Raw genomic sequence first — 42,868 nt, 5'->3', positions numbered from 1 at the left:
CGGTAGTTCAGTTGGTTAGAATGCCTGCCTGTCACGCAGGAGGTCGCGGGTTCGAGTCCCGTCCGGACCGCCATTTTTATTGTAAACGAAACGATCATGTTTTCGTTTTTTTTTGTGTTTTCTTTTAAATGATGGCAGCTTGGTATCTAACCAAGCTTTCTTTTATATCGTTAAAGTCTTGGATATTGAAACATAATCCGATACACTAGAAAGAGCTGTATTTCACAAGAGCGTCAGAAAGGGAGACGGGAGATATATGGATGAGTTTGAGTTGATTCACAGTATTACTCCGCATTCGCATTATCATCCTTCCGTCGATGTAGGGATCGGTGATGATGGTGCGGTTTATACAGCGTCACCCCACATGCAGCAAATTGTCTGCCTTGATACAATGGTGGAGAATGTCCATTTTAAATTAGAGTATTCCTCTCCTCATGATATCGGTTATAAGGCGCTTGCTGTTAACATTAGTGATGTGGCGGCGATGGGAGGCATTCCGAAGTTTTATTTGGTGTCTCTAGCGGTTCCTTCCTGCTGGCAGAAAGCTGACGTCCAGGCAATGTATGAAGGGATGGCGGAACTGGCGAAACTATATCAAATGGATTTGATCGGGGGAGATACCGTCTCCGCTTCCGGTCAAGCCGTAATTACCGTTACTGTCATCGGTGAAGTTGAGAAGGATTGCGCTTGTCTGCGAAGCTCGGCAAGACCCGGAGATGTTGTGTTTGTTACGGGGGATATCGGCTCGTCCGCAGCAGGACTGTCTCTTTTGTTGGGAGAAACACTTCCTTCTGCTTTTCACACGAGTGATTATTTTATCCGAAAACATAAACGGCCCGTTCCGAGAGTTCAAGTCGGCCGCTTCTGCTCTCAGCTTCAGCGCGCGGCTCTGAATGATATCAGTGACGGATTGGCCAGTGAGCTGCATGAAATAGCTGCGGCAAGTTCAGTTACGATAGAAATTGAAGAACAACTTCTGCCGGTGCATCGGGATTTGCCTGAGGCAGATTCTGAATGGAAGAAATGGGTGTTATTCGGCGGTGAAGATTTTGAATTGGTTGGAACGGTTTCTCAGCAAGAGTGGACCTCTCTGCTTGATTACTGCTCTCAGTCAGACATTCCGATAGCGAAGATAGGGGCGGTGTCTGAACGGAAGGAAGCATGTGTTCTTTTGACAGCCAATGATCAGAGACAAATCGTCCTTGAGAAAAAAGGATACAATCATTTTAAATAAGACGGGTGACTCACTTTGAAGACATTACAATGGAGAACGAAAAACCCCGAAGAAACGAAAGCCGTAGCCAAGCTTGCCGCTTCTTTGGCAAAGCCGGGAGACATTTTGACACTGGAAGGCGACTTAGGCGCGGGAAAAACGACTTTTACAAAGGGTTTTGCCGAAGGACTGGGAATCACGAGAGTGGTAAACAGCCCGACTTTTACAATTATAAAAGAATACCATGACGGTTCGATTCCTCTATATCATATGGATGTGTATCGTATGGAGGATGAAAGCGAAGACTTAGGGCTTGAAGAATATTTTGAGGGACAAGGCGTCTGTTTAATTGAATGGGCTCATTTAATTCAGGATCAGCTGCCTGCTGAACGGCTGCAGATCGTCATCAAGAGAGCCGGTGAAGAGGCAAGGGACATTACCTTTACGGCTTTCGGAATACGGTATGAAACGCTTTGTGAGGAGATAAATAAACATGACAATACTGGCAATTGATACGTCAAATTACACGCTGGGTGCCGCGCTCGTTCGTGACAAAACGGTGATGGCGGAGTATATTACATATTTAAAAAAGAATCATTCCGTGCGGGCGATGCCTGCTGTCAATTCATTGCTGAAGGATTGCGGCCTGACACCGCAGGACCTTACGAAAATAGCGGTGGCGAAAGGACCTGGATCGTACACAGGTGTCAGAATCGGTGTGACGCTGGCAAAAACATTGGCATGGTCGCTGAAGCTTCCGGTTTCCCCTGTCTCGAGCCTGGAGGTGCTGGCGGCTAACGGACGGCACTTTCAAGGACTGATCTGCCCGTTATTTGATGCCCGGCGCGGACAGGTATATACGGGGCTTTATGAATATCAGGACGGCCGATTACAATCCGTTCTTCCTGATCAGAATGTCCTTTTGACTGATTGGCTCGGCATGCTGAAAGAAAAAGCGTCTCCGGTTTTATTTTTAGGGCACGATACAGCCATTCATGAAGAAACCATTCTGCATGAAATGACATCTCAAGCAGTGATAGGAACGGCTGCACAGCATAATCCGCGGCCGTCAGAGCTGGCGTTTTTAGGCTTGGAAAAAGAAGAAACGGATGTCCACAGCCTTGTTCCGGATTATTTGCGTCTGGCAGAGGCTGAAGCGAAATGGATGGAATCTCAAAAATAGGGTGATAGGGATGAAAACGAAAACGGCGATTCGAAGCATGCGGCCGGAAGATATTGATCAAATTTATGAAATTGAAACAGCATCCTTTACTTCTCCATGGACGAAGGATTCATTTTATCATGAGCTTTTGGAAAATCCGTATGCCCACTACCTTGTCATTGAAAAGGACGGCTGTCTGGCGGGGTATTGCGGAATCTGGATTATTATAGATGACGCGCAGATTACGAATATAGCCATTAAGCCGGAATATCGGGGCCAATCGTTGGGAGAAGCGCTGTTTCGCTCTGCAATAGAATTGTGCAGAGAAAAAAAGGCAAGAAGGCTCTCTCTCGAAGTCAGGGTCTCAAATCATCCCGCCCAATCCTTATATAAGAAATTCGGTCTTCAGGCCGGAGGAATCAGAAAACAATACTATACAGATAACGGGGAAGATGCGTTATTAATGTGGGTGACATTACATGAGTGAAAAACAAGATATTTATGTATTAGGAATCGAAACGAGCTGTGATGAAACTGCGGCCTCAGTCGTGAAAAACGGAAAAGACATCATTTCAAACGTTGTCGCTTCTCAAATTGAAAGCCATAAACGTTTCGGCGGGGTCGTGCCTGAAATAGCGTCCAGACATCATGTGGAGCAGATTACCCTTGTGATTGAGGAAGCTCTTTCAAAGGCGGAGATGGGCTTTGATGATCTTGATGCGATTGCTGTAACGGAAGGACCCGGACTTGTCGGAGCCCTGTTAATCGGAGTCAATGCGGCAAAGGCGTTAAGTTTTGCCCATCAAATACCGTTAGTCGGCGTCCATCACATTGCGGGTCATATTTATGCAAACAGGCTGATAGGAGAGCTTCAGTTCCCGGCGCTTGCTTTGGTTGTGTCAGGCGGACATACGGAATTGGTTTATATGAAAGAGCACGGTTCATTCGAGGTTATCGGTGAAACGCTGGATGATGCCGCAGGCGAAGCTTACGACAAAGTGGCAAGAACGATGGGGCTTCCCTATCCGGGAGGGCCGCAGATTGATAAGCTGGCTGCTGCGGGAACGGATTCCATTCCGCTTCCGCGTGCTTGGCTGGAAGAAGGGTCTTACAATTTCAGCTTCAGCGGCCTGAAATCAGCCGTGATTAACACGCTTCATAACGCCTCGCAAAAAAATGAGGTGATTCCTCCGGAGGATCTTGCCGCAAGCTTTCAGCAGAGTGTCATTGATGTACTGACGGCAAAAACCTCTAAGGCCGCGAAAGAATACGGGGTTAAACAAGTGCTGCTTGCAGGGGGCGTAGCCGCTAACAAAGGGTTGAGAGCCGCACTGCAGCGGGAATTCAGCCATTCGGGAGATCCCGAGCTTGTCATCCCGCCGCTTTCTTTATGCACGGACAATGCAGCGATGATTGCGGCTGCCGGAACCGTTGCTTTTGAAAAGGGGATCCGGGGCTCGTACGATATGAACGGACAGCCCGGTTTGGAATTAACATCCTTTGATCGTCTCACGTTGTAAAACGTGAGGCTTTTTTTACTTATTAACAGATAATTCTAACATATCCACAGGATTGTGAATATATTCAGAAATCCAGTCTGGATAAGGGACTGTAAGTTGTTAGTAAAGTGGATAAAGTCAGAAAATTTTGTGGATAGTGTGTATAAAGCGCTTACTTAAATGGCTGACAAGGAGGATAGCTGTGGATAAAAAAGCACCCCTTAAAGAGGTGCTTGACTTTTTCTATTCTTCTGAGGAGAGTTCCTCCCATTCTGCTAATAAGTTTTCGAGCTCTTGATTCAGGGCTTCATTCTCCGCGTGAATGGTCTGTACTTTTTCATGATCCTGATACACGTCAGGGTCGCACAGCAGCTCCTCATTGGCACTGATTTTCTCTTCGGCGGATGAGACGGCCGCTTCGATTTCTTCAATGCGTCTCAGGCGCTGCCGTTCTTTCTTCTTCCATTCTTTTTCTTCCTCGTAAGTTCTTTTCGTATCCTGTTTGACCTTGCCGGCAGGCTGAGCCTGCTCCTTTTCCTGCCGCTTCATTTCTTCCAGTTCCAGCTGCTGTGCTTTTTTCTCGGTGTAATAGTCATAGTCTCCCAAATATTCTTCTGCATGATCAGGTGACAGCTCCAGCACTCTTGTGGCGATCCTGTTAATAAAGTAGCGGTCATGCGATACAAATAACAGAGTGCCCGGGTAGTCGATCAGGGCGTTTTCCAGCACCTCTTTACTGTCCAGGTCAAGGTGGTTTGTCGGTTCATCAAGGATGAGAAAGTTTGCTTTTTGAAGCATCAGCTTGGCAAGCGCGACTCTTGCTTTCTCCCCGCCGCTTAACGAACGGACCGGTTTCAGGACATCGTCTCCGCTGAACAGAAAGTTGCCGAGGCATGTTCTGATCTCTTTTTCCGGCATGTCCGGATATTCATCCCACAGCTCGTCCAGCACGCGTTTGGACGATGTCAGTTCAGCCTGCTCCTGATCGTAATAGCCGATTGTGACGTTGGAACCGTACGTGATCGACCCGGATTCCGGACTGATTGTATTCATAATCGTTTTCAGCAAGGTTGATTTGCCGATTCCGTTCGGTCCGACGAGGGCGGCGCTTTCACCTCTTGTGATGCCGAAGGTCAGGTTTTTCAAGAGCGGAGGCTGGCCGTCATAGCTGATGGAAACATCCTGTACGCGCAGGACGTCGTTTCCGCTCTGTTTTGTAATGTCAAAACGGAAGGCGGCTGATTTTTCATCCCCGAGCGGCTTTGCCATGACGTCCATCCGTTCCAGCTGTTTTCGTCTGCTTTGGGCTCTTTTCGTTGTAGAAGCTCTGGCCAGATTGCGGTCGACAAAATCTTGAAGCTTGGCGATTTCGTCCTGCTGTTTTTCGTACAGCTTCAGGTCTTTCTCATACTGCTCGGCTTTTTGTTCTAAATAGGCGCTGTAGTTGCCGAGGTATTTTTTGCTTTCTGTCCGTGAGACCTCGTACACTTGGCTGACGACTTTATCAAGAAAGTATCTGTCGTGGGAAACGATCAGGATTGCGCCTGAATATCCCTGTAAATAATGCTCAAGCCATGTAAGCGTATCGATGTCGAGATGGTTCGTCGGTTCATCCAGAATAAGCAGATCAGGCTGGGTCAGCAGCAGTTTTCCGAGCGCAAGCCTTGTTTTCTGACCGCCGCTCAGGCTTTGCACTTTCACGGAATCGTCAAATTTTCCGAAGCCGAGTCCGTGAAGGATAGATCGGACGTCCGCTTCATATTGATAGCCGCCTTTATCCTTGAAATCCTGCTGAAGCCTGTCATAGGTTTTCATCAGCGTCTCAAGCTCCGCCGGGGCGGCCGTGGCCATCTTTTCTTCAATAGAGCGCATCTCTTTTTCCATTGCTTTCAGGAAATCAAAAACGCTCAGCAGTTCTTCTTTTATGGTAAGCTGGGATTCCAAGCCAGTGTGCTGGGCAAGATATCCCATCGTTAATTCTTTCGGTTTGATTAATTCACCCTTTTCATATGAAAGGTGACCTGCGATAATTTTAAGGAGAGTTGATTTGCCGGCTCCGTTTCTGCCTACTATGGCGATGCGATCCCGAGATCTGACTTCAAGCTTTATATTGTTTAAAATAGGATCAGCGCCAAAAGATTTGGATAGCTGATTAATTTGTAAGATCATCATATTATTTCACCTCTGTTATAATAAGTTAAGTGTAGCTTATCAACCTGCTGTCAGCAAACAATACATCAGAATTGGAACATTATAGGATAAGACATCAGGGAGAAAATAGTGTATGATCAGAAGTAAGGAGAGTTTAAATATGAATGGATTTTCTCATTTTAATGAAGAAGGCCGTGCCCGCATGGTGGATATAAGCGATAAATCTTCAACAGTCCGTACTGCCGCTGCGATATCCAGCGTACACATGAAGCATGACGTGTACAGCAGAATCAAAAACCGCGAGATCGGAAAAGGTGACGTGCTGGCTGTCGCACAGGTGGCGGGAATTATGGCCGCAAAGCAGACGTCAGCGATTATCCCGATGTGCCACCCGCTTTCTTTAAGCAGCGTCGACATTTCATTCGGCTGGGAGGAAAAGGATTCCGAAGCCGTTCTTCATATACAGGCAAGCGTAAAAACGAAAGGGAGTACAGGTGTGGAAATGGAAGCGCTAACTTCCGCTTCAGTCTGCGCTTTGACCGTGTATGACATGTGCAAGGCGCTGGATAAAGGAATGGTCATCGGCCCGACCTGCCTCATGGAAAAAACAGGAGGAAAAAACGGTGATTTTAAAAGAGATGCATCTGAGTATAAAGTGGAGGACCAATCATGAACAAGGATCAATCAAAAATTCCACAGGCGACGGCAAAACGGCTGCCGCTTTATTATCGCTTTTTAAAGAATTTACACGCCTCAGGAAAGCAGCGCGTTTCATCAGCTGAACTGAGCGACGCGGTAAAAGTCGATTCGGCCACGATCCGCCGGGATTTTTCCTATTTCGGGGCGCTCGGCAAAAAAGGATACGGCTATAATGTGGATTACCTGCTGTCATTTTTCAGAAAAACACTGGATCAGGATGAAACGACGAACGTCATTTTGATCGGTGTCGGGAATTTAGGGACGGCGTTTCTTCACTATAATTTCACAAAAAATAATAACACAAAAATATCTATGGCTTTTGATGTGAATCAGAGTAAAATAGGAACTGAGGTAGGCGGTGTGCCTGTCTTTGATCTTAATGATTTAGAGCTTCACATAAAGGATGAACCCGTGGCGATTCTTACCGTTCCGGCGGTTGCCGCCCAGTCAATCACCGATCGGCTCGTGTCGCTCGGAATCAAGGGAATCCTTAACTTTACGCCGGCCCGTTTGAATGTGCCGGATCACATTCGAATTCATCATATAGATTTAGCAGTAGAGCTTCAATCATTGGTTTATTTCTTAAAGCATTATTCTGTTTTGGAAGAAATTGAATAGCGAAAGGAGGAGCTGCACATGATCGGTCCTGGAAGCCTGGCGGTTATCGGTGTGGTGGCGGTGATTATTTTCGGTCCGAAGAAGCTTCCCGAATTAGGAAAAGCGGCGGGGGACACGCTTCGTGAATTTAAGAACGCTACTAAGGGATTAGCCGGTGAAGAAGAGGAAAAAAAGAAAGAAGAACAGTAAGATAGGATGACGCGTATGAGAGTGAATCAAATGACGCTTGTGGAGCATATTGCCGAACTTCGGAAACGATTGCTGATTGTGGCGTTATCCTTTACGGTTTTCTTTATTGCCGGCTTTTTTCTGGCAAAACCTATCATTGTGTATCTTCAAAAAGCCGATGAAGTAAAAGAGCTCACCCTTAATGCTTTTAACCTGACGGATCCGCTGTTTATCTTTTTGCAGTTCGCGTTTATCATCGGCATCATTTTGACTTCGCCGATTATTCTCTATCAGATTTGGGCGTTTGTCAGCCCGGGTCTGTATGAGAAGGAGCGCAAAGTAACACTCAGCTATATTCCGATTTCGATCGTGCTGTTTGTCGGCGGTGTGTCGTTTTCTTATTATATTTTATTTCCGCTGGTCGTTGATTTTATGAAGCGGGTCTCGAATGACCTGGATGTCAACCAGGTGATCGGGATCACCGAATACTTTCATTTTCTGCTGCAGCTGACGATTCCGTTCGGGCTGCTGTTTCAGATGCCGGTGCTGATCATGTTTTTAACGAGACTCGGTGTTATCACGCCGATGTTTTTATCGAAGATCAGGAAGTACGCATATTTTGTGCTGCTCGTGATCGCCGCGATGATTGCGCCGCCTGAGCTGCTGTCTCACTTGATGATTACCATTCCGCTTTGCATTTTATATGAGATCAGTATCCTGATTTCAAAAGCGGCGTATCGGAAAAGGCAGACCGGCAGTGAATCTGACCAGGACGTATCAGCATAAAAAAAGCCATTTCTCAATGATGAGAAATGGCTTTTCTTTTATTATTTTTGATTTTTCTTCACTTTAAATGAGAAGGCGAACATTTTAAACGAGATGCTGATATTATAAGCGGCGAAAACCATCAGCAGTATGGAATAAAAAGACCACATGCTTCCCGGAGAGCTTGCGGCCAAATACGTAAAGATACAGCCGACTGCGAAATAAATCAAGCCCCAAGTCATTGGGTTCCTCATACAAACAATCCTCCAATAATTAATTGCATTTGCTCACTATGCTGTTCAATATATTTTTGGGCGGGGCCGAGCTGCATGACCACGACAATGGTATTCATCATGACATGGGCGAATATCGGCACAATAATCCGTTTCGTCTGCACATACAAGAACGCAAAGGTAAAGCCCATGGCCGTATACAGCAGCAGGTGCGTGAGGTCTTGATGCACAATGCCGAAAATGACGGAACTGATCAGTCCGGCGATAAAGAAATTCGTTTTTTCATATAATACACCGAAGATGATCTTCCGGAAAATGATTTCTTCAAGAATCGGCCCGACGATAGAAGAAACGATAATCATGAGCGGCATGGCTTTAATAATGTTGAGAATGGCTTTCGTGTTTTCGGAACCGCTGTCCACGTGAAAGACATACTGCTCAATCATCCCGGCGATTCCCTGAGAAAATAAAGCGAGCCATATTCCCGCGACCGCCCAGAGAACGGACATGCCGGCGGATGCTTTCTTCCCGTTTCTTAATGTCTGTTTCGGCGCGGTTCTCAAAATCAAGAGAACGATAATCAGGCAGATAAAAAAGCTTACGACGGAATAAATCCCCTGAGCCATGGTGAGATTCGCATTCGTAGGGTGCCCGCCCGCATAGCCGAATTTGTACATTAAAGGAATGCCGATCAAGGCGGAAAGCTGCATGATAACATATGTCAAAATGATATACCAATACTGTTTTCTCAAATGATATGTACTCCTTTATCCTATAAAATCAACTTATTTGTTCTTATTGTAACACAAGTGAACTTGACGTGAAAAAAGGAGAAAATCAGTGTGAGAGAGAATCATGTAAGCGTGAAAATTTTTTATTCTTATGACTTGAAATTGGAAGTGAGATTCTTTATTATAATAACTGTGTTAGCACTCTTTAGAGCTGAGTGCTAAAATTACATATTCATACTATTGAGGAGGTTATTACATTGTTAAAGCCATTAGGTGATCGCGTTGTCATTGAACTCGTAGAATCTGAAGAAAAAACTGCCAGCGGAATCGTATTACCGGATTCTGCAAAAGAAAAGCCGCAAGAAGGCAAAATCGTGGCAGCCGGTTCAGGTCGCGTGTTGGAAAGCGGAGAGCGCGTTGCTTTAGAAGTAAAAGAGGGCGACCGCATTATCTTCTCAAAATACGCCGGTACTGAAGTGAAATACGAAGGTGCTGAATACTTAATCTTACGTGAAAGCGACATTTTAGCTGTAATCGGCTAAGCAAATAAATATTTTTAAAAATTCGAGGAGGTTTCGTTAACATGGCAAAAGATATTAAGTTTAGTGAAGAAGCACGCCGCGCTATGCTTCGCGGTGTCGATGCGCTTGCTGACGCTGTAAAAGTAACTTTAGGGCCAAAAGGACGCAACGTGGTTCTGGAGAAAAAATTCGGTTCTCCGTTAATTACTAATGACGGTGTAACAATCGCAAAAGAAATTGAACTTGAAGACGCGTTTGAAAACATGGGTGCGAAGCTTGTAGCTGAAGTAGCCAGCAAAACAAACGACGTTGCCGGTGACGGTACAACAACTGCAACAGTTCTTGCGCAGGCTATGATCCGTGAAGGCCTTAAAAACGTAACTGCGGGAGCTAACCCTGTCGGCGTACGTAAAGGTATGGAACAAGCCGTAACTGTTGCAATCGAAAACTTAAAAGAAATTTCTAAGCCGATCGAAGGCAAAGAGTCTATCGCTCAGGTTGCTGCGATCTCTGCTGCTGATGAGGAAGTGGGAAGCCTTATCGCTGAAGCAATGGAGCGCGTAGGAAACGACGGCGTCATCACAATCGAAGAGTCTAAAGGTTTCACAACTGAGCTTGAAGTTGTGGAAGGTATGCAATTCGACCGCGGATATGCGTCTCCTTACATGGTAACTGACTCTGATAAGATGGAAGCGGTTCTTGACAATCCTTACATCTTAATCACAGACAAAAAAATCACAAACATTCAAGAAATCCTTCCTGTGCTTGAGCAAGTTGTACAGCAAGGCAAACCGTTGCTTCTGATCGCTGAAGATGTTGAAGGTGAAGCTCTTGCTACACTCGTTGTCAACAAACTTCGCGGCACATTCAACGCTGTTGCCGTTAAAGCTCCTGGCTTCGGTGACCGCCGTAAAGCAATGCTTGAAGACATCTCTGTTCTTACAGGCGGAGAAGTAATCACAGAAGACTTAGGCCTTGACCTGAAATCTACTGAAATCGGACAATTGGGACGCGCTTCTAAAGTTGTGGTAACGAAAGAAAACACAACAATCGTAGAAGGCGCCGGCGACACTGAAAAAATCGCTGCACGCGTCAACCAAATCCGCGCTCAAGTGGAAGAAACAACTTCTGAATTCGACAGAGAAAAATTACAAGAGCGTCTTGCGAAACTTGCCGGCGGCGTAGCTGTCATCAAAGTCGGCGCTGCGACTGAAACTGAGCTGAAAGAGCGTAAACTTCGCATCGAAGACGCCCTCAACTCAACTCGCGCAGCTGTTGAAGAAGGTATCGTATCCGGCGGTGGTACAGCGCTTGTCAACGTATACAACAAAGTCGCTGCAGTGGAAGCTGAAGGCGATGCGCAAACAGGTATCAACATCGTGCTTCGCGCGCTTGAAGAGCCGATCCGTCAAATCGCACACAATGCAGGTCTTGAAGGATCTGTCATCGTTGAGCGCCTGAAAAACGAAAAAATCGGCGTAGGCTTCAACGCTGCAACCGGCGAATGGGTAAACATGATCGAAAAAGGTATCGTTGACCCGACAAAAGTTACACGTTCAGCCCTGCAAAACGCAGCTTCTGTAGCAGCAATGCTCCTGACAACTGAAGCCGTTGTCGCTGACAAACCGGAAGAAAACGCCGGCGGCGCAGGAATGCCTGACATGGGCGGCATGGGCGGTATGGGCGGCATGATGTAAAAAAATTATGATCCCTGTTTGGACATAAGGGGTTGCCAGATGTAATGCCATATCGAGGTCTCTCACAAGTTCAATGAATTTGTGAGGGACTTTTTTTATTTCTATCATTCATCTTAAATTACAAATAAATGATTCTAATTTATTCAAGTTAGCATCAAGGCATATGATTTTGTTATAAATCTTTTAAAAGGATTTATGTTCATTGGCGCTTTGCTGATTTTTATTCTTTACATCTTTTGAAGTAAGAGCAGATATTCTTATTTTGTCATACGTTTGCCACTTTTAAATGAAGTACCTTACTAACAAAAAATAAGGAGTGGAAACAATGGATGAAATGGTACAAAAAGTTCAACAATGGGTAAATCTTGTTTACTTGAACAAGCCAGGTTATGTGAAAATTGATGAAAATGGAAAAACAGGGTGGCCTGTGATTGAAGCTTTGATTACAGGATTACAAATTGAAGAAGGAATTACGTCAACTACTGGAACATTTGGACCAGCTACTATGGCAAAATGTCCTACATTATCAACTAAATCTAATTCTTCGAATGAAAAAACAAGAAATGAAATTATGATTCTTCAAGGTGCATTGTATTGCAAGGGATATAATCCAACTGGTTTTACAGGAACCTATGGTGATGGTACAAAGGCTGCTATAAAAAAATTTCAAACTGATGCAGGGTTGTCTAATCAAGATGGAATTGCAACTCCTATAATCTTTAAAGCGTTATTAAATATGGACGCTTTTGTAAATGTAGGAGATGCCAAAATTCGTAATATTCAACAAGAGTTGAATCGGAAATATTATAAGGTCACTGGCCTTAATCCATGTGACGGTAGATACTCCCGACAAACTAATGAGGCTTTAATTTATGCACTCCAGGTCGAAGAAGGAATAGCAGAACCAACTGGAACATTTGGACCTGCTACAAAATCAAAATGCCCGACAATCTCAATGGGTAGCACAAAAGCTAATTTAGTAAAGCTCTTACAATATGCTTTGTACTGTAATAATCGTGATCCAGGAAGATTTGATGGTATCTTCGATGAAAATATGAGAACAGCACTTATTAATTTTCAAAAGTTTTCAGCATTACCTGCCGATGGAGTAGCTGGAATGCAGACCTGGGCATCTCTTTTAGTAAGCAAAGGTGACGAAGATAGGAAAGGAACAGCTTGTGATTGTGCCACACCAATTAATGCTGCCAGAGCAGCAACTTTGAAAGCCAACGGGTATACAACGGTTGGGAGATACCTTACTGGATCGTATCAGATGACGTTGCCTGAATTAGAGACTATATTTGCTGCAGGGCTTAGCGTATTTCCAATTTACGAGAGAAACTCAATTCAAGCTTCTTATTTTACAGAAACTCAAGGGGTATTCGATGCCAGAGCAGCTGTTGGTGCGGCTAAGGGATTTGGTTTTAAAGAAAATACTATTATTTATTTTACTGTAGATTACGACGCTATTGACGGTGAGGTTACCAGTCGCATACTCCCTTATTTTAAAGCAATTAAAAGGACATTTGCCCAACTCAATAGTGGTTATCAAATTGGTATTTATGGCGCGAGAAATGTTTGTAGTCGCGTGGCCGCAGCCGGTTATTCGGTCAGCAGTTTTGTATGTGATATGTCTTCAGGATTTAGCGGTAACCGTGGCTATTCACTTCCCACCGATTGGGCATTTGACCAAATAAAGACAAGGAGTATAGGGGACGGACCTGGGAAAATAGAGATTGATAATAATATCTCATCAGGCAAGAATAAAGGCGTTAATTCTATAGTTTATAATAAAGAAAATAGTAATAATTTTGTTTCCGCAACAAATAATAAGTTCTTCGAACAATTAAAAGTTTTATATAATACAGCAGTAGATTATGTTACTGAAAAGGAAGGAAATAAACCTAATCCGGTTGGCAATATTACTCAACAGGCAAATGAATTAGTTGCCCAGTATCTAAGAAAAGATGAATATGATGGTTTATTGTGGATTTTAACAGCGGATTTTATTGACACAGATTTTGTTAAAATAGCTGATAACGTATTGAAGGGACAAGAAAAGAGAATCCTGATAGATCCATTTTCTAAACTGACACTAGATGTCGCACATATGATGGCCACTTTTAATGCAATAATTCATAGTTCTGTAGGAATGATACAAGATCTTGCAGGATGGGCAGGTGATTTAATTACAGTAGGGGGAGACACTGTTCGTTATAATGCTAATTATAAAACAACTTATGATGCTGCAATAGATTTAATAGGAGGTCAAATTGGTACATTTGGAATTCAAGATTTATTAGGAGATGTAGACGCTGTTAACCTTGCTATGAATACAAGAACAGGGATTACCTCACAACCAGTTTACAAGGTATTTGAAGAATACTATACTACCGGCTATAGTAGAAGATACTCTCAATTCTTCAAAAACAGATTTAATAATTCATTTGAAGCAGTTACTAAGGATGCAGAGTACTATTTAAACACCAACAATCCTGTATGTTTGGAATTTAAACATCATTTTAATGTTAAGAATTATACCCAAGAGGATGGTCAAGTAATTGCACAAGCATTTGCAGATTGCCTTAAACAAAAAATAAAATTTGAATAATTAATTCTTCCCAAAAGTAAATCGCTGTTTTGATTTACTTTTGGGAAAAGCGTTATAATGCATATTGAGGGGGCGCATATCATTGTGATACAGTTAAAGATTATATATAAGGCAGTATTAGTAATTTTAATAAGTGCCTTTTTTTTATTGTTTAATGGATGGTATTTTCATAAATGTATTATTGATCCGCATTACTACCAATTAACAGATTTTTCGGAAGAAGATATTCAAATTTTTGAGCATTTTTATAATATTGATCTACCTTCAAATACGAAGTTTATTAAAGCTGAGCAATTTGAAACAGGGATAGGTAATTACTCTGCGATTTTGTACGTATCATTACCTGCCAAAAAGGTAAAGCCTTTAGTTTCTGACTATTCTTATATGCCTATCTTTTATAACAATAGGTATACAGTATTTTATGGTGTTAATATTACAAGTAGCAATAAGGAAACAGCACAAATTACATTTGGAGCAGACGATAGTTCGCTGAATGGTTCTTTATGGAGTAAACAAGTAAGGAATCTCTTAGAATCGAAAGGGAAGTATATTGGCGTTTCAGATGAAACTTATGTTATTTCTGCGTTTATATTTAATGTCGTTTTTATTGCATTACTTGTTTGGATCTTGAAAAAGGGCAGAAGAACTAGAGTTTGAATTAAGAAATATTTGAACTCAACAGCATAATGTTGATTAGGAATACTTAAGGGTATATCGGACAGAAAGAGTTTTCATTGCACAGATCTTTATTAAATAATAACGGTAAGCCAAATTTAAATGCAGTTCAAGGGTATTATAATAGTCTTGTTTTCTCAAGATATAAGCTATTATAAAAATAAATTTAATAGTATGGAAGGAAAGAGAAAGGGGGAAAACATGAGGAGATATTTAGGGATAGTGTCACTTATCATGCTGTTATTCACATTGTGTTTTCTACCCCATATCCATTTTAGAACTGCACAAAATCAAAGCTCCGTCGAAAAGTCATCACCCTGCATGTATGGGAAAACCAAAAGAAAAGAAGAGGTTGGAAAAATCACTTAAAGTTTCAGGAAAAAAATCCTATGAAAAAATAGAACGCAATTTTGGAGATGAAACCAATCACTGATTCGTTGTTTCGAGCAGGCAAATAAAATGCGCGCGAACAAATTCTCCTCGCATCCGCCGGCTAGAATGGAAAAAATAAAATTTTTTATAAAAGTGTATTTGTTTAGCACTTTGTAATCTTTTATTCGTGTATATGGGTTTATTGGATACCTTGGCAAAGGTTTTATAGATGATACTTCAAATTTTAAGCTTCATTACACAAGAATCTTAAATTTGCATTAATATTAATAAATTTCTATCATACTTATTCATTTCTCAGAAGAAAGATATGGAAAAACCTCTGTTTTTTTAGGAAAATATGTTATTATAATTGTGAATTTAAAATATTAAAAAGAAAAGAGGAATTCTAAAGATGAAAAAGTTAGTAATGACCCTGTTTACAGCAGCACTTTTGGGAGTTGCCATTTTCGCAGGCGGGTCAGAAGCATTAGCTATGGATTCGAAAGGTACAATCAAATTTAAAACAGATGCTAATACATATACGAAAAGAGCTACTTCCATTGTGGTTACTGGTACTTTGGCTAGGGATTTAGATAATGGCTTTTCAGTAATTATATTAAATAATAAAGGTAAGGTAATTGCCAGAAAAGATATTTTGCATAGTATTGGTTCACGTAATTTTCGTGTGAGTTTTTCAACGAAAAATCTTCCTGCAGGTAAGTATGATGTGCAAGTTGGACAGGATTGGGGAGGAAGATATTGGTCAGGTGAACTAAAACATTATATTACAGTACAGCATTAATACGGCTGTATAAGTATTAACCTCTTGTTGTTAAAAGGTTTAACTTTAGAAATTTGTTTTCTGTGAAATAATAATTTTTCAATCAAGGTATCTTAATCAATTTACTGTACTGATAAAGATACCTTTTTATCTTTAAAAACAACAAGGTCATGAGTGTTTTTCAAAGCTTGTACCGCTAGCCGCAATGTAGTTGTCTTTTAAATGAGAATATCCATTTGCTCCACCTCACCCCGAATCCCAATCCCAGGCTCCCACGAATCAATCAGACGAATGGCTTTCTGATTCGATTCCATCGCTTTCTTATTTTCTCCTTTTCGGTACAACAGCTGTGCCATTCCGTAATAGTAATAGATCAACTCAACTTGATTGGCGTTGTGTTTGTCATAGAGCATTTGTTCAAAGGCTTTTTCCGCTTTTTCGAGCTGATCACACTTGACGTAAGCCATGCCCAGGTTGAAATAGGCTTCTATCGTTTTTTCGCCGCCGTATGCGGCGCTGGTTGTGTTCGCCGCTTCGTATAATGTGATGGCTTCTTCGTAGTGAGAGCGGGCGAAACTCAGGTCGCCGCGGACCAGAAGAACCCTGTGCCGGATAATGGGGGAGACGGGCTGATCTTTGATGCCATCCAGCATTGCTGCCGCTTTGTCCGGTTCTCCGGTTTTTAACAGCAGCCTCGATTGCAGGGCGGTTCCCCATACTTTCAAGTCGTCGTGATCCGGCCCACCTGATTGTTCGAGTATCTTCAGGCCTGCTTCTATTTGCCTGAGGGCTCCGTCTGAATCGTTGACTTCCATCAGCGCCCAGCCTGCCGTGTCGATCCTGAAGTAGGCTTCCCACATGTGTTCGCCTGATTGACGGGCGGCATCGGCGGCTTTTAATCCATATTCGATTCGCAGGGACAGATTGATTCTGCTTAGAAAATGGCTGATGCGGATGATGAGTTTGATCAGGATGTCATGTTGTCCGGTTTCACTCGACCATTCGATGACCTTTAGGATGTTCGGCCATTCTTTTTTCATTTGCTCTAAATTCCGTCCCAGCAGGTAGCTCCAATAGACGGAATTCGGCCGTTCCCGTTTTATATGGGTTTCCGCATAATCAATATAATAATGCGCCCAGCGGCTGCGGGCTTCTTTTGCAAATTCTTGATTTTCTGATAAGTGCTGTTCTCCGTAAGCGACAACGGTTTGATGGGCTGCGTATTGAATTCTTCCTTCGCTTCGTTCCGGCTGTATTAAAGCATATGACCGCATTTGCTCAATCGCGTAATGAAACCGCCGGACGTCTAATCCGGCCGCTTGAGCCAAGCTTTTCTCATCAGGGGGCTTAGCGAAAAAGCAAAGCGTCTGCCATAGTTTTCGTGTGTCTTCATGACATCTGTCCCATGTGCGGCCAAAGAGAACCTCAAACAATTCCAATAATGAGTAACCCGCTTGTTTAAGCTCTTGTATGAGCTGGGGAGCGGGGATGTCGTCGTCTGACATGTATGCAATGCTCAGTGCCATGGCCTTCGGGTTGCCGGCGGCTGCCGAGATGAATTCATTCTTAAGGTCAGGCGATAGCCGCAGCAGCAGCTCCAGCTTTTCCCGTTTTTGCGGGAGGTTGCATGTTTGCAGACAGCGGTGCACTTCTTGATGGAAAAATTCAAGGGCATCCGTTTGTTCAAGGCCGCTCAGCTGGATGGCCGCCAGTTCCCCGAGGCCGTCCCGGTATGTCTGTTTTACGTTTTCCCGTGCCGTAAGGAGGACTTTTACGCCTTGCGGAAGACCGATGATGAATTCGTGAATGTCACGTTCCGCTGTATCAATGCTGTCAACGATCAGCAATACCGGTTTTTCGTTTGAATGAGCGGCTAATGCATTGCGGACGACGAACCGTTTTTCGTTGATGGATTTGTCGATTTGTTCTGCGCGTCCGAGCTGATAGGCGATCGTGTTTAAAAAATCGCTGAAGCTCAATCCTTTCCAATCCGCGCTGATCCAGATGATGCTGTTGAATGCCGGCCAGTCTGGTGAACCGCCGGCACAAAGGTAGGCTGCTTCAAGAGCGATCGTTGTTTTCCCCATGCCGGCCCAGCCTGTGATTAAACAGACCGGTGACGGGGACAGCATCCATTGCCGGATCGCTTCCATATCAAAGCCGCGTCCGATAAAGTTCCCGGTCCGGCGCGACGGTAAGTTATGCGTGACGGACTTTCTTGTAAGCGTATTCGTTTCATGGCCGGGTCTGTCATGAAACAGCCGCTTCACTGCTTTTTCAACATCTTCATCAGTCGGCGCTCCGAATGATCCGTCTCTCCGGCGTATTTTTGCTTTTTTTAGACAAGACGCCGTCCAAACGGGCAATGCGGGTGTGATGACGGGAATGGTGGTGGTTTCCAGAAGGCCGGTCAGCCATTCAGGATCCATGTCAGTCTTTTCGATAATGATCCAGATCATGCCGAACAGCTTTCCGTCGTCAATTCGTCCGGGAATGTAGTTTGCGCCCATCTGTCCGATCCAGCTTTTGATCGTGTTAGAGGAAACGCCTAATCGGAGTGCGATTTGATCTATATAAGACTTTCCTGCTTTTACGTTCTTTGTCCTTTTGATTTTGTAATCAGGATGAAGTTTCAGCGATTTGACGGCAGGTGCCAGCAGTTCTGCAAATTGTGTCCGGTTTTCTAGTTCAGCCATTAGCCTGCACCTCCTATTAGTACTATTTTATCAATTCAGTGTTTTTTGTATATGAAAAAATAAAAAGTACAGTGCAGCTGTCCTTTTATACAGCAGGAAAGGCTGTTGAACGTATGGAAAAGCAGATAAAATAGGGGCAGTAATAGAGAAAACAAAAATGTATGCACTTACATTTCAAAGCAGAGAAAGGATTTTGCCAAATGACTCACACAGTGCCTCAAAACATGAAAGCGGCGGTTATGCACAGCACGAGAGAAATCAAAATCGAAACATTGCCCGTGCCTGACATCAATCATGATGAAGTGTTGATTAAGGTGATGGCTGTCGGAATTTGCGGATCTGATCTGCATTACTATACAAATGGCAGAATAGGCAATTATGTAGTGGAAAAACCATTTATCCTCGGTCATGAATGCGCGGGAGAAATTGCCGCCGTCGGATCGGCTGTCGGTCAATTCAAGGTGGGAGACCGTGTCGCCGTCGAACCCGGTGTCACATGCGGACGCTGTGAGGCGTGCAAAGAAGGGCGTTATAATCTTTGCCCGGATGTACAGTTTTTGGCGACACCGCCGGTTGACGGCGCGTTTGTCCAATATATCAAAATGCGTCAGGACTTTGTTTTTTCGATTCCGGATTCACTTTCCTATGAAGATGCGGCTTTGATCGAACCGTTTTCTGTCGGCATTCATGCGGCCGCGAGAACGAAGCTTCAGCCCGGTTCAACGGTTGCGATCATGGGCATGGGTCCTGTGGGGCTGATGGCCGTTGCGGCAGCGAAAGCATACGGGGCAGGCACAATTATTGTGACCGACTTGGAGCCGCTGCGGTTAGATGCCGCGAAAAAAATGGGCGCGACGCATGTCATCAATGTCCGGGAACAGGATGCCGGTGAAGAAATCAAAACGATCACGAATGGCAGAGGCGTTGATGCTGCCTGGGAAACAGCGGGGAATCCGGCGGCATTGCAATCCGCACTGGCTTCCGTGCGCCGGGGCGGAAAACTGGCGATTGTCGGTTTGCCTTCTCAGAACGAGATTCCGCTCAATGTGCCGTTTATTGCAGATAACGAGATTGATATATACGGAATCTTCCGTTATGCGAATACGTATCCGAAGGGAATTGAATTTCTCGCTTCCGGCATAGTGGACACGAAGCATCTTGTAACGGACCAATACCCGCTGGAGAAGACGCAAGAGGCGATGGAACGCGCCTTTCAATACAAAAATGAATGCTTAAAAGTGATGGTGTATCCAAATCGCTGAGTGAACGGGGAGGATCTTTGCATTCTCCCTCTTGCTTATCAAAAATGAAAACGGATTCTTGGGGTGGGAAATGATGATTGAAACAGAAAAAGCAGCGGCAGTAAAGACGAAACATCGCGGCCTGTCCTGGATGGAACGGATCGGCTACGGATTCGGCGATATGTCGTACAATATTATCTTTCAGTTTGTAAACGCATACTTATTATTCTACTATACAGATGTCGGCGGCATTAAGCCTGCGGTAATCGCAGCTTTGTTTCTTATCGTAAGGGTGCTGGACGCTATTTTTGACCCGATTATGGGGGTGATTCTAGACAAGACGAATACAAGGTGGGGAAAGGCAAGGCCGTATCTTTTATGGGTGGCGTTTCCTTTTGCGTTATTTACGTTCTTATGCTTTACGACTCCTCATTTCGGCGAGACGGGGAACATGGTTTATGCGTACATCACTTATATTCTGCTTGGGATGTCCTTCAGCATGCAGACGATTCCGGTCAACAGCTTAACGGGACGGATGACGAATTCCGTGGAGGAACGGACGGTTCTGACGACGACCCGGATGATTTTGGTTTATATCGGAATTCTGTTATCGATTTCCTGTGCGACACCGCTTGCGGACGCCATCGGCGGGAAAGATCAGGCGTTCGGATTCCAGATGACGGCGCTTATCTATGCGGCGGTGAGCATCGCATTGAATCTGTTCAGCTTCTTTACCGTGCGGGAACGGATTCAGCCTGAAAAAAGAAAAAAACAAGGAATGAAAAAGACGTTGTCTGTTTTGTTCCGAAACAAGCCTTTGCTCATTTTGGTTTCTTCATTTTTAGCTTTTGCGATCGGGTTTAACATTAAGCTCAGCACGATGGTGTACTATTTTACGTATAACGTCAACCATAAGGAATTTGTGTTTTTAGGAACCGTGTTGTTTTTCGGCGCCGCGCTGATCAGCAATCTGTTTATTCCTTTCTTTTCTGAGAAGCGGGGCCGGAAGCAGGTCATGATCATCACGGCGGCGTTATCGCTGATTTCTTATGCGGGCCTTCAGTTTACATCGTATTCCTCGATTCCCCTTATTTTCTTTTGGCTTTTCGTTTCGGGATTTTTTACGACGCCTTTAAATACGCTTGCTTGGGGAATGGTTGCCGATTGTGTCGATTATGCGGAATGGAATACCGGAGTCCGGGCTGATGGCGTGGTGATTTCGAGCATGAGTTTCATCAATAAGCTCGGAGTTGCGTTAGCCGGGTCATTTTCGGCCGTTTATCTCGGAATCGCCGGATATGCCGCGAATACCGATCAGACCGCCTCGTCATTGAATGCGATTAAAAATATGAATGCGCTCATTCCGGGATTGTTCATTCTGCTGTCTATTATTCTTATTTCTTTTTATCCTTTAACTGAAAAAAAATATCAGCAGATGATGTCTGATCTGGAGCAAAGGGCTGCAAGATGAGTATACGTAAAATTTAAAATATTCTATGTAAACGGTTGTATTTATGACTGAAAGCACTATACTGAAACTATAATCGAGAATTGATAAATGAGTGTGATAATGTGGGAAGCCAATCTGTTATTTGTATTGGAGAATTGTTAATTGATTTCTTTTGTACCGATGTGGATGTTGATTTGACGGAAGGACGCAATTTCTTAAAAAGTGCCGGCGGCGCACCGGCGAATGTGTCGGCAGCCATTGCTAAGCTGGGCGGAGACGCGGCTTTCAGCGGAAAAACAGGCAAAGATCCGTTCGGGTATTTTCTGAAGCAGACATTGGACGCCGTACACGTCGATACGTCTATGCTCGTCATGGATGAGAAAGCGCCTACCACGCTTGCGTTTGTTTCATTAAAACAAAACGGGGAGCGCGACTTTGTGTTTAACAGAGGAGCGGACGCTTTGTTTACGCTGGATGATATTGATCTGGAAAAGGTAAACGATGCGAAAATCCTTCATTTCGGATCAGCGACGGCATTGTTATCTGATCCGTTTTGCTCAGCCTATTTACGGCTGATGTCAATTGCGAAAGACAATGGACAGTTTATCTCCTTCGATCCTAACTACCGTGAGGATTTATGGAAAGGAAGAGTTTCAGAGTTTATAAACACCGCAAAAAAAGCCATCGCCGTAAGTGATTTTGTGAAAGTCAGTGACGAAGAGCTTGAGATCATCAGCGGTGCGAAGGATCATAAAGAAGGCGTTGCGGTTCTTCATGAGCTCGGGGCCGGTATTGTGGCGGTGACACTCGGGAAAAGCGGCACCCTTCTTTCAAATGGGAAGGATATTGACGTCATTCCGAGCATTCCGGTGACATCAATAGACTCAACGGGAGCGGGAGATGCGTTTGTCGGCGCGGCGCTGTATCAGCTGGCGCGCACGGCTGAGATTCAGACGGCAGCCGAAGATTTTGCGAAGCTGCGTGATATTGTCTCATTTGCCAATAAGGTGGGGGCGCTCGTGTGCACCAAAATCGGTGCGATTGATGCTTTGCCGAGCTTAAAAGAGGTTGAAGTATCACTGTAAAGTATGGAGGATGTTTCTTGAAAGTCATCGGACTTCGGGAAGCATCCTCTTTATTTAGGTCTGAAACCCTTTTCGATATACGGTATACTTTAGAAAGGCATCCAGTAAATTGAACCGCTGTGAAGTACATGCAATAATGTTTTTATCCGTTCTGAGTAAAACCAAGTTTCTGCTGCTGCCGTCATGTACAGTGTGACGGCCTGTGATATTGAACCGCGGAGGAATTTTTTTTATGAAACATGTTTTTCTTATTGTGCAATGCGCGTTTTCTGTTTTTTGTTTTCTTTGTCTCGCCGCTGTCAATTGGTATCAGGGGAGTGAGCTTGTTTCTGATTCGTTTGATTGGAATGATACGGCTAAATTCTCAAAGCTTTTGAATGGGACGGATACGATTACAAGTCCGGAACAGATTTCGCAGCTGGATTTCTTTGTGTATGCTGCGAAGCATTATCCGTTAGTGAGCGGGTTGATGATCGGGGTGTTTGTTTATTTTTTGTTCTCACTGTATCTGCTCGTGAAGAATTTCCGCCGGCACAAATGGGCTGAATGAGACTATTTTCATATAAAATACATAAATTCATGAGAAAATGAAACTTTTTTTAAAAAAAACAGTATATATAACTATGAACTTGTTACTATTTAATTTTGGGAGGAAAATGAAAAATGAGTATTTTAGGAAGATTTAAAGACATCATGTCAAGCAATATCAATGCGCTGCTGGATAAAGCTGAAAACCCTGAAAAAATGGTTGATCAATATTTGCGGAATCTGAACAGTGATTTAGGAAAAGTGAAAGCGGAGACGGCTTCTGTCATGGCTGAGGAACAGCGGGCGAAAAGAGCGTTAACGGAATGCCAGGCTGATGCCGAAAAGATGGAAAGTTATGCGATGAAAGCGTTGCAGGCCGGCAATGAAGCCGATGCGCGGACATTTTTGGAAAGGAAAGCGGCTGTTGAATCAAGACTGACTGAGTTGCAGACGGCTTATCAGCTCGCTTCTTCCAACGCGTCTCAAATGCGCAAAATGCATGACAAGCTTGTCGCTGATATCGGAGAGCTTGAGTCGCGCCGAAATGCCATCAAAGCGAAGTGGTCTGTGGCAAAAACGCAGGAGAGAATGAACAAATTGGGGTCCTCTGTGTCAAATGCGGGCCAATCGCTGACAGCTTTCGGCAGAATGGAAGACAAGGTCAACCGGGCACTTGATCATGCCAATGCGATGGCTGAGCTGAACGCGTCTCCGAAAGACGATATTGACGAGCTGACAGCTAAATATGACAGCAATCAAAGCAGTGTCGACGATGAGTTGGCGGCGCTTAAGCAGAAAATGCTTTTCAGTAAAGATCAATAGACAGCGGGCTGCAGTTTTGTCCGATATAAAGAGAAAGTGAGAGAAACAGAATGATCATTTCTTATAAATGCCCGAACTGCGGCGATGATATGGTCTTTGACAGTTCATCCGGCACGCTGACATGTCACAGCTGCGGGCGGCAGGATCAGATTGAAAGCCTGCCAAAAGAGTATATAACGACGAGATTTTCCGAAAATGAGGCGAACGAGTACCGCTGTGAGAACTGCGGCGCAGTATTAATGACTGAGGCGGAAACGACGGCCACGACGTGCGGGTTTTGCGGAGGAGCCGCCGTTCTCGCCGACCGATTATCGGGAAATCTCGCGCCTTCGATGGTGATTCCTTTTACGATCAGTAAAGAAGAAGCCATGAGCGCTTTTAAAAAGTGGTGCCGAAACGGCCGTCTGACACCGAAAGGATTTATGACTGCCGATCGGGTGAAGAGCATAACCGGCATGTACGTGCCGTTTTGGATGTTTGACTTAAACAGCAAGGTTCAGGTCAATGCCGTTTGTACGAGAGTGCATCACTATGATGATGGAGAATACCGGGTGACGGAGACCGAGTATTACAACGCGTACCGCGATATCAATCTTGATTATCTCAAAATTCCGGTCGACGCTTCAGAAAAAATGAATGATGAATTAATGGACAAATTGGAGCCTTACTCATACAGTGAGCTGAAGGAATTTAATACGGCCTATTTAGCGGGATATATAGCGGAAAAGTACAATTATACCGATGACGATCTCTTTCCGCGGGCGAAGGATAAAATCAGCCATTATATTGATTCTTATATCAGATCCACCTTCTCCGGATATACGACGGCTGACATTACGGATGAGCAGATTCAGACCGATAAAATCAGCAGCTTTTACGTACTGCTTCCGGTCTGGATGGTCAGCTACGACTATGAGCGGGCTGAGCACATTTTTGCGATGAACGGGCAGACGGGCAAGGTTGTCGGCAAACCGCCGATCAGTGCCGGAAAAGTGGCCGCGTGGTTCGGCGGCATAACCGCCGGTGCGTTTTTAGCATTAAGACTCGTCTCACTTATGATAGGAGGCGGTTTTTAATGAAAGTATCGATGAAAAAAGCGTGTCTCTTCTGCTTTGTCCTTTTTCTGATGCTGTCTTTTTCTTTACATACATCGGCGTCTGCCGCGGAACAGAAGCAATATGTTTATGACAATGCTCATTTATTAACGAAGGATGAAACGAAGAAACTTGAGGAATTGGCCGGGAAGCTGGGAGAAAAGCGCCATACCGATTTTATCATTCTTACCGCAAACGGAACGGGCGGTAAGGAGATCGAACAGTATGCCGGTGATTTTTATGACAGTCATTTTAGCGGAAGCACGGCGATATTGACTATTGATATGAAGGATCGGGAAGTATTTCTCTCCGGATATAAAAAGGCGGAGACGTATTTGAACAGCAGCCGGCTGAATACGATCAGAAATACGATCTCGTCAGATATTTCCGCAGGCCATTATGAAAAGGCGTTTCAGACCTACATCAAGATGGCTTATAAAGATATGGGGAAAAGTCCGGACGACAAGTCTGACAATCTGCTGCTCACATGGTGGTTTCAGCTGATTATCGCTGCAGCCGCGGCCGGAATCGCCGTCACCGTGATGGTGTACAATTCCGGCGGCAAGGTCACCGTCACCGGCAGCACGTATATGGATCACGATACGTCTGAAGTGCTGAGCCAGCACGACACATATATCCGAACCGACATTACAAGAGAAAAAAAGCCTGATAAAGATAATGACAATGACGGCGGAGTCACGAGGGGCGGCACGAGTTACAGCGGAAGCAAGGGAAGTTTTTAAATTATATGTAAAGGATTTGAGCATACATGGGTTTTTTCAGAAATCAGTTAGCAAATGTGGTGGAATGGGAAGAATTCAGAGACGACATGGTTTTCTATAAATGGAACAACCGTGAAATTAAAAAAGGCAGCCGTCTGATCATCCGGCCGGGACAGGATGCCATCTTTTTATACAACGGGAAGATTGAAGGGATTTTCCGTGATGACGGCGATTATGATATCGAATCAGAAATCATTCCGTTTCTATCGACACTAAAAGGGTTTAAGTTTGGCTTTAACAGCGGCATGCGGGCGGAAGTGCTGTTTGTGAATACGAAGGAGTTCACCGTGAAGTGGGGCACAAAAAACGCCATCAACATTCCGGCGGCAGGTATGCCGGGCGGTATGCCGATCCGCGCAAACGGCACATTTAACTTCAAGGTCATTGACTACATCGGATTGATTGATAAGATTGCGGGTGTCAAAGACAGCTATTTAGTAGAGGACATTAAAATCCGGATTACGTCTATTCTCGATCAGCTTTTGATGAAATGGATCACCAGAGAAGGAAAAGACATGTTCAATCTGCAGTCGAATTCATTTGAAATCGGAAAAGGGATTCAAGAAGATCTTGATATGCAGCTGATCGGAGACGGCATGTCGATTACGGGATTCAATATTATGAGCTTTAACTATCCGCAGGAAGTTCAGGATATGATTACGAAAAACGCTTCTTACGGCATGGTGGGGGATGTGAACCGCTATCAGCAGATTTCCATGACGGACGGAATGTCATCCGGCAAAATGAGCGGAAGCGGCGCCGCTTCAGACATGGCGGGCATGATGATGGGAATGAATGTGGCAAATCAAATGATGAACCAAATGAATCAAAATCAGCAGAACCAGCCGCAGCAGGATCAAAGTCAGCAGAATCAGGGGACGGCGCCGGCAAACAGCTCGGAAGGAGCGGCTAAGCCGAAATTCTGTCCGAACTGCGGAACGAAAACGGAAGGCGCGAATTTTTGCCCGAATTGCGGACAGAAGCTTGCCTGACGATATACGAAAAAGAGGCCTTTTTTGGGCCTCTTTTTTTGTCATGATTTCATTGTTTGAACGATGAGGGATGTCAGCGCTTTTGATCCCTCAGGTATGAGATGGACGCCGTCCGGTGTGAAGTATTCAGGGTGCTGCAATGCTTTTGCGTGCCAATCGACAAGCGTCACATTTTTGCGTGACTCGGCCTGCCGGCGCAATGATTCGTTTACTTTGCTTTCCCACTGCCGCGGTACACGCGTGTTGACAAGATAGATATCGGCTTTTGAAAAGGAGCTGATCAGTGATTCAATTTGGCTGTTTGTGAAATAGCCATTCGTCCCTAACTCGATGATGACCGCTTTGTTCGGCTGATTAAATGACGCATATTCCGAAGTGAGCTGGAGTGCTTGAGAGACTTGTCTTCCTACCTTTCCGTCGATGGTGACATGAGGGAGGGACTGCCGCAGGTATGACGCAATGTCCAGCATCACCGAGTCACCGATGGCCAGCACGTCTTGCTGAGGCTGTGTTTGTTTTGGATCAGCCGTTTTTTGAGATGACCGTTCCTTTTTCTCGTCGTTTTTCTTCGTATCTGATTTGTCTGCTGGTTCTTTCTTGTTTTTGTCTGACGCGGTATCCGTTTTTTCGCCGCCGTGTTTTTTCTTGCTGTCTTCTTCTTTTGCAGGCTGATCGTGATCGGCCGTTTTGTGCGAAGAGGCGGCGGTTTCTTGCTGATCATTCTGCGCGTACGTCCATTGCGGCTGTTTTTTCTCTTCGGCTATCCCTGACAGCCCGCCCGCAAATACGAGAATGGCGGCAAGAATGAGGCCGAGCGACATTCTGCTGATGACAGAGGACGTCTTCCATTCTTGAAAGCGGTTCAGAAACACGCGGCGTAAAAATGGCCGGAATCCCGCAGTGCGGATCGGCTGTTCAATGAAATGGTAAGATAGCTCGGCAAGAATGAAAGTGGCGCCGATTCTGACGGCGCAGTGCCAATAAACCGGATTTCCGATTTCCTGCACGGGTGTGCTCAGTACGAAAACCGGGTAATGCCAAAGGTAGATTCCGTATGATCTCGTTCCGATCCAGCGAAGCGGCTTCCATGAAAGGACATGTCCCAAAAAGCTGCTCGGATGGCATAAACATGCGACAAGAACCGCTGCGGTGATGCTGATCAAAAGCATGCCGCCCTTGTACAGGAAGGGTTCATATTCATCCGTGTAAAAGACGCAAAGCAGCAGCGCGGCAAAAGCGGCAAGCTCCGTCCCGTGAAGCAGGTGTTTCATGCTGCTCGGCAGCCGTTTGGAAGATAATCGTTTCATCGGCCACACTAAAGCTAAAGCGCAGCCGATCAGCAATTCAAATGACCGGGTATCCGTCCCGTAATAAACGCGGCTCGGATCTCCGCCGGGCACATACATCATACTCATTACGACTGCCGAACATAACGCGAGGAACATGACCGCGGCCGCAAGCCGGGCCCGTGTTTTACATATGTACATTCCCGCAAGCAGCAGGAAGGGCCATATGATATAAAACTGTTCTTCAATCGCCAGCGACCAAAGGTTTTTTAATGGCGAAGGGGAGCCGAAGCTGTCGAAATAAGAAAGTTGATGAAAGATAAACCACCAATTGCTTATGTAAAAAAGTGAGGAGACCGCATCTCCGCGTACGGTATGCAGGAGCTCGCTGTTAAACAATACGACCCAAATGACCGTCGTGATAATCATGAGATAAGCCGCCGGCAGAAGCCGTCTGATCCGGCGCACCCAAAAATCACGCAAATCAAGGGTGATGTCATTGCCCTGGGCAGGCAATATAATAGATGTAATTAAATACCCCGATAAAACAAAAAAGATATCAACACCAATGAAACCGCCGTCGGCCCAGTTAAAATTCAGATGATATGCGATAACTGCGAGGACGGCAAAGGCGCGAAGTCCATCCAGTCCGGGAATATAGCGGTGATGCAGTGACTTGTCTGACATGGTATTCCTCCAATAATGTGTGCGGAAATTCTCGCTGTTTTGCGGATAGCTATAGCTGATTTCTGTACAGTCTTCCATTTGTTCCGTTAATTAGACGCATTCGGAAGGGGATTTTGTTTCAGAAAAAATGAATGAAATGCTGTGATTTTCTTAAACTTTTCAGCCCCCGTCCGGCGTCTGTTATATGAAAAGGGTCCCTTATGCATCTTGGCTGTTGCGGGACGAAAGAAAAAATCCATGATCTGCGGATATCATGGATTTTTTTCTTTCTTTATCTGATGTAGCGGTCTCCGACAAGCAGCTTGGAGATGACCGAGGTCGGTATTGTAAACTCTGTAACGCCCATATATCCGGGTGCCGCTTCGTATTCATCAAATGAAATAACAAGTTTGTGCTTATCTGTAATATAAAAATTCTGGTCGGCGCGGATGGCTTTAAAAGGCTCCGTCATATCATCTTCTTCGACCCAGTATATTTTATTCGGATCTTCTTTCATCTGTTTTTTCATTTGTTCTTTAATATTTTCGCTGATGACTTTGATATAACGGTCATCTTTAAATAAACTCTTTAACGTAAGCACGGCCTCATTCTTTTTATCAATCGTGATGTAACGGCTTTGCGTATAAGATGAAGCTTGCGTTTTTTCGATATCACGGCGGATTGAGATCAGATCCGCTGTGTCAGTAACGGTTTCATAATCGCTGTAAATACTGAGGTGGCCTTTTTTGCTTTTTGAGGTCGCCTTCATAAATTCCTGATACAGCTCTTTGCTTTCTTTCATATAATGCCGGTTGATGCTGTCTTCGAGTTTATGATCGGAAAGTCCGGACAGAGCGGGCGTTTTCACATCAATGCTTGATTGGTTCTTTTCTTCCTTCACCTCCGTGAATGTGATGGCTTGGACGACTTTGCCGATGACGGGGATTTTAGACATGGCTTGTGCGGCATCCGGGTTGATATTGACAACGGCGGTAAATAAGACGGCCGCAGCTACTGCCGCGGATGTCGGCCACATCACGATTCGTTTTTTCTTCGGTTTTTGCTGAAGGGCTTTTTCGACAATGCTGTCCAGTTCCTTAGGAATGGGCACACTTTTATACTCTTCTCTTAATTGTTCTAATCTCTTTTCCATTAAGAAAGATCCTCCTTCGTCAGCTGAATGCGCATGAGCTTCAGCCCCCTGTAAAGGCGTGTTTTGACGGTGTTGATGTTTTCCCCCGTGATGTCCGCGATTTCTTCTAATTTCAGGTCTTCAAAGAAACGCAGAATGATAATGGTTTTATATTGATGCGGCAGGTCATCAAGCGCTTCGTGAAGGTCTGTGTCTTTGTAGTGATCTTCCTTTCCTCGGCTTAAAAACTCGATCGTTTCATCATCCATCACTTTCAGTTTTTTCTGTTTGCGGAGAAAATCAATGGCCGTGCGCACTAAAATTTTATAAAACCAGCTTTTGATCACATCGGGGTTTTTGACGGATTCGACCGATGTCAGCGCTTTTTGAATTGATTCCTGAACAATATCTAACGCGTCATCCTTGTTCTTTACGTAACTGTACGCAAGCCGGTAAAAGTCTTCCTTGCGCTCAGTTATGCACGTCACAAGCGACGCTTTGGCTGTTTCGTTCTTCATTGCTTCAAAGGGCTCCTTTTTAAAAAATACGTATCATAGGCTGCTGCCTAAGGATAGACGGGACAGGGTGAAAAATAGTTTGCGCAGAGGGGATCATTTTTAAAAGGAAAAGGAAGGAAAGACGATGAGATGAAAAAAAGAGCCGGAACGGCTCTTTTTCGGATGTGTCTGATATTCAGCTGAACGGTTTAGTTCGGTTTGACTAAGATTTTTACTTGGTTTTTCTCTTTGATTAAAGCGCCGAAGCCTTCTTCAATCAGATCGTCGAGCACGATTTTTTTCGTGACGAGCTTATCTGCTGAGAAGTAGCCCTCTTTCATCAGTGCAAGAACGGAAGGGAAGATGTCACGGTATCCGATAATGCCTTTTACGGTCCGTTCTTTGATGACGATATCGTTCGGATGAATTTCCGCTCCTTTTTCCCAGATGCTGACGATAACCGTTTCACCGGCAATGTTTGTTGACTGGATCGCCTGGCGGAGAACGACAGGAACGCCTGTTACTTCATAAGAAACATCAACGCCGCCGTTTGTGCGTTTAGCGATTTCTTCAACGACATCGTCCGTTTTTGACGGATCAATGATGATAGCGCCGAGTTCTTTCGCTTTTTCCTGACGTTCCGGTGAAAGTTCAACCGCGTAAATATCTGTGGCGCCGGCCGCTTTCAGGGCTTCAATCACAAGCAGCCCGATCGGTCCGCAGCCAAAAACTGCCGCCTTGTCGCCCGCTTTTAATTTGCTTTGGCGGACGGCGTAAAGCGCTACCGCTGACGGCTCAACAAGCGCGCCCTGTTCGTAAGAAAGCTCTTCAGGAAGCTTAAACAGCAATTCTTCGTCAACGGATACATATTCAGAAAATCCGCCGCCGCCTCCGGCTAAGCCTAAGAATCCCATTTGTTCATCAAGGTTATAGGCTCCCTGATGTCCGTGTGTGGCAAAAATCGGTTCCACGACGACACGGTCGCCGACGCTGTAATTTTTGACGCCTTCGCCCACTTCCACGACTTCTCCTGAGAATTCGTGACCCATCGTGACGGGCGCCATTTCGTTTGTTAACGGATGAGGTTCGCCGACCGGAATAAAGATCGGGCCTCCCAAATATTCATGAAGGTCGCTTCCGCAAATCCCGCACCATTTGACTTTAATTTTGACTTTACCCGGTTCTGCTTTAGGTTCATCAATGTTTTCGATTCGAATGTCTTTTTGATTGTGCCATCTTGCCGCTTTCATTGATTATCACTCCTAGTCTGATTGAAACGAGTATAGGTACATGATCAATATGAACCACGGTTAAAAGGAATAAAGTGCTTCCTAAAGCCTGATTTCTCAAAATATATCATATTATGCAACTATCAATAGGCCTTATAAAAAGTCCATATTGAATGCAGAAATACTCTATGAATATTATAACGCTAATGAATTAAATTTTGTAGTATAATTTACCATGGAATTATATAGAACAGGTAATTGTGCCGTCGTTATGTGCATGTCTCATCACGTTGTAATGAACATGTAAAGTGATTGAAATATTATAATCGTCTTCTTGGTGTATAATTTTGCCTAGAATAAAGAATCAGGAGGACGAAAGCTTGAAGAAGTTATTCTTAGCCTTATTGATTTTAGCAGGAAGCACGCTGGGAGCGATCAGTTTCTCTTCTGATGCAAGTGCTAAAAAAGTGAACGGAAATATTACATGGTATAATGGAGTCGGTAAAAAAGGATCTTCCGGTAAAAAACTGGGACACTGGGATTGCGCGACAAAATTAGGATTTGACGTTCCGAGAAACGGAACGAAAATCAGAGCTTATGCGAAAGCAAAACCGAAAAAGGTTATCACAGTATACAAAAATGATGTAGGCCGTCTGCCGAATGCCGTATTGGATGTCAGCCCGAAAGCGTTCAAAGCGCTCGGATATCCGTTAAGCAAAGGAAGAGTATCCGGACACTACAGCTATTAAAATAGACCATCTTAAAAAGCAAGGACTCTGATTCTTGCTTTTTCTGATTGACGGAGAGATTGATAATGAAGAAGAAACGATGGATCTGGATGTTGCTGGCCGCCGTTTTGGCGGCGGCGGTCATCGCGTCCGTTTTACTGATTAAAGGAAAAAGCGACGGCGGCGGAAAAGCCGTTGTCTCCGGCGGCCATGACAAGCTGCTAGTTTCCATTACAGACAAAGATCTGATGACGAAATATTACGAGGACGGCCGCGTGCTGTACGAGGAAAAGCTTTCGGCATATCCGGCGTTTGCACTCGATGACGCCCATCAGGTGCTCTATTTTGTCGGGAATAATGACCAAAATGAGATGCGTCTTTATAAGCTTGATCTGAAGTCGAAAAAGAAGACGGTGCTTTATAAAGGAACGGCAAGCGCTGACAGTCTGTTTTTATCAAAGGATCTGACGCACATTTATTTCCGTCTCGGAAAAGCGGATGAAGATATTTTCCGTCTCGCATCTTTTGATTTGAAAACGAAACGTTATGAAAATCTGTATCCTGCCGCCGATGAGAAAGACGACAGTGTAAGCAGCTTCTTTTATAACCGCAGCCAAAACGATTTTGCGCTTCTGCATTATTCCGTCAAAGAGGATTATCAAAAAACGGATGAGGCAAATGAGAAGGGGATTGACCCTGAACCGACGAATATCCGGTTTGCAGCAGGAGCGGGCGAACACCTTCAGGACCTGACAAACCTTGAACAGTTTATCAGCGGCGTGGCGGTGTCACCGGACGGAAAGAACCTTGTCTTTACATCTTATACACAAAAAGGGACGGAACAAAAAGCGTCCATCCGTCTGATGAATGTCAAAACGAAAAAAGATGAAACGATTATCTCAAACGGGAAGGATTTCGCTCCGCTGATTGATGCCCAGCCTCAGTTTTCTAAAGACGGCAGCATCATTTATTTCATGGCGGAAGCAAAAGGCGCTAAGCGTCTGAAGGATGAAACGGGGCGGAATGCGAAGGTCCGGACCATTTATGCTTATCATTTGGATACGAAAAAATGCGAGAAAGTCTGGGAAAATGATAACGGCATTATCAACAGTTTTTCCGTCATCCAATCATGAAAAAAACACTCAGCGCCCGCTGGGTGTTTTTTAATGAACAAAGCTGGCTGCGGCTGAGGCGAGCCATTTGAAAAAACGGAGAATCGGAACGGCAAAATGAAGCGTTTCGATGAATGACTGTGCGGCAAGGTTTATTTTCCGCCGTTTTGCCATTTCCTTCAGATCTTTCTGCTGCCGATCGTTTTTCATGTTCATTGCTCCTTTGCATCGTAAAAGGACATGATAACGCAAAGGCCTCTCATGAGACATGGAGGCCTTCTCTATGTTGAGACTCGTAAAAGGGAGGTCTAACTTGATGCCGTTTGATTATTGTTTTGGAGATTTACCAACGAACGGACGCCGTCGATCATTTTACTGCCGCAAAGGGGGCAAGTCGGGGTATCACTGCCGGCAAAATTCTTTCTGCTCCAGCCGATACAGTCCTCTTTTGTGCATTCCCACGTACTGACATCTTCTTTAGGCAGCGGTTCCTGATTACGTTTGTTGTAGTAAGACATAAAGTCACTTCTTCCCTTATGAATTTTCGTGCACTCCTTCATTGTCTCATACTTTTCCCTAATCTCCTAATTCCTTTTTCTATCCAGATTTCCAATGAGGGTGCATCGTCTTCCTGTTATTACAGTATATGCAAATAAGCGCCTTCTTATTTTTTATTTTTGGATAAATAAAAAAAGCCCCTTCTGGAGAAAAGGGGGGATGTTTGTTTACTGCTTATCCGTGACGTCCATAGGTCTCATCATGTCGTAATCTTCGTGCTCTAAAATATGACAGTGCCATACGTAGCGTCCGCTGTAAGGAGCGAAAGTCGCCGCGATTCTGAGGACTTCCCCCGAGTGCGCCTGCACGGTGTCTTTCCAGCCTTTTTCACTTGGAGGAGGCGGGACGGCGGGGCCTGTATACACAATGTCGCCGAATTTGTTATAACGCTCTAAGTCAAAAGGACGCCGGTCAAGGATTTGGAAGGAAACAAGGTGCAGGTGTATCGGATGGGTTCCCCCCATCGGATTGATAATCGACCAGATTTCCGTTGTGCCGAGCTTCGGCGCTTCTGTCACAGGATCATGCCATCGCTTGTTATTCAGCGTCAAAACGGGCCGGCCGTATTTGTCTTGCGTATTTGTGAGTTTAAGCGTCCTGATATTGTGTATTCTTTTTGATGTCACATTAGGCATTGTTGAAAGATATTTAGGCTTCCGGCTTGTGTCTTCTCCCTTCAGCGGTTTTGTGACGCGGAATTGCATCACATTGGCGTCTGTATCCGGATCGACGTCGCCCCCGCAGCCGGTGCCGTTCGTTAAAATGATATGTTCCCCGTCAAAGGCGGAGAAATCGATGAGCACATCATACCGCTCGGCCGGGGCTAAGCTGATAGATTGTGTTTTGACAGAGCGGGGAAGCAGTCCGCCGTCAGAACCGATTTGGATAAACTTCCCGCCGTTATTGAGCGAGAGAGAAAATGTTCTCGTATTGGAAGCATTAAGGATGCGGAAACGATATGTCCGCGGTTCAACTTCCATATACGGCCACGCTTTACCATTGACGAGAATGGTATTTCCGCAAAAAAACGGGACGATGGAAGGGTCGGGCAGCGTTTCGGAAGGGTTAGCAGGTCCGCTCGGATAAGACAAGGAACCGTCGTCATTTAACGTGCGGTCCAAAATCATAAGCGGTACGTCGTACTCTCCGGAGGGAAGCTTCAGCTGCTTTTCTTTTCGCTCGCGGATGATATACATCCCGGCAAGCCCGGCGTACACATTGAGCCTCGTAATCGCCATGGCGTGATCGTGATACCATAACAGAGCCCCGCGCTGTTTGTTTGGATAATGGTATACCTCTTTCTCAAAATAAGGACCCGTTTCCTTAAAATCCTTTGTGAACCAGGCTTCCGGGTAGCCGTCGCTGTCCGGCGGCGTTGCTCCTCCGTGTAAATGGACGACGGTTTTGACATCGGGTTCCTGATGGCCGCTTTCTGAATGGTGAATGGTATGATCCACGGGCAGAAAATGCTTATCCGGCAGGTCATTCATCCATTTAATATAGACGTTTTCATCTTTGTTCACGTCGATCGTCGGGCCGGGAAACAAACCGTTATACCCCCAAAGCCGGGTCGGCGGGAGATCGCGGTGCAGCTTGTGAAAGCATTCCTTCATGGTGACTTCATAATACGTGCTGCCGTCTGATTTCTTCTGCGGCTGGAGTGTTTCGATAATCGGCAGTTCATCTGCAAATTTTTCTAGTGCCATTTTTCATCCTGTCCTTATCATTTATTGAAATCCTGTACTACAGTTAATGCTGCCTGGAACAGGTTGGTTAAAAAAACACCCGCCCTTTTTTGAGGGGGGTGTCTGCGGTTATTGCGCAACCCGGCTTTCGGAAGCGCTCTCTTTCGGTTTTTGTTTTTTGCGGAATACATATGAGGCAAGTACCAGCAGAGTAATAAATCCTGTCAGCAGAAATTCAGACCGCATTGAACTGATAAACAGCATAGATAACAAGATGGCGCAAATGGCGATGATCGTCAGGTAGGTTAAGTACGGATAAAACCACATTTTGATTTTAAGAGATTCAGGGTTTGTCCGTTCGATTTTCTTTCTCATTCTCAGATGTGAGACGGCGATGACGAGATAGACGAGCAGTGCGATCGCCCCTGATGAATTGACCAGGAACAAAAATACGGAGTCGGGAGAAAAGTAGTTCATAACAACGGCAATGTAGGAGAAAAAGGTGCCGGCGATAATGGCTTGAACCGGTACGCCTCTTTTACTCAGTTTCATAAAACGCCGCGGCGCTTCATTTCGCTCTGCCAGTGAATACAGCATCCGTGACGTCGTATAAAGCCCGGAGTTCAGGCAGGACAGAACGGCTGTCAGGACGATGAAATTCATGATTTGAGCGGCTGCGGGAACCCCGATATGGCTCAAAACGGCAACGAAGGGGCTTTCCAAAATATTGGCTGAATCCCACGGCAGCAGTGTGACCACAACCGCAATGGAGCCGACGTAAAAAATAATGATCCGCCAAACGACTGAGCGGGTCGCCTTTGTGACGGATTCGACCGGATTTGACGTTTCTCCCGCTGCGATTGCGACGATTTCAGATCCCATGAAAGAAAAAATGACAACGACGATGCCGAGCAGAACGGAACTTGGACCTTTAGGGAAAAATCCGCCGCTGCCCGCCAGATTTTCCAGCCCGACCGGCTTGCTGCCGGGAACGATTCCGAAAATGAACGCAAATCCTGCGATTAAGAAGACAACGATCGTCGCTACCTTTACTAAGGAAAGCCAGTATTCAAATTCGCCGAACGATTTAACTGAATAAATATTCGTCAGTGTTAACAGCACGGTCAGAAGCAGACTCGTCAGCCATAACGGAATGCCCGGGAACCAGTACTGTATGATTCCGGCGCCTGCAATGGCTTCAATGGCAATGACGATGACCCAGAAAAACCAATACAGCCATCCGATCGTAAAACCGGCCCAAGGACCGATGGCGTCATGCGCGTACTGTGAAAACGAACCGCTTGTCGGGTTGACGGAGGACATTTCCCCCAGCATTCTCATAATAAAAATCACTAATAATCCTGCTAAAGCGTAGGAGACAATCGCTCCGGGTCCGGTGGAATGAATGACGGATCCGCTTCCGACAAATAATCCGGCGCCGATCACGCCGGCAATTGAAATCATGGTCATATGCCGGGTTTTTAATCCCTTAGATAAAGAGTTAGGCTGATTCATTCTTTGCCTCCTTTTGGTTTGTTTATGCTGAATATTCCGACAAGTATTATTCTATCATAAATGCTATAGACAGTTGAAAATGATGTAAGAAAATATGACATTTTTTTCTCATCCGTACAGCAGAAGGTGCCGGGATGAAAGAGGAACATGCCTTTGACCATTCACACGTTCATATGGAGCCTCTCCAGCTGAAATAAAGCTTCCTTTCTAAAGAGAGAGCTTTTTTCCTTTTTCGGACTGGAAACAATTCGCTGGAAACGTTTTTTTATACTGTTTATATTTTGTGGTAAAGTTAGGTTACGATAATTGAAATTTGAGAGATGACTAGGAGGAGAAGAATGGCTTATAAAGAAGAGCTGCATCCGCTGCTGGAGAAAGCCGTTGAGCATATTGAAAACATCATCATAGGAAAACGGGATATCGCCATACTCAGTCTGGCCGCCATTCTCGCAAAAGGGCATGTGCTGCTGGAAGACGTGCCGGGAGTCGGAAAAACGATGATGGTCCGGGCTTTGGCCAAGCTGATCGGAGCTGACTTTAAGAGGATTCAGTTCACGCCGGATCTTCTGCCGTCAGATGTGACGGGTGTCTCTATTTATAATACGAAAACAATGGAATTTGAATACCGCCCGGGACCGATCATGGGGAATATCGTGCTGGCTGATGAAATTAACAGAACCTCTCCGAAAACGCAGTCTTCCCTGCTTGAGGCGATGGAGGAAGGGAATGTCACGATTGACGGAAAGACAATGCGGCTGGCTGAGCCGTTTTTCGTCATGGCCACACAAAACCCGGTTGAATATGAAGGAACGTATCCGCTTCCCGAAGCCCAGCTTGACCGGTTTTTATTTAAGCTGCGCATGGGCTACCCGACTGCCGAGGAGGAGCTTCGGGTTCTGTCTTTGCAGGAAGGGCGCAATCCGCTTGAAACAATCGAGCCCGTCATTTCTAAAGAACAGTTTATCAGCCTTCAGCAAAAACTGGAGCAGGTGCGGGTGGATGATGGAATTAAAGCGTATATCGTCGGCATCACTCAGCATACCCGCCGGCATCCGTCCGTACATCTGGGCGTCAGCCCGCGCGGTTCAATTTCATTAATGAAAGCCGCGCAGGCGTACGCGCTGCTTCATGACCGCGATTACGTCATTCCTGATGACGTCCAGTATTTGGCTCCGTATACGCTGCCGCACAGAATGATCTTGACCGCCGAGGCGAAATTTAACGATGTGACGGCGGAAGCGGTTATAGAAGACATCATGCAAACGGAAAAAGTTCCCGTTCAAAGGATGTCGGTCCGCTAATGAGAAAGAAGATGCATTGGCTTCTATATGGCTGGAAGCTGCTTATGTTGGCCGTACTGACGGCGGCTGTCTTTTCTTATGCCATGTTTCAGGGCGGATTTGTGAGCTGGTTTTTATTTTATGCGTTTTTGCCGTTTACCGTTTACGCCGGGCTGATCGCTGTGTACCCGCTGCGGGCGTTTCAGGTGACGCGTGACGTGTCCTCCGCCCAGTTAACCTCAGGCGACAGGCTGTCTGTCACCATCAGGCTGACGAGGCGCCTGCCGTTTCCGCTGACATATATGGTCATTGAAGATGTGATGCCGGAAACGCTTGGTGAGAGGCGCAGTGCGAAACAGCTTGTGTTTCCGTGGTTTCAAAGGAAGCTGATGTTACAATATGAGCTGCCGCAGGTGCCGCGCGGAGAGCATCATTTACATACGATCAGAGTGCGGACGGGAGATGTTCTCGGGCTTTTGGACAAGACGGCGTCGTTTTCCGTAACGGATACGGTTCTGGTTTTCCCGGCGTACGGGCCTGTTCACTATAAGCCGCAGGCTGCATCAGGAGAAGAGGGTGCGGGTGCCGGCGCTCCGTTTCAGGTACACCGCACAGCAATGGCCGCGAGCGTCAGAAATTATCAGCCGGGCGACCGGTTTTCCGCACTTGACTGGAAAACATCGGCGCGGCGAAATGAGCTGATGACGAAGGAATTTGACCCGCTGCAGAGTATGAATATGATTCTCCTTTTGGACTGCAGGCCGTCCCCTTCGTTTGAAGCCGCGGTGTCAGCTTCGGCATCCCTGCTTTACACGGCGCTTGTGAAGGGCTCTCCCGCAGGATTTATTTCATTGGGGAGCGACCGGACTGTATTTCCCGTCCGGGAGGGAGACCGGCATTTCAGAAAGATGCTGCGTTACCTGGCATCAGCTTCAGAATCGGAAGAAGCCGATGCAGGCGGGCGTTTAGGGAAAGAACTGGGTGAAGCTTCCATTGCCGTCGTGACGGGCAGTCTTACAGAAGACCTTCTCAAACAGGCTGAGCCCGGCCGTGCTGACATGACGGTGTTTTTGGCGAAAGAAACGAATGCCGCGCTTTCGGAGAAAGAACGGAAACTCGCTCTCATCTTCGCTCAGAAAAATATTAAGGTGCAAATGATCAGGGACAAACGGGTGTCCCATGTTGTTTAGAAAGAGAGGTGGCGCGCCATGCCGCATGACGAGAACCAGGGAAGCAGGCTGAGTCTGCTGCTGTTTTATTTTCTCGCTTTTTTATTGTTATGGGAATGGCTCAGGCCGCTGCACAATTTTACGGATACAAAACATACCGGTTTTTTCATCGTTTTTATCGGTTTGGCATTTCTGCTGTCATTCTTCCGGATGAGGTGGTACGTCACCGTGCCGTCCTGCATTCTGTTTACGTTGATCAGTATTCACATCCTGTTTTATAAAGGTTCTATTTTTCAGCCGGAATGGCTCGTTTCTTTTTTGCGGGACGTGATGCAAAATGCCCGCCACATCGGGACCGGAAGATGGAATGATATGAATCCGTCATTCCGCACGTTGCTGTTTTTTGTGCTTTTATGGCTGCTCGTGTATTTGCTGCATTACTGGGTGATCTATCAGCGGAAAATCTTATTCTTTTTTATCATGACGGTGGCGTATATCACCGTGCTTGATACGTTTACTCCTTATGATGCCGCATACGCCGTCATCCGGATCGTCTTTATCGGCTTTTTAATGATGGGGCTTTTGTATATGGAGCGCATCCGGCTTACGGAACATATAGCATTTAAAAAAAGATTGATACTCAAATGGTTTCTGCCGCTGATGCTGTTTATCTGCGCTTCCGTCGTGTTCGGTCTGGCGGCTCCGAAATCAGACCCGAACTGGCCGGATCCCGTGCCGTTTCTAAAAAAAATAACAAACCACAAAGAAGTGCCCGCCGCCGAAAGCAAAATCGGCTACGGCAATCATGATGAAACATTGGGCGGCCCTTTTCAGGAGGATGATACGCCGGTTTTTACATGGAAGGGAAAAGAACGGGCGTACTTCCGGGTGGAAACGAAGGATACATACACGGGGAAAGGCTGGGTGGAGACCGATCAAGGCATGTCCTATAAACTGAACGGCGGCAACGTGGAAGATATATGGTTTGACCGGAGTGTGCAGACGAGACGGTATACGGCACAGGTGTCCATTGATGAGAATTATCTCTATAATCACGTCATGTATCCGATCGGCGTCTCCAATATTAAACCGAAGCACTCGATTCAGCTTGAAATGAACGGAAACACCGAGCAAATTACGCCGGTCAGTGAACAAGTGGGCAACATCCGCAATATGGGACGGTACACGGTGACTTTTCAGGCGCCCGTCTTTAAGCTGAATGATCTCAGAAAAGTGAAAGTGAAACGATACCGTGAGCAGAATCAATTCAATGACCGGTATTTACAAGTCCCCGACAGCCTTCCGAAAAGAGTGAGACAGCTTGCGGACAGACTGACGCGGAATCATCATAATATGTTCGATAAAGCGAAGGCGATCGAGGATTATCTCGGATCTTCCGCATTTTCGTATAATACACAGGATGTCGCGGTTCCGGAGCACAATCAGGATTATGTCGATCAATTTCTGTTTGAAACGAAAAGAGGATATTGTGATAACTTTTCATCGGCAATGGCCGTGCTGCTCCGCTCTGCGGGAATTCCCGCCCGTTGGGTGAAGGGCTATACATCCGGCGAATATAAAGGGGCAGGCGACCATAACGGCCACATTTATGAAGTCACAAACAACAACGCCCATTCGTGGGTAGAAGTGTATTTTCCCGATCAGGGCTGGGTGACGTTTGAGCCGACAAAAGGCTTCACCAATCCGACGGAGTTTACGTCAGAGCAAAATCATACCGCAGCAAAAGACAGCGGAGGCTCAGCGGGGAATTCGGATTCACCGTCTGACAAGCAGCGTCAGGAAACAAAGCCGGAAAAAGAAGAAACGCCGAAAAAGCGGGATCACAGCGCGGCACCGCAGCCTGTGATCCGCAACAAAACCGCGGCACACCTGTGGCCGTATGCAGCCATCGTCATCGTGATTTCAGCCGCGGCGGCACTCGCCTGGCTGCTCCGGGCGCGCTGGATTCCGCACGTTACAGCAGCCAGATTGAAGCGGCGAACGGATGAAGACGTCTTTTTCGACGCATATGCCGCGCTGCTCCGCCAGCTGAAACGAAAAGGATTCAGCAGGGGAGACGGAGAAACACTCCGCGATTTTGCCGCGAGGATTGACGAGGCGCACCATACAAACGACATGTCCGAGCTGACGCTGCGCTATGAGCGGGCCTTATACCGCAGGGATAATGCCGCGGAGCTTTGGAATGAATCGGGACAGTTGTGGGAAAATATAATTAAAACAAGATAGTCTTGACCGCATATCGTCCTGTTGTTAGAATAAATGAATGTTAAATGGGAGCCCGGGAGCGTTAAAAAGCCGGGCTTCCGGACAAGTCTTGCGCGACAGAGGGCTGAACGTTTGTCCTCCGTTTTTTCTGTGTCAAAAACTTAGAGGAGATTAGGTGACAACCATGACGAAGTTAGTGAATGAAATGATTCTTGTTCTTGATTTCGGCAGTCAGTATAACCAGCTGATTACCCGCCGGATCCGTGAATTTGGCGTATATAGCGAGCTGCACCCCCATACGTTGACAGCTGAGGAAATCAAAGAAATGAATCCAAAAGGAATTATCCTTTCAGGCGGACCGAACAGTGTATATGATGAAGGATCTTTCCGCTGTGACGAAAAAATCTTTGAACTCGATATTCCTGTATTAGGCATCTGCTACGGCATGCAGCTGATGACTCATTACCTCGGAGGAAAAGTCGAGGCGGCAAGCCAGCGCGAATACGGAAAAGCCAACATTCAGATTCAAGGAACTCCTGACTTGTTCAAAGATCTTCCGGAAGAACAAGTTGTCTGGATGAGTCACGGCGATTTGGTTGTAGAAGTTCCAGAGGGCTTCACTGTTGACGCAACAAGCCATCACTGCCCGAATTCAGCGATGAGCAAAGCGGACAAGAATTGGTACGGCGTTCAGTTCCACCCGGAAGTGCGCCACTCTGAATACGGCAATGATCTTCTGAAAAACTTTGTATTCGGCGTTTGCGATTGTGAAGGCAAATGGTCAATGGAAAACTTTATCGAAATCGAAATGCAAAAAATCCGTGAAACAGTCGGAGACAAGCAGGTTCTTTGCGCGCTAAGCGGCGGTGTTGATTCCTCTGTTGTGGCTGCTTTAATTCATAAAGCGATCGGCGACCAGCTGACTTGTATTTTCGTAGATCACGGCCTTCTCCGTAAAGGCGAAGCGGAAGGCGTCATGAAAACGTTCAGCGAAGGCTTTAATATGAATGTCATTAAAGTTGATGCGAAAGACAGATTCTTAAACAAGCTGAAAGGTGTTTCTGATCCAGAGCAAAAACGCAAAATCATCGGCAACGAATTCATTTACGTATTTGATGATGAAGCGGACAAGCTGAAAGGCATCGATTATCTTGCGCAAGGAACGCTTTATACGGATATTATCGAGAGCGGTACTGCAA

The 42,868-nt window shown here is 45.5% G+C and carries 40 protein-coding genes (1 of these 40 cut by a window edge); 28 read left to right on the top strand and 12 right to left on the bottom strand.

The genetic code is table 11. The features are described from left to right. The first annotated feature begins 256 nt into the window (after window positions 1–256). Genes thiL through tsaD form a run of 5 tightly spaced genes read left to right on the top strand, consistent with a single transcriptional unit; the run spans window position 257 to window position 3,895 of the window. Window positions 257–1,234 (top strand): thiamine-phosphate kinase, encoded by a 978-nt coding sequence (gene thiL, locus G9F48_RS16430; protein WP_077721878.1) that lies wholly within the window; start codon window positions 257–259, stop codon window positions 1,232–1,234. Between the two features lie 15 nt (window positions 1,235–1,249). Beyond that, window positions 1,250–1,726, top strand: coding sequence for a tRNA (adenosine(37)-N6)-threonylcarbamoyltransferase complex ATPase subunit type 1 TsaE (tsaE, locus tag G9F48_RS16425; protein ID WP_165409803.1), 477 nt, complete (start codon window positions 1,250–1,252; stop codon window positions 1,724–1,726). After that, window positions 1,707–2,396, top strand: coding sequence for a tRNA (adenosine(37)-N6)-threonylcarbamoyltransferase complex dimerization subunit type 1 TsaB (gene tsaB / locus G9F48_RS16420; protein WP_165409802.1), 690 nt, complete (start codon window positions 1,707–1,709; stop codon window positions 2,394–2,396). The genes tsaE and tsaB overlap by 20 nt, the downstream gene beginning before the upstream one ends. Window positions 2,397–2,406: 10 nt before the next feature. Continuing rightward, window positions 2,407–2,862 (top strand): ribosomal protein S18-alanine N-acetyltransferase, encoded by a 456-nt coding sequence (gene rimI / locus G9F48_RS16415; RefSeq protein ID WP_003155993.1) that lies wholly within the window; start codon window positions 2,407–2,409, stop codon window positions 2,860–2,862. Continuing rightward, entirely contained in the window at window positions 2,855–3,895 is a 1,041-nt protein-coding gene (gene tsaD, locus G9F48_RS16410) for a tRNA (adenosine(37)-N6)-threonylcarbamoyltransferase complex transferase subunit TsaD (protein ID WP_014304467.1), read from the top strand. The genes rimI and tsaD overlap by 8 nt, the downstream gene beginning before the upstream one ends. Window positions 3,896–4,117: 222 nt before the next feature. On the opposite strand, the gene G9F48_RS16405 is transcribed toward tsaD, so the two are convergent. Further along, window positions 4,118–6,046, bottom strand: a complete 1,929-nt coding sequence (locus G9F48_RS16405) for an ABC-F family ATP-binding cassette domain-containing protein (protein ID WP_020953910.1) — start codon at window positions 6,044–6,046, stop codon at window positions 4,118–4,120. 139 nt (window positions 6,047–6,185) lie between these two features. On the opposite strand from G9F48_RS16405, the gene moaC reads away from it, so the two are divergent. From moaC to tatC, 4 genes are read left to right on the top strand one after another with little or no spacing between them, the layout of a single operon-like run. Next, a complete protein-coding gene (moaC, locus tag G9F48_RS16400) occupies window positions 6,186–6,698 on the top strand; it encodes a cyclic pyranopterin monophosphate synthase MoaC (protein ID WP_003155986.1) in 513 nt (170 codons plus the stop codon). Continuing rightward, window positions 6,695–7,342, top strand: coding sequence for a redox-sensing transcriptional repressor Rex (locus G9F48_RS16395; protein WP_003155984.1), 648 nt, complete (start codon window positions 6,695–6,697; stop codon window positions 7,340–7,342). Before moaC ends, G9F48_RS16395 begins: the two co-directional genes overlap by 4 nt. Before the next feature lie 18 nt (window positions 7,343–7,360). Then, window positions 7,361–7,531 (top strand): twin-arginine translocase TatA/TatE family subunit, encoded by a 171-nt coding sequence (locus G9F48_RS16390; RefSeq protein ID WP_003155981.1) that lies wholly within the window; start codon window positions 7,361–7,363, stop codon window positions 7,529–7,531. Window positions 7,532–7,537: 6 nt separating this feature from the next. Continuing rightward, window positions 7,538–8,296: a twin-arginine translocase subunit TatC gene (gene tatC / locus G9F48_RS16385; protein WP_088005343.1), complete on the top strand. Its 759-nt coding sequence runs from the start codon at window positions 7,538–7,540 to the stop codon at window positions 8,294–8,296. A 41-nt stretch (window positions 8,297–8,337) separates the two neighbouring features. On the opposite strand, the gene G9F48_RS16380 is transcribed toward tatC, so the two are convergent. Both G9F48_RS16380 and G9F48_RS16375 read right to left on the bottom strand, forming a co-directional pair. Then, on the bottom strand, window positions 8,338–8,529 hold the full coding sequence (locus G9F48_RS16380) for a YdiK family protein (protein WP_003155975.1): 192 nt from the start codon (window positions 8,527–8,529) through the stop codon (window positions 8,338–8,340). Beyond that, the gene (locus G9F48_RS16375; RefSeq protein ID WP_015416945.1) at window positions 8,526–9,260 is read right to left on the bottom strand and encodes a CPBP family intramembrane glutamic endopeptidase; all 735 of its coding nucleotides are present in this window, start codon (window positions 9,258–9,260) and stop codon (window positions 8,526–8,528) included. Before G9F48_RS16375 ends, G9F48_RS16380 begins: the two co-directional genes overlap by 4 nt. Window positions 9,261–9,496: 236 nt before the next feature. Between G9F48_RS16375 and groES the strand changes: the two genes are divergently transcribed. The 5 genes from groES (at window position 9,497) to G9F48_RS16350 (ending at window position 15,917) form a co-directional block, all read left to right on the top strand. Beyond that, entirely contained in the window at window positions 9,497–9,781 is a 285-nt protein-coding gene (gene groES, locus G9F48_RS16370; protein WP_013351185.1) for a co-chaperone GroES, read from the top strand. Between the two features lie 41 nt (window positions 9,782–9,822). Then, the gene (groL, locus tag G9F48_RS16365; RefSeq protein ID WP_003155941.1) at window positions 9,823–11,457 is read left to right on the top strand and encodes a chaperonin GroEL; all 1,635 of its coding nucleotides are present in this window, start codon (window positions 9,823–9,825) and stop codon (window positions 11,455–11,457) included. A gap of 325 nt (window positions 11,458–11,782) precedes the next feature. Further along, window positions 11,783–14,068, top strand: coding sequence for a glycoside hydrolase domain-containing protein (locus G9F48_RS16360; protein WP_146283768.1), 2,286 nt, complete (start codon window positions 11,783–11,785; stop codon window positions 14,066–14,068). A gap of 57 nt (window positions 14,069–14,125) precedes the next feature. Continuing rightward, window positions 14,126–14,725 (top strand): hypothetical protein, encoded by a 600-nt coding sequence (locus G9F48_RS16355; RefSeq protein ID WP_043866881.1) that lies wholly within the window; start codon window positions 14,126–14,128, stop codon window positions 14,723–14,725. Between the two features lie 802 nt (window positions 14,726–15,527). Beyond that, a complete protein-coding gene (locus G9F48_RS16350; protein ID WP_070081453.1) occupies window positions 15,528–15,917 on the top strand; it encodes a hypothetical protein in 390 nt (129 codons plus the stop codon). Between the two features lie 197 nt (window positions 15,918–16,114). On the opposite strand, the gene G9F48_RS16345 is transcribed toward G9F48_RS16350, so the two are convergent. Continuing rightward, window positions 16,115–18,592, bottom strand: a complete 2,478-nt coding sequence (locus G9F48_RS16345; RefSeq protein WP_165409801.1) for a tetratricopeptide repeat protein — start codon at window positions 18,590–18,592, stop codon at window positions 16,115–16,117. A 200-nt stretch (window positions 18,593–18,792) separates the two neighbouring features. Between G9F48_RS16345 and gutB the strand changes: the two genes are divergently transcribed. The 8 genes from gutB (at window position 18,793) to G9F48_RS16305 (ending at window position 26,586) form a co-directional block, all read left to right on the top strand. Continuing rightward, the gene (gene gutB, locus G9F48_RS16340; protein WP_156736023.1) at window positions 18,793–19,854 is read left to right on the top strand and encodes a sorbitol dehydrogenase; all 1,062 of its coding nucleotides are present in this window, start codon (window positions 18,793–18,795) and stop codon (window positions 19,852–19,854) included. A 73-nt stretch (window positions 19,855–19,927) separates the two neighbouring features. Then, window positions 19,928–21,304 (top strand): MFS transporter, encoded by a 1,377-nt coding sequence (locus G9F48_RS16335; RefSeq protein WP_165409800.1) that lies wholly within the window; start codon window positions 19,928–19,930, stop codon window positions 21,302–21,304. A 101-nt stretch (window positions 21,305–21,405) separates the two neighbouring features. After that, the gene (locus G9F48_RS16330; RefSeq protein WP_060674424.1) at window positions 21,406–22,368 is read left to right on the top strand and encodes a carbohydrate kinase family protein; all 963 of its coding nucleotides are present in this window, start codon (window positions 21,406–21,408) and stop codon (window positions 22,366–22,368) included. Window positions 22,369–22,600: 232 nt separating this feature from the next. After that, the gene (locus G9F48_RS16325) at window positions 22,601–22,918 is read left to right on the top strand and encodes a YjdJ family protein (RefSeq protein ID WP_165409799.1); all 318 of its coding nucleotides are present in this window, start codon (window positions 22,601–22,603) and stop codon (window positions 22,916–22,918) included. A gap of 113 nt (window positions 22,919–23,031) precedes the next feature. After that, on the top strand, window positions 23,032–23,718 hold the full coding sequence (locus G9F48_RS16320; protein ID WP_060963426.1) for a PspA/IM30 family protein: 687 nt from the start codon (window positions 23,032–23,034) through the stop codon (window positions 23,716–23,718). 50 nt (window positions 23,719–23,768) lie between these two features. Beyond that, window positions 23,769–24,794: a TFIIB-type zinc ribbon-containing protein gene (locus tag G9F48_RS16315; protein ID WP_156736026.1), complete on the top strand. Its 1,026-nt coding sequence runs from the start codon at window positions 23,769–23,771 to the stop codon at window positions 24,792–24,794. Then, the gene (locus tag G9F48_RS16310) at window positions 24,794–25,555 is read left to right on the top strand and encodes a TPM domain-containing protein (protein WP_039062723.1); all 762 of its coding nucleotides are present in this window, start codon (window positions 24,794–24,796) and stop codon (window positions 25,553–25,555) included. The genes G9F48_RS16315 and G9F48_RS16310 overlap by 1 nt, the downstream gene beginning before the upstream one ends. 26 nt (window positions 25,556–25,581) lie before the next feature. Next, on the top strand, window positions 25,582–26,586 hold the full coding sequence (locus G9F48_RS16305; protein WP_101562782.1) for an SPFH domain-containing protein: 1,005 nt from the start codon (window positions 25,582–25,584) through the stop codon (window positions 26,584–26,586). A gap of 41 nt (window positions 26,587–26,627) precedes the next feature. Here the strand turns inward: G9F48_RS16305 and G9F48_RS16300 are convergent, their stop codons facing one another. From G9F48_RS16300 to G9F48_RS16285, 4 genes are all read right to left on the bottom strand, one after another. After that, window positions 26,628–28,559 carry an acyltransferase family protein gene (locus tag G9F48_RS16300; RefSeq protein ID WP_165409798.1) on the bottom strand — a complete coding sequence of 644 codons (1,932 nt, stop codon included), beginning with the start codon at window positions 28,557–28,559 and terminating at the stop codon, window positions 26,628–26,630. Between the two features lie 271 nt (window positions 28,560–28,830). Next, window positions 28,831–29,691, bottom strand: coding sequence for an anti-sigma-V factor RsiV (gene rsiV / locus G9F48_RS16295; protein WP_165409797.1), 861 nt, complete (start codon window positions 29,689–29,691; stop codon window positions 28,831–28,833). Beyond that, entirely contained in the window at window positions 29,691–30,188 is a 498-nt protein-coding gene (locus G9F48_RS16290; RefSeq protein ID WP_003155802.1) for an RNA polymerase sigma factor, read from the bottom strand. Before G9F48_RS16290 ends, rsiV begins: the two co-directional genes overlap by 1 nt. A 188-nt stretch (window positions 30,189–30,376) precedes the next feature. Beyond that, the gene (locus G9F48_RS16285; RefSeq protein ID WP_003155800.1) at window positions 30,377–31,417 is read right to left on the bottom strand and encodes a 2,3-butanediol dehydrogenase; all 1,041 of its coding nucleotides are present in this window, start codon (window positions 31,415–31,417) and stop codon (window positions 30,377–30,379) included. Between the two features lie 359 nt (window positions 31,418–31,776). On the opposite strand from G9F48_RS16285, the gene G9F48_RS16280 reads away from it, so the two are divergent. Beyond that, the gene (locus tag G9F48_RS16280; RefSeq protein WP_003155798.1) at window positions 31,777–32,145 is read left to right on the top strand and encodes a septal ring lytic transglycosylase RlpA family protein; all 369 of its coding nucleotides are present in this window, start codon (window positions 31,777–31,779) and stop codon (window positions 32,143–32,145) included. Between the two features lie 65 nt (window positions 32,146–32,210). Further along, window positions 32,211–33,257 carry a TolB family protein gene (locus G9F48_RS16275; protein WP_165409796.1) on the top strand — a complete coding sequence of 349 codons (1,047 nt, stop codon included), beginning with the start codon at window positions 32,211–32,213 and terminating at the stop codon, window positions 33,255–33,257. A 30-nt stretch (window positions 33,258–33,287) separates the two neighbouring features. Here G9F48_RS16275 and G9F48_RS16270 read toward each other — a convergent pair whose 3' ends face one another. From G9F48_RS16270 to gabP, 4 genes are all read right to left on the bottom strand, one after another. Next, the gene (locus G9F48_RS16270) at window positions 33,288–33,446 is read right to left on the bottom strand and encodes a hypothetical protein (RefSeq protein ID WP_165409795.1); all 159 of its coding nucleotides are present in this window, start codon (window positions 33,444–33,446) and stop codon (window positions 33,288–33,290) included. A gap of 98 nt (window positions 33,447–33,544) precedes the next feature. Continuing rightward, entirely contained in the window at window positions 33,545–33,754 is a 210-nt protein-coding gene (locus tag G9F48_RS16265) for a cold-shock protein (protein WP_007408879.1), read from the bottom strand. Window positions 33,755–33,961: 207 nt separating this feature from the next. Continuing rightward, window positions 33,962–35,500: an outer spore coat copper-dependent laccase CotA gene (gene cotA, locus G9F48_RS16260; RefSeq protein ID WP_165409794.1), complete on the bottom strand. Its 1,539-nt coding sequence runs from the start codon at window positions 35,498–35,500 to the stop codon at window positions 33,962–33,964. A gap of 108 nt (window positions 35,501–35,608) precedes the next feature. Further along, window positions 35,609–36,994: a GABA permease gene (gabP, locus tag G9F48_RS16255; protein WP_012116987.1), complete on the bottom strand. Its 1,386-nt coding sequence runs from the start codon at window positions 36,992–36,994 to the stop codon at window positions 35,609–35,611. Window positions 36,995–37,332: 338 nt separating this feature from the next. Here gabP and G9F48_RS16250 point away from each other — a divergent pair, with 338 nt between their 5' ends. The 4 genes from G9F48_RS16250 to guaA all read left to right on the top strand — a co-directional run. Beyond that, window positions 37,333–38,295, top strand: a complete 963-nt coding sequence (locus G9F48_RS16250; protein ID WP_015416959.1) for an AAA family ATPase — start codon at window positions 37,333–37,335, stop codon at window positions 38,293–38,295. Next, complete coding sequence (locus tag G9F48_RS16245; RefSeq protein WP_165409793.1) at window positions 38,295–39,464, top strand: DUF58 domain-containing protein; 1,170 nt, start codon at window positions 38,295–38,297, stop codon at window positions 39,462–39,464. The genes G9F48_RS16250 and G9F48_RS16245 overlap by 1 nt, the downstream gene beginning before the upstream one ends. Before the next feature lie 18 nt (window positions 39,465–39,482). After that, on the top strand, window positions 39,483–41,690 hold the full coding sequence (locus tag G9F48_RS16240) for a DUF4129 domain-containing transglutaminase family protein (protein WP_165409792.1): 2,208 nt from the start codon (window positions 39,483–39,485) through the stop codon (window positions 41,688–41,690). 163 nt (window positions 41,691–41,853) lie between these two features. Then, window positions 41,854–42,868 carry the 5' portion of a glutamine-hydrolyzing GMP synthase gene (gene guaA / locus G9F48_RS16235; RefSeq protein ID WP_007408887.1) on the top strand. The gene runs 527 nt beyond the window's last position, so the window shows 1,015 of its 1,542 coding nt (coding positions 1–1,015); it begins with the start codon at window positions 41,854–41,856; its stop codon lies beyond the right edge, outside the window.

This window comes from Bacillus sp. EKM420B, assembly GCF_011065565.1.
Classification (GTDB): domain Bacteria; phylum Bacillota; class Bacilli; order Bacillales; family Bacillaceae; genus Bacillus; species Bacillus velezensis.
The sequence above is the reverse complement of the archived record's forward strand: the minus strand, read 5'-3'. Positions and strand labels throughout refer to the sequence as shown.

Excerpts from the sequence above, each read along its gene's own strand:
- G9F48_RS16305 (WP_101562782.1), top strand. The coding sequence starts at position 25,582 with ATGGGTTTTTTCAGAAATCAGTTAGCAAATGTGGTGGAATGGGAAGAA.
- G9F48_RS16240 (WP_165409792.1), top strand. The coding sequence starts at position 39,483 with ATGCCGCATGACGAGAACCAGGGAAGCAGGCTGAGTCTGCTGCTGTTT.
- G9F48_RS16405 (WP_020953910.1), bottom strand. The coding sequence starts at position 6,046 with ATGATGATCTTACAAATTAATCAGCTATCCAAATCTTTTGGCGCTGAT.
- G9F48_RS16390 (WP_003155981.1), top strand. The coding sequence starts at position 7,361 with ATGATCGGTCCTGGAAGCCTGGCGGTTATCGGTGTGGTGGCGGTGATT.
- tatC (WP_088005343.1), top strand. The coding sequence starts at position 7,538 with ATGACGCGTATGAGAGTGAATCAAATGACGCTTGTGGAGCATATTGCC.
- G9F48_RS16335 (WP_165409800.1), top strand. The coding sequence starts at position 19,928 with ATGATTGAAACAGAAAAAGCAGCGGCAGTAAAGACGAAACATCGCGGC.
- G9F48_RS16290 (WP_003155802.1), bottom strand. The coding sequence starts at position 30,188 with ATGAAGAACGAAACAGCCAAAGCGTCGCTTGTGACGTGCATAACTGAG.
- thiL (WP_077721878.1), top strand. The coding sequence starts at position 257 with ATGGATGAGTTTGAGTTGATTCACAGTATTACTCCGCATTCGCATTAT.
- G9F48_RS16325 (WP_165409799.1), top strand. The coding sequence starts at position 22,601 with ATGAAACATGTTTTTCTTATTGTGCAATGCGCGTTTTCTGTTTTTTGT.
- G9F48_RS16395 (WP_003155984.1), top strand. The coding sequence starts at position 6,695 with ATGAACAAGGATCAATCAAAAATTCCACAGGCGACGGCAAAACGGCTG.
- cotA (WP_165409794.1), bottom strand. The coding sequence starts at position 35,500 with ATGGCACTAGAAAAATTTGCAGATGAACTGCCGATTATCGAAACACTC.
- gabP (WP_012116987.1), bottom strand. The coding sequence starts at position 36,994 with ATGAATCAGCCTAACTCTTTATCTAAGGGATTAAAAACCCGGCATATG.
- G9F48_RS16355 (WP_043866881.1), top strand. The coding sequence starts at position 14,126 with ATGCATATTGAGGGGGCGCATATCATTGTGATACAGTTAAAGATTATA.
- tsaB (WP_165409802.1), top strand. The coding sequence starts at position 1,707 with ATGACAATACTGGCAATTGATACGTCAAATTACACGCTGGGTGCCGCG.
- G9F48_RS16380 (WP_003155975.1), bottom strand. The coding sequence starts at position 8,529 with ATGAGGAACCCAATGACTTGGGGCTTGATTTATTTCGCAGTCGGCTGT.
- moaC (WP_003155986.1), top strand. The coding sequence starts at position 6,186 with ATGAATGGATTTTCTCATTTTAATGAAGAAGGCCGTGCCCGCATGGTG.
- G9F48_RS16350 (WP_070081453.1), top strand. The coding sequence starts at position 15,528 with ATGAAAAAGTTAGTAATGACCCTGTTTACAGCAGCACTTTTGGGAGTT.
- rsiV (WP_165409797.1), bottom strand. The coding sequence starts at position 29,691 with ATGGAAAAGAGATTAGAACAATTAAGAGAAGAGTATAAAAGTGTGCCC.
- G9F48_RS16360 (WP_146283768.1), top strand. The coding sequence starts at position 11,783 with ATGGATGAAATGGTACAAAAAGTTCAACAATGGGTAAATCTTGTTTAC.
- groL (WP_003155941.1), top strand. The coding sequence starts at position 9,823 with ATGGCAAAAGATATTAAGTTTAGTGAAGAAGCACGCCGCGCTATGCTT.
- G9F48_RS16300 (WP_165409798.1), bottom strand. The coding sequence starts at position 28,559 with ATGTCAGACAAGTCACTGCATCACCGCTATATTCCCGGACTGGATGGA.
- G9F48_RS16315 (WP_156736026.1), top strand. The coding sequence starts at position 23,769 with ATGATCATTTCTTATAAATGCCCGAACTGCGGCGATGATATGGTCTTT.
- G9F48_RS16245 (WP_165409793.1), top strand. The coding sequence starts at position 38,295 with ATGAGAAAGAAGATGCATTGGCTTCTATATGGCTGGAAGCTGCTTATG.
- G9F48_RS16345 (WP_165409801.1), bottom strand. The coding sequence starts at position 18,592 with ATGGCTGAACTAGAAAACCGGACACAATTTGCAGAACTGCTGGCACCT.
- G9F48_RS16250 (WP_015416959.1), top strand. The coding sequence starts at position 37,333 with ATGGCTTATAAAGAAGAGCTGCATCCGCTGCTGGAGAAAGCCGTTGAG.
- G9F48_RS16285 (WP_003155800.1), bottom strand. The coding sequence starts at position 31,417 with ATGAAAGCGGCAAGATGGCACAATCAAAAAGACATTCGAATCGAAAAC.
- tsaD (WP_014304467.1), top strand. The coding sequence starts at position 2,855 with ATGAGTGAAAAACAAGATATTTATGTATTAGGAATCGAAACGAGCTGT.
- G9F48_RS16310 (WP_039062723.1), top strand. The coding sequence starts at position 24,794 with ATGAAAGTATCGATGAAAAAAGCGTGTCTCTTCTGCTTTGTCCTTTTT.
- rimI (WP_003155993.1), top strand. The coding sequence starts at position 2,407 with ATGAAAACGAAAACGGCGATTCGAAGCATGCGGCCGGAAGATATTGAT.
- gutB (WP_156736023.1), top strand. The coding sequence starts at position 18,793 with ATGACTCACACAGTGCCTCAAAACATGAAAGCGGCGGTTATGCACAGC.
- G9F48_RS16275 (WP_165409796.1), top strand. The coding sequence starts at position 32,211 with ATGAAGAAGAAACGATGGATCTGGATGTTGCTGGCCGCCGTTTTGGCG.
- G9F48_RS16270 (WP_165409795.1), bottom strand. The coding sequence starts at position 33,446 with ATGAAAAACGATCGGCAGCAGAAAGATCTGAAGGAAATGGCAAAACGG.
- G9F48_RS16265 (WP_007408879.1), bottom strand. The coding sequence starts at position 33,754 with ATGTCTTACTACAACAAACGTAATCAGGAACCGCTGCCTAAAGAAGAT.
- G9F48_RS16320 (WP_060963426.1), top strand. The coding sequence starts at position 23,032 with ATGAGTATTTTAGGAAGATTTAAAGACATCATGTCAAGCAATATCAAT.